Here is a 53988-nt window from a genome sequence, read left to right as displayed (position 1 = left end):
CTCGACCAGCGCCTCGATCAGCGCCGCGGCGACGCGGTTGCGGTCCGGCGGCGCGCCGCCGGCCAGAGTGGCCAGATCGCAAGCCGGCTGCCCGGTCTGTGCGCGCAGGGCCGGGGTCAGCCGCAGGTTGAGGCCGATGCCGATGATCGCCGCGCACGGCCCCTGATATTCGCCGCTGAGCTCGACCAGGATGCCGCCCAGTTTGCCGGCCGGCCGTCCATCGGCGGCGACCGCCAGCACGTCGTTCGGCCATTTCAGGCCAGCCCCGGCGATGCCGAGGTTATCCAGCGTACGCAGCACGATCACGCCCAGCGCCAAGGACAGGCCGCTCAACGCGGCAAAGCCCTGCTCGAAGCGCTTGAGGCAGGACAGATACAGGTTCAGCCCCGGCGGCGACAGCCATGGGCGGCCGCGCCGGCCGCGGCCGGCGGTCTGGGTTTCGGCCAGCACGATGGTGAAATCCCGGGCCGCGGCGCCGCGGCGCTGCAGTTCGCTGGAAGTGGAATCCAACTCCCAATGCACCTCCAGTGTGCCCAGCGCGCACAGCGTCTGGGCCGGCAAGGCGGCGCGGATGCGGGTGGCATCCAGCATCTGCAGCGGCCATGGCAGTCGATAACCGGCCGCGCCACGCGCCTCGATGGGCACGCCGCGGGCGCGCAAGACCTCGATCTGTTTCCAGATGGCCGCCCGGGTCACCCCGGCCTGCGCCGCGAGGCCCGCGCCCGGTAGCGGCTTGCCCGGGGCGAGCAGCGCCAGCAACTGTGGTGGCTGCATCAGCCAGTCCCGGACGCGGAGAGGGTCGCCAGCCGCTGGCAATCGGATAGGGAGAAACCTGGCAGGATAAGCATCGGCGGATTTTAGCCCGGCTCGCCCGTCGCGCGGCATGCGGCGTCACGTGACAGCGGTCGAAACGGCAGCACTGGCACGGCGCCGGCGTTTCTGAGACGATCCGGGTCTTCGCTTGCGGGTCGTCAGGGAGTTCGATCGCCATGCGCGTCACTTATTGGCTTGTCGGTTGCGCCTTGTGCATTGCCGGAATCGGCAACGCCATGGCGGCGAGTTCGGAAACCCAGGGGCAGGACAGCTCCTCGCATGCCACGCTCGAGAACACCGGCTCGCACGACGACAACAGCGGCAGCGGCGGCGATGCGCTGGGATTGAATCGCGATTGTCCGCCGGCCAGAGGCAGCGACAACTCTGGCAGCACCTCCGGCAACGACCGCTCCGGCGGTGGCTCGTCCGGATCGATGCCGGCCCGCCGGCCGCACCTGGGCTGGCAATCGCTGCTGCCTGGATCAATCCAGTAGCACTCGGCGTCGTGCCCGGGCGTTGGTGGCGATCGCTGCGGGTTCGGTTCGAACCTCCGCCGATTGCCGACTCGCTGTGGCGGCGCGCACTGGCCGGATGCCCGCTGGCGCGCCGGCTGGATCCCGAACGGCAAGCCCGGCTGCGCCAACTGGCCACCGTGTTCCTCGCGCGCAAGAATTTTCATGCATTGGCCGGTGCCGTGCTCGACGACTACTGGCGGCTGCTGATTGCCATGCAAGCCTGCCTGCCGGCCTTGCAGCAAGGCGCCGCCAGCCTGCGCGGCTGGCGCGAGATACTGATCTATCCGGGCGAGTTCAAGGTGCGCCGCAGCCATCACGATGACCGCGCCGGCCTCGTCACCGATGGGGACGAAGTACGGGTCGGCGAGGCGTGGGAACGCGGTCCGCTGGTGCTGTCGCTGGCCGATGTGCAGTTGGACCTGGAGCAGCCGTGGGACGGTTACAACGTGGTCGTGCACGAGATGGCGCACAAGCTGGACATGCTCGACGGCCCGCCCGACGGCGTACCGCCGCTGGTGCAGATTCCGCGGCGGCGCTGGATCGAGCAGTTCCAGCTGGCCTACGACCGGCTGGTCAATACTCCGCCGGACGGCCACACCAGCCCGATCGACCATTACGCGACGGAAAGTGCCAGCGAATATTTCGCTGTGGTCAGCGAGCTGCACTATTCGCAGCCGGCGCTGTTGCGCGAGGCGGAGCCGGCCATCGCCGACCTGCTGGAAGCGTTCTACGGCCGCTCCCCTGCCGAAGGTTGCGAGCCGCCCGGCTTTCGCCGTTCGCGCTGAGCCCGCGGAATAAACCGGTCAGCTCGCCGCCAGCCGCACGCTGAAGCGGGCGCCGCCGAATTCCGGCGAGCGATCGACCACCAGGTCACCGTGATAGGCATGCACGATGTCCTGCACGATCGACAGCCCGATGCCGTGGCCCTGTACCCGCTCATCGCCCCGCACGCCACGCTGCAATACTTTTTCGATCTTTTCCGCGGCGATGCCCGGACCGTCGTCTTCCACGCTCAGGCTCAGGCCCGGCCGCTGCCGGCCCGGTTGCGGCTGCATTTTCACCACCAGCAGCACGCGGTGCTCGGCCCATTTGAACGCGTTCTCCAGCAGATTGCCCAGCAACTCCAGCAGATCGCCCTGTTCGCCGTAGAACACGGCGCCGTCCTCGATGTCGAATTCGCACAGCACGTTCTTGATCGCGTAGACCTTTTCCAGACTCTGCACCAGGTCCTCGGCGTGACCGGCGATCGATACCGCACTGGCAAAGGTCTGCCGGCCGGAAGTGGCGGCGCGCGACAGCTGGTAGGCGACCAGCTCGTTCATCCGCCGCACCTGATCCAGCACGCTGTTGCGCCGCGCCAGCTCATCGTCGGTGGTCGATTCCAGCTGGGAACGGATTACCGCCAGCGGCGTCTTCAAGCTGTGCGCCAGATCGGCCAGGGTATGCCGGTAACGCGTGCGCTGCTCGCGTTCGCTGGTGATGAACGCGTTGATGCGTTCGGTCAGCCCGGTCAGCTCCAGCGGGTACTGGCTGTCCAACTGCTCGCTGTCGCCGCTCTCGACGCGGCTCATGTCGCTGGCCACCTTGCGCAACGGGGTCAGGCTCCAGCGCAGCAGCAGCAGTTGCAACACGATCAGCATCACGCCGAGGATGGACAGCCAGATCACCAACGAATGCCGGAACACCGCGTTCTGGCCCTCGAACTGACTCTCGGTCTGCGCCACCGTCATCGTGAGCCGCACCGACTTGCCCCCTTCCATATCCAGCGCCGCGCCATAGCTGTAGTAGTACAGCCGGCCCATGCGCGTATCGACCGGGCCGACGAACAGGCTATGACCCGGCTCCAGCGGCTTCAGGAAACTGAAATCGCGACCGATCGCCGAATGGGATTCCCAGTAGAAGCCGTGCTCGCCGATGGCTACCGCGTACAGCCCGGAACCCGGCCCCGAGAAATTCGGGTCCGGCAACGTGTCGATCGGCGGCAGCAGCTTGCCGTAACGGTTGACGTCGGTATTGGCGATGTAGGCGAACGTGAAATTCTGCAGCTTGTCTTGCATCGCGCTCAAGGCGCGCTGCTTGTTCGCCTGCGACAAGGTCAGCCCGACCAGCCCCAGAAAACCGGCCAGCACGAATCCGGTGGCGATCGCCGCACGCGCCGCCAGCGACAGCGGCCGGCGCGGCGATCCCGGCTCATTCGTCGTCGCCGTCGGTGCGCGGGATGGCAAAGCGGTATCCGCGTCCACGTACCGTCTCGATGGGTTTGAGGGTGCCTTCCGGATCGAGTTTGCGCCGCAGCCGGCCGATGAACACTTCGAGCACGTTGGAATCGCGGTCGAAATCCTGCTGGTAGATGTGCTCCGTGAGGTCGGCCTTGGAGACCAGCTCGCCGGCATGCAGCATCAGATATTCCAGTACCTTGTATTCATAGCTGGTGAGGTCGACCAGCTTGCCAGCCACCGTCACCGTCTGCGCGGTGGTATCCAGCTTGATCGTGCCACAGGCCAGGATCGGCTTCGACCAGCCGCTGGCACGGCGCACCAAGGCGTTGATGCGCGCCAGCAACTCCTCGACATGGAAGGGCTTCACCAGATAATCGTCGGCGCCGTACTTCAACCCCTCGACCTTGTCCTGCCAGCTGCCGCGCGCGGTCAGGATCAGGATCGGATAACGCTGACCGGCCTCGCGCAACGCCTTGACCAGGTCCATGCCGGACATCTTGGGCAGGCCCAGATCGATGATCGCCAGGTCGAACGGCACTTCGCGGCCGAGGTAGATGCCCTCCTCGCCGTCCTGCGCCGCGTCGACCGCAAAACCGTCCCGTTTCAGTCGTGCCGCCAGCGTCTCGCGCAACGGCGCCTCGTCCTCCACCAACAGGATGCGCATCAGTGTTTCTCCTTGCTGCCCGCGCGTTTTGCGGGCGGATTCTTGGTTGACTGATTGGAAGCGGGATTCTTGCTCGCCTCGGACGAAACCACCAACTTCTGCACATGCCCGTCCGGCGTGAGCACCTTGATGAAATATTTCAGCTTGCGGTCCACCCGGTGCGGCTCGGCCGACAAGATCCGGCCCCCGGTATCCTGCTGCACCTTGAGTACCGCCTGGTCCAGCGTCACCGCCGGCTCGGACGATTGCGCCGAGGCCGTCGCCACAACGCCCATGATCAGCCATATCAGCAGAGCAGGGATGAAGTTTTTGTGCGTTGTCATGCGTGAGGATTCCGCCTGGCGGCTGCCATGCTGTGTAGCCTAGGCAATCGGGGCTGAATACTGACCGGATGACAGTCAGCTGTCACGCGGTCACCGAGCAGGGCGCCAGAGCCTGTTCGAGCAGGCCCCAGCCCGCCCCCGGCAGATGCGCGCCTTCGCTGATCGTGCGGCGGAACGCCCGTGCGCCCGGCTCGCCCTGGTACAACCCCAGCAAGTGCCGGCTGATGTGCTTGAGCGCAGTGCCGCGCGCCAGTTCGGCCTCGATATACGGACGCATGTGCCGCAACACGTCGTCGCGCTGCGGCAGCGGCTCGCCGTACAGTGCCGCCTCGACCTGCGCCAGCAGGTACGGATCGTGATACGCCGCGCGCCCCAGCATCACGCCATCCAACCGGGTCAGATGCGCCTGCACCTGTTCGACCGTGGTGATGCCGCCGTTGATCACCACGTTCAGCTGCGGGAACTCGCGCTTGAGCCGGTACACCCGCTCGTAATCGAGCGGCGGGATATCGCGGTTCTCTTTCGGCGACAGGCCCTGCAGCCACGCCTTGCGCGCATGCACCATCAGCACCTCGATACCTGCCACGAGCATGATCTCGGTGAAATGCTGCAGGCCGGCGTAGTCGTCCTGGTCGTCCACGCCGATGCGGCATTTCACCGTGACGGGGATGCCGACTGCGTCGCGCATGGCCTTCACGCAATCGCCGACCAGCGCCGGCTCGCGCATCAGGCAGGCGCCGAAACGCCCCGACTGCACCCGATCCGACGGACAGCCCACATTGAAGTTGATCTCATCGTAGCCAGCCTCGGCGCCAAGACGCGCCGCCTGCGCCAACTCGTGCGGATCGCTGCCGCCCAGTTGCAGCGCCAGCGGGTGCTCCTGCTGGCTGTGCTCCAGAAGTCGCAGCTGTTTGCCGCGCACCAGGGCCGCGCTGGTCACCATCTCCGTATACAGCCGCGCCCGCGGCGACAGCAGCCGGTGGAAGTAGCGGCAGTGCCGGTCGGTCCAGTCCATCATCGGAGCGACGCACACGCGCCAATCGCTCGACTCTAGCGATTTTTGGCCATGCAGCTGGCTTTCCTGGACATCTGAAGTGGTTACGTTTTCGGGCATTTCCGGCAATTTTCGCGTGTTTTTGGTGCTACAGTGCTACGATAATTGCTACACAACCAGCCATGTAGCACTGCCATATGGGCACTATCGTGCACCGCCGTCGAAGCAACGGCTCAATAGGGTAGCCTACGGTGCAGCCAATCAAACCGCGCACTCGACCGCGGCCGGCCCCAAGTCGATGGAGGCGTCTGAGCGCATCTACCCCGTGCTACCCAATGGCAGCGAACGAATTCAACGCGCTGATAAGCCACCGGCCGCCCCAGGGTTGGACGCTGGCCAGGAGTAGCGCAAAACCATCAGTTCGTACGTAGGACCTGCTTCCAGTATGTATCTGAGGTAGCGACAGGTACGAGAAACCGTGCCCCAATGGTCACATTTCCACATCGTACACGCGCGGCTTACCGGTCCGGATCGATGACAGCCTGCATCAGCGCAGTCTCGCTCAGAGGTGCACCCAAAGCGCGCGCGCGTTTCTCCCAGCCGCGCACCGCCGCGCGCACATGTTCGGTCACCGCGCTCACGGCCTTCTTCGAGAGGCGGTAGTAGTCGGCCGTGGCCAGCAGCAGGCTCGAATCTGGTGACGGATCCCGGTCGTCGATCGCGAGCACGTGATGATCTTTGTCGGGGTTCGGGTTCACATCGAATGCCGGCGACAGTTGCCAGCCATCGCCCGCCCGCATGAAGCCGTGATTGCGCAGGTGATCGTCGCGGTTGCCGATCAAGATGTTGAAGAGGACTCGCCGGAACAGCTGTTCAAGGTCGCGCGCAATCTGCGTGGAGGTGCCGCTGGTCTCAATGACCTGCACGAGGTCCAAGTAACTGTGGCCCTCGCTCTCGGTAACGTCCAACTGGGTCATGGCCGACGAGAACATGCGGCGCGAGTTCGGGGTGCGATCAAAGCGCTGCACTGCGTAGGTGTGACCACGGTCCGAGAACTGCATCAGCCGTGCCTCGGGCATGTCGATGCCCGCGTCGAGTGAGAGCTGGTAGGTCAGAAACTCCCACAATCCCACGTCGACGCGGTCATCGTTGGACGGGAACTTGGCCAGCCACAGCTGTCCAGCCTGGTCACGGAAACTGGCTTTCGGTCGGGCGCCGCCGAGTGACGCGCCGGGCGCCACGATCTGCTTGATCCAGCGGACCATCTCGTCGGATAGGTCGGCATCGCCGCGCTCCACCTGCGCGGCAATGCCCTCGAGCTGGCGCAGTTCGGTGATCGGCGGGGCGCTGAGTGTACGGTCGTCCACATAACGCCCGGACTCCGGATCCACCAGACGCAGCGCCCCCATGCGGGATTCGTCATTGACGCCTACCAGGTAATCCCACGCACGCAGGTTGCGCACCTTGCGCCCCTCTTCGCGCGCCTCGATCGCCTCGCGGCGGTCCATCAAGCGCTTGCCCCAGCGATCTGGGGAGCAGTCCTGAAAGGCACCTGACAGTTCGTTGGCGCCAGCCCTCGCATACTGCTGACCAGCGCCGAAGTACAGCTCATGATCCAGCGGGAACCCCGCCACCGGCCCGGCGCTGACCAGCCAGTCGGGGGTGTACTCGAAGCTGATCGTGTCCCCCGTCCTGCTTGCCGTCTTCGACAGGTGACCGACAAAGGCCGAGCCGCCGAGAGACTCGTCGTCGATCCAAATTTCCAGACCGTTCACGGCTTGGGCTTCCGCGGTCGTGGGGGCTTCGGCGGCACTGACGGGGTGGGGAGCAAGGTAGGCGCGGGCGGCGTTTGAGCAATGGGCGTCGGCCACGGCGTGGGGGTGGTCCGCGTGCGGGGCGGGGCATTGGTGCGCCGGAGTGCATTGTCTTGCAGCTCGCGACCGAGGGTGTCCTGCGCGGCAATCAGGTCGATGTCGCCGGCCAGACCGAGCACGGTCAGCGCTCGCAGCACGGTTGCCAGACTGGTCGACGGGTCGCCGTTCTCAAGCTTGGCAATGGTCGGGACGCTGACCCCCACGCGCTCCGCCATCACCTCCTGGGTCATCGAGCGACGCATCCGGGCGGCGCGCAGGCGCAGGCTCAGCGCCTCGATCTGGCGCTGTACGCGGGGATGGGTTGGGGGGATTCGTTTCGCCATACCAAATTAAGTTACAGTTTCCGGCCGGAAACGCAAGTTAATTTTGGATTTTACCGCTTACCGATCCAGGTTGGAGGGTGCTCTACCGTGCCCCAGCCACTGGGCGACGCGCCTCCGCCCGATGCGGATTGGGTGGGAACGGCGTTCCGCACGGCGCTCCGGATACGAGAATCGACTCAACTTCCGCTATCGGCCGATAGTGTTGAAAAAACTCGCCTCGAAAATTCGAGCTTCGTTCGAAGCGAGAAAATCCGGCCGCGGCAATCGCTTTCTGTCGGCCTGAATGTGCAAATTTGTACAGAATCGAATTGTCGCGGCCGTCGCGATCGAAGATTTGGACGTCCGTTCGTTAATACGGAGTTTTTCAACAGAATCGGCCAGAAGCGGACGGTCAAAAGGGCACTCTGCCCAGTTCTGGAACGGCAAACGACAGCAGTCCCGGCTGTGGCGCAAAATTCACTGTCAGTGAATTTTATTGACAACTACGTCTCTCACGACTATCTTGGTTCTAGGCCGAGTGTTACCGCTCGGTTGAGCTGTATTTGGTGATTGGTTCTACTTCTTTTTCGATAGCAAAGAGCTAGCTAGTCGGCCCCAGCTGAACGGGGCGCTTCACGATCCATTGGTGAAGCTATGTCGCAGCACGTGTGTCGGGTTCCTTACGTGCATCAGGCCCCTCGACACAACGTGCGAAGGATCACGTATGCAGCAGGCATGGGCTTGTTGTGACGGCGTGGTTCGGAGCGTCGGAATGGTGATTGGCTTGTGGTGTCGGGTTGGCTCCTTCCGGCTCATTGCTACTGACGGCGGGTAATGTTGCCCGGCGAAGGAGTTATCCACATGGATAGCCATACCAAAGAAAGCAGCATCCGTTTGCTTAAACAGCTGCGCGATGTTTATCAAGGCCGACTCGACACTAGCGTTATCGAAGAAATCGAAGCAGTAGTTACAGCACTAGAGCAGGAAGGAACCTGCTCGAAATCTCTCTCCGCACTGTATTGGAGTGATCGTGTGTTGGAACTGATCGGCAAGGTGATACGGCTGGTGACGAACATCACTGATCTGATGAGCTGACGAAGATGGCAACGACAAACGCAGCAAGCCTTTCATGTTTTGGAGGCATATATGAATATCGGCAGCGCCATCCAAATGTGCCGTACCAGACGTCAGCTTAGCCAGAGCGATCTGGCCAAGTTGGCTGGTTGTTCGGTCTCCTACCTGTCGATGCTTGAAAACTCAAAACGAGATCCCACGCTCTCTACCCTGCAAAAGATTGCCGACGGTTTAAGGGTGCCGCTGGAGATCCTGTTCTTTTTAGGAGCAGACCGAGGAGAGCTTTCAGGTATCGACAAGGATCTTGCCGGTAGGTTGGCTATGACTGCGTTGGATTTGCTCAATGAACCGCAAAGCAGTCCAGCCTAAGTACGCCTTCAGCCCGGTCCGATCTTTGGGGAGTCTAAGCCGAGCGCTTGGATTGTCCGTTGTCGACTTGCAGCGAATTGGTCATGCAGCTGGCGGCTTGTATCGGGACGCTAAGCCAATCATCAAAGCTGATGGCAGCTTCCGGCAGACGTTTGATGCACTCCCTTTGCTGAAAAGTGTCCATCGGCGGATACAGACTCAGTTTTTCCAGAGAGTCGTGTTCCCCGATTACCTTACGGGTAGCCTGAAAGGGCGAGATGCTCGAAAAAATGCGGCTTTACATGCAGGCGCCGCCATCGTCGTAACCGAGGACATCAAAAACTTCTTTCCTAGCACAGGTGCGAAGGTTGTTCACTCAATCTGGGCGGGCTTTTTCGGGTTTGGGCCAGAAGTGGCCCAGCTTCTGACAATGTTGACAGTAAAAGACGGCTGCCTGCCTCAGGGTGCAATCACCAGTTCGTATCTGGCGAATCTCGCCTTTTGGGATCGAGAGTGGAGGCTGTACGAGAACTTACGCGATAGAGGGATTTCGTATTCCCGTTACGTTGATGACGTAACCTTTTCATCCAAAGAGCAGCTCGACAACGAGGAGATTGGCTGTTGCCTCGCTGAAGTCTATGGGCTCATGGCTTCGAAGGGTTTCAAAGCCAAAAGATCAAAGCACGAGATCCGACGCGGAAACGGTCCCATGTTGACCACCAAGCTCATGGTCAACGCACGTCCAGCATTGATGACCGGAGAGCGGCAGAACATACGCGCCGCCGTCCATCAGCTCGAAGTTCTCAGTAGAACTTCGACCGATCCAGTGAGCCTAAATACTGAGTTCAATCGGGTCTCCGGGCGCGTGGGGCGCCTGTCCCAGTTGCACCCGATGGAGGGAGTAGCTCTTAGGGCCAGGCTTGCGTCACTTCGTATGCGTATGGGCGAATGACTGGAACGGGTGGCGGAAGCTGCCGCCGTAGCGTCGAGCTGGCGGTTCGACGTTTGCCTCTTCGGGGGGGGTGTCTACGTACGATAGCTTCGAGGCGCTATTTTCATTCTGAGCACCAGTGCAACACAGGTGCTACACGACCCAAGAAGTGCACCCACAAAGTCGCTTCAGACTGAACTTTTTAGGTGTTGTCGGTCCAGTCCATCATCGGGGCGACGGATATGCGCCAGTCGCCGGGATCCGGCGACTTTTGGCTCTGCAGCTGACTTTCCTTGATCTCTGTGGCGCTCACGTTGCTGGGCATTTCCGGCAGTTTTCGGGTGTTTTGAGTGCTACGGTGCCACGTTGGTTGCTTCATCAGCAGCCGCTGGCATGGGCAAGTATCGTTCAACACCGCCGAAGCAACGACTCGATAGCGAAAACCTCCACGAATCCGGCGGCCTGCAGGGACGCTCATTTTTTTCCCGGAAAATCGGATCGTCCCACGACGGCGGGCTGTGCCTTGGCCACGGCGGGATCCGGGGAGCTGCGGAAAGCCTCGCCCAGATCGGCATTGCCCATGGCGTACACCCGTTTGTCGCGCAAGCCGGCAATGCCATCCTGCCACGCCGACAGCATGCGCTTGCCCATGTCGACGAAACCCGGGTGCTCCTTCATGGCATCACGCACGCTGGGGCCGACGTCGATCACCGCGTCCGTGATTCGATCGACCATGAACTTCTGGTCACGGGCGGAAATTCCGAAGGCTGCCGTGATGAATTGCTGAAGCTGCTTCCTTGGCGCCCAGGTCTTCTTCCCGCCGAAGGCTATGCCCGGAGGGTTGTTGCTGTAGTCCGCATACGCCGCGGTAGTGAACATGCCGCAAGCTGGCGTGAGATGGACGTCCTCTCGGCTGGTGTAGAGCAAGGCAACATTTTTCGCGTGGCAGTTGGCGTTTCGCAGCGCATAGGTCAGCAGCAGCATGACCGCCATTTGCTGAAAGACACCGGGCCGGTTGACGACCGGTACGTGATCGCGCACCGCCTTCGCGATACGCTCCCAGGTCGTCTCATACTTGGCCGCCGGGCGCAGACCAAGCAGCGCGCAGAAGTCCTCCATGCCCCAATGGGGAACGCCATGCTCGTCCACATCGAAGCGATCGACGATCAACGCTTGACCATCGCGCGAAATCGTGGTTCTGGCGGTGGGCATTACCCGGGCTGCGACTTGCATGCACAGGTGCTCGTTCAAGGTGACAAACGGCAAAAGCCCGGGTGAGCCCTTGATGATGTGCCGGTGGGTGACCAGCGTTATCTTCTTGTGGAGACCCGCGACTACCTTTTCCGCGTTCGCATCCAGGAATTTCGGAACCACGCCGGATACGCCACTGGTGGCGTGTTGACGCACCAGCTCCGCGAAGGCTTCCTCGGAATTGTCCCCTTGAAGCAGATCGGCGACATCCACCGATTTGGGCGGTTCCTTCAAATTGACGCCGGGCGGCGCCACCTGGATGCGACCGATCATGTTGCGGCCGATCACCGATAACAATGCCATGGGACTGGCGCCGATGTGTGGACCGAACTGCTCCTGCAGCACCTGAAGCAGGTAGCCCTCCGGCAAATTCATCTGGAATATCGGATGCAGCACGTCGTCCCAGAGGTAGGGGTCGTGGCGTACCCGCATGGTCAGCGAGACGAAGTCCTCCGGCGCCACGCCCCGGTGATAAGTCATCGAGCTCTTGAAGTCGCCGACGGACTCCAGCGCGGCGACTTCGCGACCAAGCACGTAGACCGAGAGCTTCACGTGCCACCCCGCTCGCGACGAAGTTCATCCAGAGAGCCTGACCACCCCATTTCGGTGAACCGCAACTCCATTCCCAGGACGGCCAGCACGGCCAACAGTTTTCGCGAACCGAATTCCGCCGTCTTTCCCCGCTCGAAGCGGGAAAGCGCTTCCTGGGTGAGACCGGCGCGCGCCGCGACCTCACCCTGCTTCAGGCCGAGCGATCTCCGCCGGGCGGCTACCGCCTCTCCAAGTTCGAGGACTGTCTGCATTTGATGTATTTGTCAAAAATGGGAGTCATAGGCCGATATTTGACAAATAGATCAATAAACAGATCTTACGCCTAGATGAGGTCTGGCGAGTGTGTCTGCCAATTGCGTCACAAACTACTTAATTTCTCGCGACAAATTGGCGCGCATAACCAAATCTTGATCCCCCTGAATGCCGATTCGTTAGACTCGCCTGCGCCAGCGAGGTCGAGTACCCGAGTCTTCCGATAAAGGCTGACTCGATCGATGTGCTGCGGGATGGCTCCGACATAGTTCGGCCTTCCATGCGGTATTCGCCGGCATTCCCAACGGCGGTTCCATCACCCCTTTGCCTTGGCGTAGGGGAGGCAGCCGTTTTATGGACGATTTTCATCAGTGCTCGGACGAGCACGACTCAACCCAGCTTCGCAAGTTTCCACGGCGTCGTCTTCATGCCGTGGCGGGTTTCTTGCGCCTGATTATTACTACCGGACCGGGTAAAGGATCGCCCAATTACGAGAACTCCAATCCGATGACAAATCTTGCAACTGCCGCAAAGACCTTTCTAATTCCACTTGCAGCGTCCGTCGCCCTCTATGCCGCGGCGGCACCATTCGCTTCGAATGCCAATGCTCAGGCCGCGACAACTCTCAAAGCACCCATCTACGGCGTCACCCTGGATGACCTGTCCAACATCAATGCGATCATCACGTCGCTGACCAAGCTGCCGTACAAGCCCACGGTCCGCGTGGTGTTCGATCCGGGCACGACCGCCGCCGAGTACTACCCCGCACTGGTCAAGCTGCACACGGTGGCCAACGTGATGGGCGAGATCATGGACTCGTACTACTTCCCGACCGACATCAACACCTATACGGCACGTACCAAGGAGCTGGTCTACGGCCTGAACGGCACAGTCGACGTGTGGGAGATCGCCAACGAGATCAACGGCGAATGGCTGCGACAGAATCCGGACGGCAGCAACACCACGGTGAATGCGGAAGAAGCCGCCATCGGACAGATGGTCGCCGCCGCGAATTCGATCGTGAAGGGCGTCGGCGGCAAGACCGCTATCACGCTCTACTACAACGACGACAGCAAGGGCAACAACTGCTGGGAGAAACCGCAGGACTACTGGAAGACCTGGCCCACCACCTTCCTGCCAGCTGCAGTGCGTCAGGGTGCCAACTACGCGTTTTTCAGCTACTACCCGTACCAGGACTGCCCGGGACTCTCCCCCTCGTGGGGCGCCGATTTCAGCGCACTCGAGAGCATCTTCCCGAACGCAAAGGTCGGCTTCGGCGAGATCGGCACGTCGAGCACCGGTGCGCCCACCTCGGTGCAGACGAACCTGATGAAGACGTATTACCCGATGGTCAATGCCAATAGAGATCCGAAGTTCGTCGGCGGTTTCTTCTGGTGGTACTACGCCGAGGAGATGGTACCGTACACCAAGGCGTATTGGACCCTGCTCGACCAGACGATCGCTCCGCTGAAGGTCCCGCAGTAAGGCCAGCGACCACTTCGTACGGATAGATCGATTGCCTTGCGCGATCGGCCTGGAAGCCAAACAGAACGCCTCCGGATGGAGGCGTTCTGTTTGTTCCGCCGCTACCGCTGCAGCACTCCTGCCATCTCCGGCAGATAACGCAACTCGAAGAAAACGCTGTCGCCGCCGCACGGCGCTCGCTGCGCCAACGCCGCGCCCGCTTCGACAGTGGGCAACGCCGAGGCAGTGAACGCCTTGTCCGCGCCGGTCTGGCGGAAGATTTCGTAGACGATGCCCTGCGCATGCATCCCCGCGCATTGGCTCGCCGCGTCGAGATACAGCTCGCGCTCTCCCCGGTTCAGGCGTCCGGTGCCCGCGCCGTCCTGCACCCAGGCGCGCACGCCGCTGCGCTGGAGGTCGGCCAGCAGCTCGGCATAGCTCGATGGCGTCATGTTGCCTGCGAAGAACGAGGTCACGTAGACGGGCCGCCGCACGATGCCGTCCAGCTGCCGCCGCTCCGCCGCCAGATAATCCTGCAGACGCCTGCGCGCGGCAGGGTCGCGCCAGCGCCTGTCGTCGATCTCGATCGGCAGGTACCAGCCGGCGATCGCCTCGCTGCCCAGGTCGCCGGCCCATTGGCGGGCGACCTCGGCGTCGCGGCGGGACAGCGTATCCAGATACCCGCCCAGCTCCCCCGTCGACGCTTCCTGGCGTTGAAAAAAGGCGGGATCGCTGTCCAGGCCCAGCACGATGCGCAGGCCGGCCGCACGCGCCTCGCGCACCCGCTGCAGCAACCACGCATGCCCGGCCCGGTCGCCGAACGCGTCGCCGTAGCGGGTCCACTGCAGCACCAGCGTATCGAAGCCCCGTGCGCGCACTTGGGCAAACATGGACGGCCACTGTGCCTGCGCGATCTCGCGATCGCGCAGCTGTGGCTGATAGAAGATCGCCGTGGTCGCGCCGGCCAGCTGCGTCGCCAGCAGCAGCGTCAGCCCCGCGAGCCGGCGCAGCGTGAGGCTCACCACTGCGTCCTCACGATCAGGAACACCGCATTGTTCTCGCGCAGGTAACTGGTGAAAGCATGCTGTCCTTCCACCGCAACGATGAAGCGATGCGGATAGGCATCGTAGCGGGTTTCGCCGTACCACAGGTTCCACTGCAGGCCGACGCCGGCGCGCGCATCGCGCGCATAGCCCGCGCCGTGCGCGCGGTCGATGCCGGTGTATTGCATATGGACGTAGGGCTCGATGGTCTGGCCGTCCACCAGCTTGCGCTGCCAGCCCAGCTGATAGTCCGCGGTGAACACGGTTTGCCTGGCACGCAGGTAGCGGGCGACGTCGACGTAGAAGTTCTGGGCGAACCAGCCCGACCCGGTCGCGTGCCAGTCGTCGGCGATCCGCGGGCTGAAGGACCACGACCCGCTGGCACGCAGCATGGTGTCGTTGTGGGTGTCGCGGCTGTTGCCGGCAGGCGTTTGCTGCTCGATGGACAACACGACGTTCTGCGACAGCAGCGGCTTCCAGTGCACACCCACACCCAGCATCGGCGAATGCACCGGCCACACCGAACCGCTGGCGCCGCTGCCGGCGAAGATGCGCGCGTAGGCGGCCAGCGTATTGGCATCGCCGCCGGTGAGACGCGGATCGAAACGGTATTGCGCCTCGAGTTGCATGTAACTGCGATAGGAGACGCCAGGCGCCGCCGCGTTGGCCGCCGAGGACACCGTATCGCCCAGGGTCATGTCGGCATTGAAGCGCCACTTGCGACCCAGATCCTCGTGCAGGCGCCGCAAGGTATAGCGTTCCTGGTCTTCGTCTTCCTGCGCCGTGCCGCCGCTCCCGGCGTCGGCGGCGGGACCGAGCTGGTCGATCGCCTGTGCCGCATAGGCCTGCGCTTGCGCGTCGTCGCCGAGTTGCTGGTGCACGTACAGCAACTGCCGGGTCAATGCCGGATCGTCCGGGTTGGCCTGGTGCGCGCGCTCGAATTGCACCACCGCCTTGTCCGGCGCACCTGTCTGCAGATAGGCGTAGCCCAGCGAAGCCGCCAGCCTGGGGTCGTCGGGCGCGAGCGCGCTGGCGCGCTGCAGCGAAACCAGCGCCTGCTGCGCTTCGCCGGCGTGGCTTTGCAAGGCCGCCAGGCGCGCGTAATAGCGCGGATCGGGATGCATGGCCACCGCGTTTTCCAGATCGGCACCGGCCAGCGCCGGATCGCGTGGCTCGTCGGCCTGCGCGCGTAGCCACCAATACCTGTGATCCCGCTGGCCGCCATGCGCTGCATAAGTGTCGAGCCAGGAACGTGCCACGGCCGGTTGGTCGATGGCGAGTGCGGTGGTCGCGGCGGCCATCAGATCGGTCGGCTGCATGTGCGCCGCCGGTACCGAGCGCCAGGCCTGCAAGGCCGTTGCATAGTCCTGGGCGCTATAGGCCTGATAAGCCAGCGCCCGGGCAACCTTGCTGTCGGGCTTGCGCTTGTTGGCCTCGGCATAGGCGTACTCGGCAAGACCGGGCCGGTCATTGCCGTAGCAATCGCCGAGCTGCCGCCACAATTCCGCGGGATAACCGGGCGAGAGATCGACCATCACCTGACGGATGCCATCGCAGTCGCGCAGCGCGGCAAGGATGGGAATCTGCGCCATGCGCAGCGGCACGCTTTCCAGCGGCCGCCGCAGGCGTGCGCGATCGTCGGCGGAAAACCGCGCCGGCTGCTTTTCCGCCAGCACGGCCAGACGGGAAAACAATGCCGATGCGTTCGGGTTGCCGGCAAACGGGTATGCACCCAGCAGCAGTTGTTCTGCCTCCCCGCCGGCACCGGCGTCCATCAGACGGTAGCTAAGGGGATCGAGCAGATGGTGCCCCTCCGGTTGGCTGACCAGGACCTCGGCCTGCTGCCTTGCCTCGGCGTACCGGCCTTGTTGCAGATCCAGGCCGAAACGATCTTCGCGGAAGCTGCTGTCGGGCAGTCGCGACAGCATACGCTGCACCATCGCGCTGTCGCCGCGTGCCATCGCCAACGACACCGAAACGCGCGCCTGCAACGCCGCGTTGGCAGGATAGTGCGAGGTATAGCCGGCCAGCAGCTGCGGTCGGTCGTGCGCCACCCAGGCGAGCAGGTTTACCCATTGCCGCTCGTCTTTGTCGCTGGTGAATGCAGGCTGGCGGGACGCCATATAGGCGGCCAGCCCTTTGCGATCGTTGTGATCGGCCATGGCCTGAGCCATGGCCAGGTCCTGCGCCGGAGCATCCAGCCCGCGCCGCGACTGCAGCTGGCGCGCCGCATCCAGCCTGCCCAGTTGTAGCAGCAGATTGAACCACTGACCGCGTTCGTCGGCACTGAGTTTGTCGTCCGCGTCCAGGTCGGCCAGTTGCGCATCGGCGCGCTGAAGGTCTCCCAGGTAAATCGCGCGCTGGACCAGCGCATGGCGCAACGCCAGGCCTTCAGGGCTGCGCGCGAAATCCGCTACATCGAGTTCTGCCTGCGCCTTGGCGAGATCACCCGCCTGCAAGTCGTCGAAACCCCGCTTCGCGCGGCACACCGGCCTGCCGTCGCGACTGCAGTCCACGGCCGGTGTCGCGGCAACGGATCGGGCGGCGCGCAGTCGCGGATCGTTCGGCGTGTAGCGGCGTTGTTCGTCCAGCAGCTTCTGCGCTCGCGCCGGATGGCCGAAATGCCGATAGGCCTCGGCCAGGTCCAATGCCGTGTCGACGCTCTGCGGTGCCAGTGCGCGGGCGCGCTCGAACTCCGCAATCGCGACGTGCTCATCCCCGGCGCGCACGGCCGCGTAACCGGCCTGACGATGCGGATACACCATGAACTGCCGATAGCGGCTGCTGTCGATGGCCGATTCCTGCCCCGCGGCACAGAGCGGCCACGCCGGCGCCATCGCGAACAGCGCCATCGCATATCGGGTTGCCCATGGCCGTTTCATGCCGCTCGATCCGTCGGCATCGCCAGTTGCGCCGGCATCTCGGCCTCCTTCTCGATGAGGTTCGCGATGCTCGGCTGCAGTGTGGCCTGAAGAGCCAGCGCGCGATCCAGTGTTTCGCGACTGATCGCACCGTGCCCGACCAGAAACTCTCCCAGCGGCTGTGCGCTGCGCGCGTGGTTCAAAAGCAGCGACCTGAATGCCACATCATCCAGATGCCCCTGCGCGACCAGGATCTCGCCCAGCATGACCTGGCGGGACACGTAGCTGTCCCACACTGGCGCCACGCGGTCGCCATGAATGCGCCCATGGCGAGCCGCGACTTCGAGCAAATGACGCGGGTCACGGTCACGATCGCGGTCACGCACATGCGCATACCAGCGGCGCAGACCGACTGCAACCTGGCCCTTGTGCGCGATCACATAGCGCACCGGCCGGCCCAGCCGGCGCGCGATCGCCGCCAGCGACACCGGGTCGATGTAGGACTCGCTGGCGAGAACCAGTGTGCGTCCTTCGTGGCGCAGCGGCATTACGGCATAGTGCAGCGCCATCCGCGCCGGAAGCACATCCGGCAGTTCGCGCGGCAACCCGGCGAAGTCCGCCGATTCGCAACCGACACCGATCTGCTCGGCGATCGAGCGGGCCAATTGCGCGGCGGTGATGCGGGACTGGTGGATCATCGAGCTGCCCAGGTGCAGGCCATCGATGCGACGCAGCTCCGCCTCGCGCAATTCCGGCACCGATACCACGCCATTGCCGACCAGTATTTCGTCGAGCGAGCGCTTGGCGCGGTTCTCGCCGCCGATGCTGGGAAAATCGTGAGTGGTCTTGTCCCACGCCACGCGACGCGGATCGCCGCACTTGATGATCTGGCGGATCGCCCGCCAGTTGGCGAGGAAATTGATCAAGTTGCCCCACAGCAGCCGCGGTATCGACAGCAAGCCCTGTTTTACGCCGTAATAGCCGGATACAAAGATGATCCGCTGCAGCATGCGGTTGCCCATCAGCGCGATGTTCGCCGTCAGTATGCCGTCGAACCACGGCCGTCCTTCGAAGATCGAGACGAAGCGCGGCGCTTGCGTCCACACCTGCTGCAGCAGCCAGATCGCGATCAGCTGGAGCAGGATCAGCATCGCGGCGAAACTCACGAAGTTGTTGATCGCGCCCTTGCGGTCGCGCCACAGGAAGTAGTTGAGCACCGGTCCATGCTTCCAGCCGTGCGTGCGGTAGCCCTGGTAGACGATGCCGATGATCCAGCGCGACTTCTGCCGCACCGCCGTCATCAGCCGGTCTGGGAAGTATTCGCGCACGCAGATCACGTTGGACTCGCGCCAGCTCTGGCCGAAGCGGTTATCGCATGCAGGGCGGCGCTGGCGACGCAGCACCGGAAAACGCACGAAGATCTCATGCATGCCCCAGCCCTTCAGCCGCAAGCCGATGTCGTAGTCCTCGGTAAGGCTCTGCACGTCGAACGCGATGCCGTTGCCTGCCTCTATCAGCGTGAGCACGGCGCGGCGGCTGAAGCAGGTGCCGACACCGGCGCTGGGTACCTGACCCGCCAGCGCTTCGCGCACCGGCACGTCCTTGCCATGCAGCTCGGCAAATTCGTCCAGGTAATGCAGGCTGGTGAAATTGCTCCATTGCCGCGCGAACGGGTAGACCGGAATCTGGATCAGGTCCTTGCGGCCGACCAGGTAGTTGAACAGCCGCAGTTCGTGCTCGCACACGACGTCTTCGGCGTCGTGCAGGATGAAGCCCTCGAACGTGAGGCGGGCGCGCTGCTCGAACTGCAGGATGGCGTCCAGCACGTTGTTGAGGCAGTCGGCCTTGCTGGTCGGCCCGGGCCGCGCGCACACCACCTTGTGCACATTGGGAAAGCGCGCGCATACCTCGTCGACATCGCGCTGGGTATCCGGGTCGTTCGGATAGGTGCCGACGAAGATGTGATAGTTCTCGTAGTCCAGCGTGGTCGCGACCAGCTCGGCCATATGACCGATCACGCCGGTTTCATGCCAGGCCGGCACCATGATCGCCAACGGCTTCTCGGCCGGTCCGTACAGCTCCTGATAATCGGTGCGCTCGTACTTGCTATAGATGAACATCGACTTCCACAGCCGATGCGACCAGTAGGCGATGTCGATGAACAAATCGTCCACGCCGCTTACCAGCATCAGTAACGCGATCGCCGTGGCGACCACGCTCAGGCCGTAGAGATAGGTTGAGAATCCGTCCAGCCACCACATGCCGAGCCTCCACCGCGTCAACTCGCCGCGCGCAGGCGCTGACCGCACGCCAACGCGTTCTGCAGCAGGTCGGTGATCCGGACGCTAGCCTGGCCATCACCGAACGGATTGCCCGCACGCGCCATCGACCGGTACGCGGCCGGGTCCGACCAAAGTTCCTCGATCTGCCCCACGATGGACGCACGTTGTGTGCCGGCCAGCCGGGCGCAACCGGCTTCGATCGCCTCCGGCCGCTCGGTTTCGGTACGCAGCACCAGCAGCGGCACACCGAACGTCGGCGCTTCTTCCTGCAGGCCGCCGGAATCGGTCAGTACCAGCCAGGAGTCGATCAGCGCCTGCTGCATCTCCAGGTAGTCGAACGGTGGACTCAGGTGCACGTTGTCCAGCTCGCCGAGGATGGCATGCACTGGCTGACCCACCACGGGATTGAGATGCACCGGGAACAGCACCTGCAACTCCGGGTGACGACTCGCGACATCGGCGATCGCGTAGCAGATCTCGCGCAGGTCGCTGCCCCAGTTCTCGCGGCGATGCGCAGTGACCAGCAGGTGGCCGCGGCCCTCCACGCGGCGCCGCAGCCGGCGATGCCGTACCACCCAGTGCTGGGCGTCGATCACGGTATTGCCGGTGATGAACAGGCGCTCCGGCGGAATCGCCTCGTCGCGCAGCGCCCGCGCTGCGCGCTCGGTCGGTGCGAAATGGAAGCAGGTAATTCGGCTGATCATCTGGCGCAGCCCCTCCTCGGGGAATGGCCGTTCCAGGTCGTAGGTACGCAGGCCCGCTTCGACGTGTGCGACAGGAATTCCGCGATGGAACGCGCTCAGCGCGCCGAGAAAAGTACTCTCGGTATCGCCCTGCACGATCACCAGCGACCAGGACCCGGCCGCCATCACGCCGTCGAGCAAACTGCGGCAGCCCGTGCTGAATTCGCACAGACTCTCACCGCCGCGCTCGAGTGCGATGTCCGGAGTGATGTCGAAGCAGGCAAGCATCTGGCGTGCCATTTCGTCGTGCTGCCCGGTGTGCAGCCACCGAGGCCGCGCCCATCCGCTGGCGCGCAGGCTGTGATAAAGCGGCGCCAGCTTGATGATTTCCGGACGCGTGCCGCAGATGATCAGGATGTCCTGCATAGATCTCCCCTTGCAGGACGGCGCGCGGCCCTGCTACGCGGCACCTTTCCTCAGCCTTCAACGCTTTTGGTCAGTAGCGGGGGCAGCCGGATGCGCGATCGGGCGGCATCCGCGGCAGGCAAGCACTGACGGCCAAGGAATCCTGCTAGATGTTCAAAAATGAGAACTGGTTCTCAAATTCGAGGGCATTGTCGACGAGATATCGGCCGAATTGCACTTGACTAAACGCCATATATCGTGTGGGTATCTAAGAATACGGACCGTTCGGACGTAAGCTCGCCGATGGAAGGCAAGGCGTCCCTTTCGCGTGATCGGGGCTTGGGGGATGTGGATTGCATTTCCGGCAATGCGCGCGGCAGCCGCGCGTCGATCCATCACTGCGCGAGGAATTCCCATGACCAGGCCAACGTTTTTCGGGCCGTCGACTTTCAAGTCTCTCGCCGTTAGTGCGCTACTGGTATGCGCCGCGGCTTCCGGCCCGATGTCCCTTGCCAGCACAGCGCAAACAGCCTTTGCGCCGGCGGTGGCCGTACAGTCCACCGGCTACCGCACGCTTCCCGCGCCGCCGCCGCCGCCCGGAGCAGCGCTGCCGACGAAGAACTCGCTGACCGCGCTCTCGACGCCGACCACCCACGTGACGTCCGCCGCGCTGCTGGCACCGAACAGCTACGCCGGCGCTCCTGGTGCAAACCCGAACCAGAACACCTTGGTGCTGTACGACACCTCCGGCCAATGGGGCTGGCTGGGCGAGGCTTACGGCGTGATGGCAGGCAACCTGGTCACCCATGGCAGCAAGTACACCTTGCATCCCGCGGTGAACTACGTCGCGGGCGAACTGGGCAGCTACACCGGCCTGATCTATATCGGCTCGACGTATGACGAACCGCTGCCGACCGCGCTGCTCGACGACGTGCTGGCGACCACCAAGCCGGTGATGTGGATGAACGACAACATCTGGCAGCTGTCCGCCCGCGCCGGCAATTTTGCCGGCCAGTACGGTTTCACGCCGATGTTCTTCGACTTCAGCAATGCGCTGACAGTGACCTACAAGGGCGTCGCGCTGCAGCGCAATGCGCTGACGGTTCCTACCGGCCTGCTGCAGACGACGATCGACGATCCCACCAAGGCGCAGGTGCTCGCCACGGCAACCAATGACGTCGGCGGCACCATCAACTGGGCCACCCGCGGCGCCAACCTGACCTATATCGGCGAGATCCCCTTCAGCTATACGGGGCCGAACGACCGCTATCTCGCGGCCGTCGATCTGATCAGCAAGGTGTCCAACCCGGCCATGCTGTCGCGCAAGCGCGCGCTGGTGCGAATCGAGGACGTCGGCCCGGATGCCGATCCGGCCGAGCTACGCGCGGTCGCCGACTACCTGTACAGCGTGCATGTGCCTTTCAGCGTGGCGGTAATCCCGTACTACGTGGACCCGAACGGGTATTACAACAACGGCGTACCGGTTTTCCAGCATCTGTACCAGGCACCCAACGTGGTCAAAGCGCTGAAATACATGCAGTCGAGGGGCGGCACGCTGCTGATGCATGGATATACGCATCAGTACTCCAATATCGCCAACCCCTACAGCGCCGTCAGTGGTGACGATTTCGAGTTCTTCCGCGCGCATATCAATTCGGCAAACTATGTGGTCTTCGACACACCGGTAGCGGAAGACTCCGCACTGTGGGCGCACGGACGCATCGCGAACGGTGAGCAGGAATTCGCCAAGGCGGGCCTTCCCGTGCCTGCCATTTTCGTTCCGCCGCACTACGCCGCCTCGGCCATCGACTATCAGGTATTCCAGCCCGCGTTCACTGCGCGCTACGACCGCGGCCTGTATGCGGCAGGCTGGTGCCCGAACGGGGCGTGCGGAACCGGCACGCCCGACTACACCCGGATCTATGGCGAGTTCTACCCGTATCTGGTGCGCGACATCTACGGCTCGGCAGTGGTACCCGAACAGCTCGGCAACGTCGAGCTGGTCGAGTTCAACAACAACCCGCCGCGCTTCCCCGCCGACATCCTGTACAGCGCCAACTGCAACACCGTCATCCAGGATGGCGTGCAGAGCTTCTTCTTCCACCCCTACCTGGATATCAGCTACCTGAAGCAGATCGTCGCGGGCCTGCAGGCAATGGGCTATACCTTCGTACCCGCGAATACCGTCAAGCAGGGCTGACGGATCGTGGCTGGCAGGCCGCCGCTGTAATGGCGGCCTGCCTTTGCGCAGAACCTGGTGCCGGCAGCGGCATGCCATATCGCGTAAAATCCCCGGTTGGCCCTGACCAATGGCGACATTCGCCAGGCCCGCGGAATCCCGCTCCGCCTGCGAGCGGGCATCGTTGCCGCAGTACGCGATGCCGCCCCGACCGGAAACATCGAGACAACCATGGTGGCAATGGCAACCGAGCACGTGATCGACGTGCGGCACTGGAACGACACGCTCTTCAGCTTTCGCACCACGCGCGATCCCGGCTTTCGTTTCGACAGCGGACAGTTCGTGATGATCGGGCTGGAAACGGACGGACGGCCGCTGATGCGCGCCTATTCCATCGCCAGCGCCAACTGGGAAGAGCACCTGGAGTTCTTCTCGATCAAGGTTGCCCATGGCCCGCTCACCTCGCGCCTGCAGCACCTGCAACCCGGCGACACGCTGATCGTCACCCGCAAGCCCACCGGCACGCTGGTGCTGAACGATCTCAAGCCCGGCAAGCATCTCTACCTGCTCGGCACCGGCACCGGACTGGCGCCGTTCATGAGCATCGTCCGTGACCCGGACACCTACGAACGCTTCGACAAGATCGTGCTGGCCCACGGCGTGCGCCACATCGACGATCTCGCCTATGCCGACTATCTCGAACGCGAACTGCCGCAGCACGAGTACCTGGGCGAACTGGTGCGCGAGAAGCTGATCTACTACCCCACCGTCACGCGCGAGGCATTCCGCCATCGCGGGCGCATCACCGATGCCATCGTCGACGGCGTGTTGAGCGAAGCGACCGGCCTGCCGCCACTGAATCCCGCCACCGACCGCGTAATGCTGTGCGGCAGCCCGGTGATGCTCAACGACCTGTGCACGCTGCTTGACGGCCGCGGCTTTCACGCTTCGCCGCGCACCCGCGAGCCGGGCGACTACGTGGTCGAACGGGCATTCGTGGAGAAGTGACAGGCGAGGAACGAGTGGAGAGGAGTGAGAAACGAGTGGAGGCACGGCTTTCTCTCGTTTCTCACTCCTCTCCACTCACTTTTGCTCCAACCGTCGCATCGACGAGGCCCGCATGATGGATATCGCGCTGTACGTACTCGCCGCACTGTTGATCGTCGGCGGTCTGGCCGGTGCCGTGCTGCCGACGCTGCCGGGGATTCCGATGATCTTCGGCGGAATCTGGCTGGTCGCCGCGGTAGACGACTACCGGCATCTCGGCCTGTGGTGGCTGCTGATCATCGGCGCACTGGGCAGCCTCGGCGTCGTCGTGGATTTCGTCGCCAGCACGCTGGGCGCCAAACGCGTCGGCGCCAGCAAGCTGGCCTTGTGGGGCGCCACGGCGGGCACTCTGATCGGGATGTTCTTCGGCGTCCCCGGCCTGCTGTTCGGGCCGTTTCTCGGCGCGCTCGGCGGCGAGCTGGCTTCCGGCACCAGCGTGCTGCGGTCGGCACACGTCGGCGTCGGCACCTGGCTCGGCCTGCTGTTCGGCACGCTGGTCAAACTCGTGCTCTCGTTCGTGATGGTCGGCTTGTTCGGCGTGGCGATGCTGTTCGGTTGAGCAGGCCGCAGCTCAGCGACGCGATCTGCGCGACACGCCGGCGGCGCTCTTGGCCAGCCAGCCGGCCAGCTGCATCGTGTCGCGGCTGAGCGCGGCGGGCAGCACGATGTAATGCCGGCTCGGCGCCGCTCCCGGCTGGGCGATCAGCCGCGACGCGCCGGCAAGCTGCAGCAGCGCCGGCTGGTCGGCCGGAGCCAGTTTCAACGCCAGCCTGCCCGGCGTCAGCCAGGCGCAGGGCTTTTCATCGAGCCAGGCCATCAGCCCGCCGAACATCGGCTTGAAGCGCAAGTCGTGCAGCTTGCCCAGATGCGCGGCCGCGTCCTCGAGCTCGCCACGCGTGGCGGCGAGTGCCTCCGGCACGCTCATGCCCGTGTGCCGGGAATCACGTACAGCAGCACGGCGAGGAAATGCAGCACGCTGCCGGCCAGCACGAACACGTGCCACAGCGTGTGGTGGTACGGCAGCCGCCGCCACAGGTAGAACGGCACACCCAGCGTGTAGGCCGCACCGCCGCCGATCAGCAACAGCATGCCGCCAGCCTGCAGGCGCTGGCTGAGCGGCTCGAACGCGACCATGCCGATCCAGCCCATGCCTACGTACAGCAGCACGGCCAGCTTGTGATACCGCTTGAACAGGCCCAGCTCCAGCACGCTGCCGGCCAGCGCCAGCATCCACACCGCCACGAACAGGGTCCAGCCCCAGACACCGGGCAACACGATCAGGGTGAACGGCGTATAGGTACCCGCGATCAGCACATAGATCGCGATGTGATCGAGCGCGCGCAAGGCCGGCTTGGCGGCCGCGACCGAAATCGCGTGGTACAGCGTGGAAGCGGTATACAGCAGCACCAGCGACGTGCCGAACACCGCGCAGGCCACCACGGTGAGCGCGTTGCCATGCAGCGCCGCAAACGCCACCAGCGTGGCCAGCCCGGCGACGCTGAGCACGATGCCGACGCCGTGAATGACACTGCTGGCCAGTTCGTCGCCGAAGCTGTAGCGCGGGATCAGCGCGCCGGATGTGACGGACATGGTGGACTCCTGGCTACGCGGCGGACGCCCGATGGCGCCTCGGCTACCTTAGCGGGCGTGTCGACGCTTGCCTACCGTCGGCCTGCGGTACTGCGCGACCGCGGCCATCCCCTTGATCGAGAGCCCGTTGTCGATGGTGGATTTTTTCGGCGTACCCGACAGCGTCGACCTCATATGGCCATCCAGCCGTCCGCTTGCACAAGCTCGCCGCACAGGCATACGCTGCAGTCGCGGCAGCGCGATCCCCCTGCTCACGCAGCGCGACTGCCGCTACATCCCCACAGCCGATGTCAGGAGGTCGCCCATGTCGTCCGCAAGCCTGGCCGTTGCTCATCGCACACACCCCGACAGTGCACGTATCGCCGCCCTCAGCGCCGCTATGGCACTCAACCTGGCCGTCATCGTGATCGCCACCCGACCGATCACTCCGGCGCAGCTCACCGCCGTCCGCCAGCTGGCTCCGGCTTCGCTGATCCGGATCATCGATCCGCCGGCGGTGCTTCCACCACCACCGCCAGTCGAGCTGGCTCCTTTGCGGCACCCGCCGACACCACCGCATGCGATCCTGCGGCCCACACCGGTCAGCCCGCCCGTCGTCCTGCCCAGCGAGGAAGGCCATATCGCCGCACCGCCGGTCAGCCCGCCGACGCTGCTTCCCAGCCGTGCCGCTCCCGGTGCCGGCGTGGTGGCGCCTCTGGCCGAAGCCAGCCTGGCCTATCGCGCGGCGCCGTTGCGTTTTCCCGTGCAGGCCCAGCGGCAGCACATGCACGGCACCGTGCTGCTGCAGGTACTGGTGGATGAAACCGGCAAGCCGCTGCAGGTGACGGTGGAGCAAGGTAGCGGCTATGCCCTGCTCGACCGCAGTGCACGTGACCAGGTCCTCGCCGGCTGGCGCTTCCAGCCTGCGATGGTGAACGGGCGGGCGGTGCGCGCCTGGGCCCGGGTGCCGGTGAGTTTCCAACTGCTCGATTGACCGATCCGCCAAGCCCGGCCGGTATCCCCGGCCGGGCTTTTCCGCGCTCGCAGTCAGGCGCCTCGACAAGGCTAATATCCGCGGTCGTCTTACGCGTCTTTAACGATACGCATGCTCCACTGGCACCCATCCACCCTGCCAGGTTTCACGCATGGGCAAGCACGCGAACACCTTGAAAACCCTGCGCGCGATCGCGCTCGAACATGGCGCCGCCGAGCAGCCCGACCTCGCCCTGATGGCACGCGAACTGGGCCGGGTGGTGCATCAGAATGCTCCGGCAATCGCCGCACGCCTGGCACCGCCGCACGCGCGCCGGCGCGGCTTCGAACGCTGGCTGCTGGCCGAACGCAGCAAGCCGGCACTCAGCGTGCTGGTGATGGCATGGCCACCGAACCATCTCACCCCCGTACACGATCACGCCGACCTTTGGGGCCTGGAGCTGACCTTGCACGGTGCACTGGAGGTGCAGTCGTACACCCGCGACCCCCTTTCGGGTGACTTGCGCGCGCAAGGCCTCGACTGGCTCGGCCCGGGCGACGCTACCTGGTTCGAGGGCGACCGGCACCATGCTCACCGCTGCCGCAATCTGTCCCGCTGCGAGACGGCGCTCTCCCTTCATGTCTACGGCGGCGATCTGGCGGAGTACCTCGCTTACGAACAGGAGGAGCCGCCCGGGCGATGGGTCGCCCGGCCCCGGCGCAGCGTGATCGCCGGGCATCTGCAGCGCTGACCAGCTCTGACTCGACACCAACCTGCAGGGAATTTCATGTTTCGACGGGTCGCCATCATCGGAGGCGGTGCCGCGGCAGCCACGCTGCTCAGCGAACTGCTGGAGCGCAAGCCGCCGCTGCCGCTGCATCTGGACTGGTACACCGGTGGCGGCATGTCTGCGCGCGGCGTGGCTTACAGCTCCAGGTCGGACCGCCATCTGCTGAATGTGCGGGCAGCCTCGATGGGGATGTTCGCGGGCAGGCCGCGCGGCTTTCTGGACTTCGTGCAGCGCGACGATCCGACGATCGCCGGCACCGACTTCCTGCCGCGTCACCGCTACGGCGACTACCTGGAGGCGGAGGTGGCGCGCGCACTGCAGCAAGGCAAGACGCACGGGCATGACGTGAACATCATCCCGTTCGCGGTCGACGCGCTGGTACCCGAGCGCGAGGGCGCCACCGTGATCCACGGCGAGGAAAGCCATCAGGTGGACGCCGCCGTGCTGGCGCTGGGCGTGCTGATGCCGCAGCCGCTGCCCGGCGTCAGCGCCGGAGCCCTGGCCAGCGGCCGCTACGTGGTGGATCCGTGGAGGCTGCTGGCCGCGGCCGCCGAGATGCAGCCGCCGCGCAAGGTTGTGCTGATAGGGCTGGGACTGACCGCGGTCGACGTCCTGCTCGAACTCTCCGCGCAATGGCCGCAGGCCGAATTCATCGCGGTCTCCCGTCATGGGTTGTCGCCCGAGGCGCACCTGCGCGCGGCCGCCGCGCCCGCCGACGACAGCGCCGAACTGGTCGAGGCGATGCATGACGCACCGGAAATCCGGCACTGGGTGCGCCTGCTGCGCGAGGCGATCGCGCAGGAAGGCAAGGAGTGGCGCACCGTCGTCGACAGCCTGCGGCCGCATGTGCCCGGCCTGTGGGCCGATCTGCCGCTGGAACAGCGCGCGCGTTTCATGCGCCATGCGCGCTGGGCGTGGGAACGCATCCGTCACCGCATGCCGCCGCAGGTGGGCGCAGCGATCACGGTGCTGGAGCAGACCGGGCGCCTGCAACGCCAGCGCGGACGTGTGCAGTCGGTGGACGCGGTCGGCGATACCTTGCAGCTGGGCCTGCGCCACGCCGGCGCAGCGCGCACCTTGAGTGCCGACCTGGTCATCCAGACCGTCGGCATGGATACCGACGTGCGCCGCACCAGCCATCGGCTGATCCGCCAATTGCTGACCAACGCGCATATCGCGGCCGACCCGCTCGGGCTGGGCGTGAAGGCCGATGCGAACGGCCGGCTGCAACATGACGGCCAGCACTGGCCGCACCTGTTCGCCATCGGCAGTCTGTTGCGCGGCACGCTGTGGGAATCCACCGCGATGCCGGAGATCCGCCAGCAGGCGCGCCATCTGGCCGATCGGCTGCTGGGCGCCTAGCGCCGCCGGCGCCCGCGATGACAGCCAGCGCGCTTACCCTGGGCATCGTCTTGCTGCACGTGCTTGGCATGTTCGCGGCGATGCACGCGGTGATGCATACACGCACACCGCAAGGCGCGATCGGCTGGGCGCTGGGTTTGTTGGTGCTGCCGTACGTAACCCTGTTGCCCTATCTGTATCTGGGCTCCAGCCGCTTCCTCGGCTACCGCGTGGCGCATCGCCCGCCGCCGCGCTCGACGTCTGCCGCGGCGGATACGACGGACACAACCGCCATCGACGCCGGGTGCACCCGATTCGCCGCCATCAGTGCGCTGCAGAGGCGACCGTTCCGCAGCGGCCACAAACTGCGCCTGCTGATCGATGGCGAAGCCGCATTCGAAGTCATGCTGGCGGCGATGGCCGCGGCAGAACACTGCCTGCTGGTGCAGTTCTTCATCATTCACGACGACGCGCTGGGCCGGCGCCTGCAGCAAATACTGCTGGAGCGCGCGGCCGCCGGCGTGCACGTCTGCGTGCTGTTCGATGGCATCGGCAGCCACGCGCTGCCGCGGCGCTATGTCGACACGCTTCGCGCCGGCGGCGTGGCGATCCACCGGTTCGCCACCCACCGCTGGCGCAACCGGCTGCAGCTGAATTTTCGCAACCATCGCAAGATCGTGGTGGTGGATGGCGCACGGGCTTTCATCGGCGGCCTCAACGTGGGTGACGAATACCTGGGCCTGAAACCGCCGCTGGCGCCGTGGCGCGATACGCAACTGGAGCTGCAAGGGCCAGCCGTGGCCGACCTGCAGCAGCTGTTTGCCGACGACTGGCAGTGGATCACCGGCGACCTGCCGCCGCTGCTGCCCTCGCCACCGTGTGACGGCCATGCCAGTGCGCTGGTCGTCGCCAGCGGCCCGGCCGACCCGCAGGAAACCGGCTCGCTGTTCTTCGCCGCCGCCATCAACGAGGCGCGGCAGCGCGTATGGCTGAGCACGCCTTATTACGTGCCCGACAACGCCGTGCGTGCGGCGCTGCAGCTGGCGGTATTGCGGGGGGTCGACGTGCGCGTGCTGATTCCGGCCCGGCCGGACCACCGCACCGTATTTCTCGCCTCGACACTGCACGCCTACCACGCCGTGCGCGCCGGCATCCGCGTGTTCCGCTACCAGCCCGGCTTCCTGCATCAGAAAGCGCTGCTGATCGACCGCGACAGCGCCGCGATCGGCAGCATGAACCTGGACAGCCGCTCGTTCCGGCTCAACTTCGAGGTCGCCGCGCTGGCCGTCGATCCCGTCTTCGCCGCCGACGTGGCGACGATGCTGACCGAGGATTTCCGCCACGCCCGCGCCGTGGACGAGCGCGAATATCGCGATGCGCCGTACCTGCGCCGGGTGGCGATGCACGTGGCGCGGCTGTTCGATCCGCTGCTGTAAGCGATGCCGCACTGCGGCTTGCCTGCCGCGCGTCGTCATCATGGACTGGAGCACTCGCTCGTGGATTTTCCGACATGCGCCGTCTGGTCCTGCTGCTTCTCTCGATGACCGCCAGCCTCGCCAGCCATGCCGGTGAACCTGCGCACTTCGTACCGCGCTCGCTGGAGCTGCATGGCAAGACCTATCGCTACCAGGTCTTCGTCCCGGACGGCTGGACGGCCAAACGCAGCTGGCCGGTGGTGCTGTTCCTGCATGGCAGCGGCGAGCGCGGCAGCGACAATCGCAGCCAGCTCAGCCAGGGCCTGCCGCCGTGGCTCACGCAGCACGGCAAGGACTTCCCCGCGGTGGTGGTGAATCCGCAGGTGCCGACAGACCGCGACTGGGGCGGCGAGATCGAGCAGGTGGCGCTGCAGGCGCTGGACGACAGCATCGCAAGCCGGCACGGCGATCGCCGGCGGCCCTACCTCACCGGCTTGTCGATGGGCGGCTACGGCTCGTGGCAGATCGGGCTGGACCATCCCGGCATCTTCGCCGCCGCCGCGATCATCTGCGGCGGCATCCGCCATCCCAACGACCTGGAGTGGTTGTACGTGCAGGGCATTCCCGCCCAGGTCGCCGACCCGTATGCGTGGGTGGCCATGCACATCGGCAAACTGCCGGTGTGGATCTTCAACGGTGCCGTCGACGAGGTGGTGCCGCCGGACGAATCGCACCGCATGCACGCCGCCCTCGAGACGAGGCGCGACGAGATCCGTTACACCGAGTTTCCCGGCGTCGGACACGGTTCATGGAACGCGGCTTATGCCACCGCGGAACTGTGGCCGTGGATGTTCGCGCACCGGCTCCCGGTCACCCGATAACTCGCCGAAGCATTCCGGCCGGCGCCGGCGTCTCAACCCGACTCGCGCTTGCCGCCGGAGTCTCCCCGCCGGCGACTGCACCACAACCAGCCGACGTACAGGCCCAGCGCCACGCCCAGCAATTCGCACAACACCCGCGTGCCGATGCCGTCCGGGTCATGCACCTGCGCCAGTTTGGCCTTGAGCAACTGCAGCGACTGCAGGCGCGCGTAGTTGAAATAGAACAGATCCCACAGGTCGCCGCTGGCGGTCAGCACGGTCGCCAGCAGGAACGACCAGCCGATCTGCGGGCCGTAACTCCAGCCGTGGCGTTTTCCCAGCCCATGGAACAGGCCGAACAGCAGCAGTCCCGCCAGCGCCGAAATCATTCCCGCCTCGATGCCGCCGACGATGCCGTAGCCCATCCAGCTCTGATCGTAATGCATGGTGCCACGGCTTCCGTCGATGGTTGTCCCGTGCATTATGCATGCAGCCACCGAACCGGCTCGCCGACGCCGCGCTAGGGATGCTCTGATCAATTCTACGTAGGCGGCATGATGTCCAGAAGGCGCGCAGGGTGTGTTGCGTGGCGCAGGGAAGACTGGCCGTCTTGCCAAGCTGCGCGGCGCAGCCTGCGCGCCTTCTGGACATCACCCCATCATTTTAAATTCAATGCGTTGGGGCCGTGACTGTCTGTCCGCATGCCTTCGGTCCGCCGTCTCGACAGACGGCCAGTCTGCCCTCGCCGACGGCCCTGTGGCCTGCGAACAGACAGTCACGGTGACGCCTACGTAGAATTGATCAGAGCATCCCTAGACTCGTATGTCTGTCCATCCGCGAATTGCCGCATGAGCCACGTTCTCTCGCCCCACGCCGCGCTGATCGTCGTCGACGTGCAGCCGGACTTCATGCCCGGTGGCGCGCTGGCCTGCCACGAGGGCGATGCGATCGTGCCGGGCGTCGACCAGCTGCTGCGCTCGCGCATCTTCCGCCATGTGGTGGCGACCCAGGACTGGCATCCGCGCGGGCACGTCTCGTTCGCCAGCTCGCATCCGGGCCGCGCGGCGTTCGAACAGATCAGCTTGTACGGCCAGCCGCAGACGCTGTGGCCGGACCATTGCGCCCAGGATACGCCGGGTGCCGAGCTGCACCCGGCGATCGACTGGTCGGCGCTCGACGCGGTGATCCGCAAGGGCAGCGATCCCGGTGTGGACTCATACAGCGGCTTTCGCGAGAACCACGGCCCGGGCGGCGCGCGTCCGAGCACCGGCCTGGCCGGCTGGCTGCGCGAGCGCGATGTCGACGAAGTATTCGTGTGCGGCCTGGCGCGCGACGTGTGCGTGCTGTGGACGGCGCAGGATGCGCTGGAGCTCGGTTTTCGCGCCCGTCTGCTATGGGATCTCAGCCGCCCGGTGACGTCGGCCAGCGACGAGACCACCCGCGCCGCGTTACAGGCCCAAGGCATTGCCATCGTCGAATCGGCGCGACTGACCGCGATCTGATCCCGCCGTCTATGGCGCCTGGGCCGACGCACCGGTGGTCCCGGCTGCGCAATCCTGCACTTCATACCAGCGCAAACCGACTGCGCCGCGATGCAGGTTCACGCACACCTTGGCAGCCACGTCGACGTGCGCGTAATAGGCACGATTCACCGTCATGTCATCGCCCATCACCTTCGGCCCCCACGGTGCCAGCACGAGGTGCGGCGTCGGATGCCTGCCCGTGGAAATGTACTTGCGCATCACCCTGGCCTGGAACACTTGCGCTGGCTGGTGATCGAGCATCACATCGGCATGGACCACCAGACCGCCGCCATACGGCAGCGCAACCAGCGGCAGCAGCAGCATCGGCAGCGCCCATGGCCGCGATGGATCGCGCTTGCCCGCCAGGCACGCGGCAAGCAACAGCGGCACGCCTGCGATGAGGCCATAGACGAGTGCCGGCACCACCTCCATCAGGTGGTCGTCCAGCAGCGCACGCAGGCCCAGCAGGATCGCAGGCAGCATCAACGCGACCAGCATATTGGGACGTGCATCATTGCGCTTTGCGTCGAAACAGATCAGCCCGTGCGACAGCATGACCATGATCACTGCGCACCATGGCAGCAACGCCAGCAGCACGATCGCCCATGTGTAGGGGTACGGATATAGGTACGCCCAGAGCATCGCCGCGATGGTCGCTCCGCTGACCAGTTGGGTTATCTGGCGGGCCTGTGCGAGCCGCGCCTGGCGCTCCTTCGGATTGCTGCCGAAACTGGGGTCGGCCAGCAGCGCCGCTTCCGACGCCAGGCGTTCCTGCAGGTCCAGATCCGGCAGCGCGTCGATCCACGCATTCAATGCACTGTCGCGCGGGAAACCCGAATCCAGTCGCATCCGGCGTCCGGTTTTCGGTATCAGCAACAGGATGGAACCGCCGCGCGTGGCCTGTCGGCGACGTCCAGCTAGCTGGCCGAGGCGCAGCTCGCGCGAGCGCCAGAGTCCGCGCAGTTCGATCGCGTCCGCACGCAGGGTCAACCTCGCCGACGCAGCCGATGTCGCGATGTAGATTCCCAGCAATGCCAGCACCGCGCCCGTCAGCAGCAACCAGGATCCCGCTGGCGACGGATGCAGGATCGGTACTGCAGCCATCCACGTACCGACCCCACCCAGGATCGCCGCAAACAGATACAGGAAAAAGCGTGCCACGACCTTGTAGCGATACACCCGCGGATATGTCACACCAGCGCTCGAAGACTGCCCGTAACCCGCTCCATCAGACTGCCCCATGCTCATCTCCCCCGTGATCTGCGGATTTTGCAACAAGTCCACACGACTTGGCCCATGAAATCGTTCTTACGGATCGGCATGCCTCGGCGGGGCGGGCCGAGTCCGGGGTCAGTCCCGGGCGCCGTGCGACCGGACCTCGGCTATCGACCACGATTGCGGAAGGCGGATCGAGAACAGTCCGGCGCTGCGGGTGCGCCGGTCCAGCTTCAGCAGTTCGTTGTCCTTGCTGAGCAGCCAGCCGGCGCCCGACGCCAGCGCCAGCTCCAGAAATTTCTGGTCGTCCGGATCGGCGCAGCGCGGCAGGCGGGCATCGTCGTCGCCCGTCGTCGATGCCTCGGGCGGCAGCCACTGGATCAAGGCGTCGAAAGCGTCACGGAGCGCCGGACGCTGCCTGTCGTCGATCGGCAGCTGCGGGTAGTGCAGCACCCTGTGCCATTCCTCGCGGCAATCGTCGCGCGTCACCGCCTGCACCGCCCCGCTTCGCAGCGCCGCCAGCACGTGCGAGCTCAGCGAGTCGCCGAACACGAACAGGTCCAGGCACACATTCGTGTCCAGCACGATGCGCGGCACCGGATAGCCGGCACGAGTCATCGCGGCAGCGCCGGGCAAGACGATCGCATGAGTGCCGATCCCCTCAGGCGTCGTCTTCGGAGGCAGCGATGACTTGTGGCTCGCCATCCGCATCGATCTGGATGCTCAGCGCGATGGGCCGGCAACATACCTGGCAGTCCTCGATGTAATGCTGGTCGCCGGCCGATGCATCGACCAGGATCTCGATGGGCTCGCCGCAATACGGGCACGAGATGTCGAAGGGCGTAAGCATGGCGCATCACCTGGGCTCGAAGAACGCAGCTTGCCACAGACCGGCGGCCCAGGCCGTCGCGGGACGCGCGCGCTACAATCGATGCGCCCCCGCGAGTCAAGCCAGCGATGAATCCCAAGCAGATACTGCGTTTCCTGAATCAGCCCCGGACCGTCGACATCGCCGGGCGGCCGTTCGTGAGCCAGGGCTTGTCGCGGCGCATCTGGGACGATATCTATCATCGCGCGCTGACGGTGCGCTGGCCGGTGTTCTTCGGCCTGGCGGCGACCATCTTCCTGCTGCTCAACACCTTGTTTGCCGGGCTTTACCAGCTCGGCGCGCAGCCCATCGCAAACCAGTATCCGCACGGCTTTCTAGGCGCGTTCTTCTTCAGCGTGGAGACGCTGGCCACGGTCGGCTACGGCGACATGCATCCGCAGACCGTCTACGCACATGTCGTGGCCACGGTGGAGATCTTCACCGGCATGGTCTGCATCGCGGTGGTCACCGGCCTGATCTTCTCGCGCTTCTCGCGGCCACGCGCCAAGATCATCTTCACCGACCATCCCATCGTGCGGATCATCGACGGCAAGCCGACCTTGATGATACGCGCGGCGAACACCCGGCTTAACCTGATCGCCGAAGCGTCGGCGCAATTGCACCTGCTGCGCCTGGAAACCTCGCCGGAAGGTTTCAGGCTGCGCCGGATCCACGACCTGAAGCTGGTGCGCGATCGCCATCCGATCTTCATGCTGAGCTGGAGCCTGATGCATGTGATCGACGAAACCAGCCCCCTCCACGGCGAGACCCTGGAGACGCTGGAAAACACCCAGTCGGCCTTCCTGCTGAGCATCGAAGGCGTCGACGAGACGACCTCGCAATCCATGCTCGCACGCCGGCAATGGAGTCACCAGGACCTGCGCTGGAACCATCGCTATCTCGATCTGGTCAGCGACGACGGCAAGGGGCTCAACATCATCGACTACGGCATCTTCCACGCCGTGCTTCCGCTGGACGATGGCGAGCGCCTCGTGGGTTTTGGCATCGAGGCCACGCCGCCCTCAGGCGATACACTGAGTCTTTCTTCGAGTCTTTCCTCCAAAGGATAACCATTCATGGCCGAGCGCGAGTTCGACAATTACCTTGCCCGCTCCGGCGCCACCCTGGAAGGCTCGCGCTACACCGCCTATCTCGCGATCACGCCACGCAGGAGCGGCTTTCCGATGTATTTCGCGATCTGCGAAAACCGCAGCTTCCGCGACAAGGCCATCGCCGAGACCGCCGCCGCCAAGGCGCTGGCCGACATGCTGGGCCTGGAAGACGACGGCACCCCGATCTTCCCGGACGGCTACACCGGCTTCGACGACGACAAACCGGCGGACCTGGCGCCATAGCGGCATCCGGCACGGGCGCGCCTTCCGATTCAGGCCGCCCGTTCGCGCAGCTGCGCCACCGCCGCGGGAATGGCCGACGGCGTCTGCACCGTGAGCACATGCGGGTCGTTGTCGTCGAGGCCGTTTTCCAGTTCGTGCGCCCAGGTCACGTGATACGGGATATGGATACCCCAACCGCCCAGGCGCACCACCGGCTCGACATCCGAGCGCAGCGAATTGCCGACCATCGCGAACTGCGCCGGCTGCAGCTTGAACTCGGCCAGCACGCGCCGGTAGGTATCGGCATTCTTCTCCGAGACGATCTCGATGCGGCGGAACAGCTCGGCCAGGCCTGATTGGGCGACCTTTTTTTCCTGGTGGAACAGGTCGCCTTTGGTGATCAACACTACCGCGTGATGCTGCGCCACCGCCTCGACCGCCTCACGGATGCCGGGCAACAGTTCCACCGGGTGCTGCAGCACGTCCTTGCCCAGCTCGATCAGCCGATGGATATCGGCCGCCGTGATGCGTCCGGCGCTGACCGCGATCGCGGTCTCCACCATCGACAGCGCCATGCCTTTCGCGCCGTAGCCGAACAGCTTGAGGTTGCGCTGCTCGGTCGCCAACATGCTGTCGTGCACGTGCCGGTCGCCCAGATCCACGTAGCGGCCCACGATCGCGGCGAACTCCTCGTTCGCCTGCCGGTAGTAGCCTTCGCTATGCCATAGCGTGTCGTCGCCATCGAAACCGATCAGTTGCAGCATGGGAATTCATCCAGCCCTTGTTCTCATCGCAGACGGCAGTTGCGCCATCCTTTGTCCAACGTCATCACTCAGCTCACTTCGCTGCCCAGCCGCAGGTTGATGCCCAGCGCCGTGGCCAGTTCGCGCAGCGGTTCGCCGTCGCGGGTCAGTGTCATGAAGCCGGCGTAGGTGTCGCCGTCGGTTTCCCACGCCCACAGCGTGTAGCCGAATTCGGCCAGGCGGTCGTAGGCGATCGAAAACAGTTCGGCCGCATCCATGTCGTCGAAGAACTCGTCATCGTCCGGATCGCCGTTCCAGTCGATCGACAGATTCCAGCGCGAGGACAATTCGTCGACCGCCTGCACCAGCGAGCGCAGGTCGTGCGCGTCGACGATGAAACCGGAGCGCCAGTCGATCACCCGGCCGACGATCTCGATCGGCTCGACCTCGTCGGCATCGAGCTCGGCCATCGCCTCGCGGTAATCGTTGAACTGCAGCAGCGCGGTTTCCTTGTCGCCGGGATTGATCAGCAGCAACAGCTGCCAGACCTTCGCCTCGACCGAGTCTTCGTCGATATCGTCGAATTCGCGCTCGGCATCGTAATCGTCGTCGGAGGAATTCATGGGTGGATCACCGCGGGCAGGAGCCGCATGGTGGCGCGTCCGCCGCCGCGGGGGAAGCGCCAGTCATCACGCACCTACCCGGTGACGCACCGCCGCCATGTCGCGCACCGGGCGGATTTCGATCGCACCGGTGCGCGACCAGGGAAATTCCGCTGCAATCCGCACTGCCTCGTCCATACTGTCGGCCTCGATCAGGTTGAAACCGCCCAGGTATTCCTTGGTTTCGGCAAACGGCCCGTCGACGACGCTCATGCGGCCGTTGCGCACGCGCAGCGTCTTCGCCGTGGCGGGCGCATCCAGTTGCTGCGAGTCGCGCAGATGGCCTTGTTCCTGCAATTCATCGGCGTGCTTTATACAGCCGTGCATCAGCGTGTCGAACTCGCCCTCGGGCAGTGCGCCAAGCAGGGCATCGTCGTTGTAGATCATCACCAGGTATTTCATGACGTTCTCGACAGGGGAAGGTGGGTAAAGCCATGGGAAGCAGTGTGAAGGATGGATAATGCCGCCATCTCGCCACGCTGACTACCATGCACGATATCTCCAGCGCGTTCTCCTGCCATCCGATCGCCTTCGTGCGCTCGCCGTATGCACGGCGCATCGACGCGCCGCATCAACCCACCGTGGTGGAAGGCACCGAAACCGGCGCGGTGGCCGAAGCCATCATCGAGTTCGCGGCGGACTTCCCGGCGGCGGCGTTTCGCGACCTGGCCGGCTTCGAGCGGATCTGGCTGGTGTTCGTGTTCCACCTCAGCGAAGGCTGGAAGGCCGAAGTACGGCCTCCGCGCGGCGGCGGCAAGCGCAGCGTGCTGGCGACCCGCTCGCCGCATCGCCCGAATGCGATCGGCCTGTCCGCGGTCGAACTGGTCGAAGTCGGCGAACACTCGTTGCGCGTGCGCGGACTGGACCTGCTCGACGGCACTCCCATCCTCGACATCAAGCCGTACGTGCCTTACGCCGACGCGTTTCCGGCCGCGCGCGCGGGCTGGATCGACGAGATCGACGCCGCGCAGGGGCGGCACTCCGCGCCGGGTCCGCGCCGGCCACGCTCGACGCCGGCGGAGTGAGAGCCGGCCATCGCCTTGTCGCCGGCCGAGCGGCAGCATCGGCCACTCGCCATCCCAGTCCGTGAGACGGACGACCGCTAACTTGCTCCGGGCCAGTGGAAACCTCTCGCTGGCGACACCCGATGCACTGGCAGTGGTCGGTTCAAACATTTGCCGCGTCAGGCGCAAGCCCGACGCGGCTTTTTTTTGTGCGCGTGCATGCATCGCCATGCCAACGCCATCGTCAAGCCATGTTCACGTGCGAGATTGTTGAATCGGCCTCCAAGGAGAATTCGTCATGAAAGCCCGCCTGCTGCTGCTCCCGCTCGTGCTCGCTGCCTGCGTTTCGGCGTGCGAACCGGTTCGGCATGCGGCTGCGCCTGCTCCTGACAGCGCCGGTGTGGCGACCTCCACCATCACCCTCGCGCGCTATCACTGGCAATTGCACGACGCCGTCGACGGCAACAACCGGCGCCTCGATGCACTGTTCGGCAGGCCGGAGCCGCTGCAGCTCGACTTCAGCGCCGACCGGGTCAGTGTGCGCAACGCCTGCAACAACATCCACGGCAACTACACCCTGGTCGAGGGCCATCTCGTCACCGCGCCGTTGCTGCATACCATGACGGCCTGCGCCGAGACGACGCTGAACCAGCGCGAATCCACCATAGAGGCCGTGCTGCAGGGGCGACCCACGCTGATCCTGACGACTGCCGGCGATACGCCGCTGCTCACGCTGGCGGCCAACAGCGGCCAATCGCTGACGTTCATCGGCAAGCAGGCAGCACAGGCGCGCTACAGCGGGCCCGGCGAGACGGTGTACCTGGAAGTGGCGCCCCATACGACGCCCTGCCGTCACCTGCTGGTTCCGGACAAGCCGTGCCTGCTGGTACGCGAACGCCACTACGACGCGCAAGGGCTGCACGGCGGCCAGCCCGGCCCGTGGCAGCCGCTGCAGCAGGATATCGAGGGCTATGTGCACCAGCCCGGCACGCGCAACGTATTGCGCGTTAAACGCTACACGCTGAAACAACCGCCCGCCGGCACACCGCCCACCACGTATGTACTGGACATGATCATCGAGAGTGAGATCGTCAAACCTGCGGACGCCGCTTCGTCCCCGCGGCCCTGATCCGCATCGCGGGCATCGGGCGCCGGTCTCGCCGGGGCAGCTTTCTGCCGCAGTGCCGATCGTGCCGCTTGCGCCCGGATATCTCCGAGCCACTTTCTCGATACGCCAGAACGCAAAAGGGCCAGCCACCGAAAAGTGACTGGCCCGGGCGAATCGAGATCGCGAAGGATCAGGCTTGCGGGTCGGCGTCGGCTTCCGGGGCCGCCTCGTTCGAAGCCTCTTCTTCTTTCTTTCCGACCAGCGACTCGAGCGCGCCGGCGCCTTTGAAGCCCGCATAGGCGGCGACGCCTTTCGTCAGCAACCCCGCATTCGGATCGAGCTTTTCGGCGCTCTCGACCGCGGCCACCGCCCCTGCAATTTCACCGGCAAGATCCAGAATTCCCATAACGTTCTCCGCGCTGATTTTGGAGGAAAGAGCATCGTGTCGAAAACCGCAATGCAGAATGAATTTCGCCGCAAACACTTGCACCAGGTATCCAAATCGAGGCCCCGCCGCGCGCGAGCCCCATCTACCTATGGTTCGAGGACCGCGATCCGACCGCTGTTTCCGACCGGGTCCGCCGATGGATCTCCGGCTTTCCTGCGATCGCGCCAACGCAGGCACGGGCGCTCGACCAGGTAGTGCAGCGCCGCCCCCAGCAGGAGAACCGCCAGCGCATACATGGCGAAGGCGATCGCACCACGCCCTTGCAACGACGCGCCGAACGTCGCCTGCACGACGTGGAAGGCGATCTTGTGACTGAGATAAAGGCTGTAGGAAATGCCGGCCAGCCAGCCGGCACCCGGTAGCCGCCAGCGGCCGAGCAGGCTCTGGCGATCCGCGCCGGCGAACACCAGCAGGCCGACGCCGAACGACAGCAGCGGCCAGCCGAGCGCATTGGCAAGCAGGCCGGTGCGATCGCGGAACAGCCACAACGCCAAGCACGACACCACGATACCGCCCAGCAGCACGACATTCGAGCGCACCTGCAGTCGCGTCCAGGCGTGGGGTCGATATACCCGCAGCGCAGCCAGCATGACGCCCATCAGCAAACCGTCCAGCCGCATCCAGGTCGGGTAGTAGATGTCCTCCAGAAACCAGTTGCGCGGAGGATCCATCGCCGTATCGTGCAGCCACACCGTCGTGCGCAAGGCGACGCCGAGCATGACCACCGCCGCGCAGACGCTGACGAAGCCCGACATCGACGGCCGTCGCGCCAGCCACCACGCCAGCAGCGGAAAGACCAGGTAGAAATGCTCCTCCACGCACAGCGACCACGCATGCGAGAAAGCCTGGTGGCGGGCATCGGTCAGCAGGTTCAGCGTGAACGTGGCGAACTGCCACCACGGCTGCAGCCCCGGCACTTCGCGCAGCGCCGGGAACCACACATACAGCGCCAGCACTACCGCGAACGCGGGCAGGATACGCCACGCGCGACGCGCATAGAACGCGCCGAACGACGGCGGCTCGCCACGCTGCAGCGGCCGCAGCACCTGCGTGCCGATCAGAAAGCCACTGGGCACGAAGAAGATGTCCACGCCCGCCCAGCCATAGCGCGAAAGCCAGGCAAAGTCGGGACCGAGTCCGCCGACAATAAAGGAATGGAACAGCATCACCCAGACGATGGCGATGGCGCGCAGGAGGTCGAGGCCGGGGAGGCGATGCATGGACGTCCTGTCGCGACAAGGAAAGGGAATGGCCGGCATTGTGCGAGTTTTTTCTGGCCGGCGAAGACGTTTTCATGGCTTTTCGCGGACAGTTGGTTCGGCAGCCATCCACGCACCCGGCTCGGCAAGCGCGAACCGGAACCGCTGCCCGTGCCCGCCAACCCCGGCTGGAAAGACGCGTTGGCCAGACGCCGGCTCCCGTTCCCGTCATACTGCCGGGTTGCCACACAGCGACAGCGCGAACCATGTACATCGGCATCGATTTCGGCACCAGCTACTCGGCTGCCGCAGCCATCATCGAAGGCGAACTGACCTTGGTGCGTTTCGGCGACGCCGAGCAGTTCCGCACGGCGGTGTTTTTCCCCGAGCGGGTGCCGGACCCAAACGACTTCGCGCTGACTCCCGCACTGGAAGCGCGGCTGGAGGCCGAACTGCGCCTGGCCAGGACCCGGCAACGCCAGCAGGCCACGGCCGCCGCCGCGCGCGGACAGACGCCGGCGTCGCGCAGCGAAGACGAGCTGTACCGCGAAGCGCTGCGCGCGGTGCGGCAGCAGTGGATGGAAGAACAGACCCGAACCGCCACTGCGTCGGTCGCCAGTTTCCAGCACGCGCTGTTCGGCGAGGAAGCGGTGGAAGGCTACCTGGAAAGCGGCGGCGGCAACCTGATCGAATCGCCCAAGTCGATGTTCGGCTATCGGCTGGACCCGCAGGTACGCAAGGTGATCATGCATATCGCCACGCACATCCTCGAGCACATCCGCCTCACCGCGAGCCGCCAGTTCGGCGTGCCGGTGCGCGGTGCGGTGATCGGACGGCCGGTGGAATTTCGCAGCTCGATGGGCGCGCAGGGATCGGAACAGGCGATCGAGATACTGCGCGAGGCGGCCGCGGTGGCCGGCTTCGACCGCGTGACATTTCTGGAAGAACCGGCCGCCGCAGCGATGCATTATCACCAGAGCCTGCAGCGGCGGCAGTACGCGTTGATCGTCGATATCGGCGGCGGCACCACCGACGTGGCCCATGCCCGACTCGGCGGCGGCAAGGCCGCGCGGATCGCGCGCAGCTGGGGCCTGCCCAGGGGCGGTACCGACCTCGACGTGAGCGTCAGCCTGCACAGCTTCATGCCGCAGCTGGGCAAGGATCGGATCAGCATGCCGGCGCATCGATTCGTGGATGCCGCCAGCGTGCACAACCTGCCCAAGCAGCGCGAGTTCCGCCAGCAGAACTATCGCCTCATCGACGAGCCCTACGGCGCGCGGCTGCGCGCCCTGCAGGAGCCCGGCGCCACCACCCGGCTCAACCAGGCGGCCGAACGCAGCAAGATCGCCTTGAGTACGTCTGCGAACCATCGTGCCGAGCTGGACTTCATCGAGCACGGCCTCGCGGTCGAACTCGACGGCGAAGGCTTCCACTACGCCATCGCCCCGTTTCTCGGCCAGATGGAACGCACCCTGGCGACCGTGCGCAGCGACCTGGACGAACTCCCCGCCAGCGTCTTCCTCACCGGCGGCACCTCCCGCTCGCCGCAGGTCAAGACACGCGTGCAAGCCTGCTTCCCGGAGATTCCGCTGGTGCAGGGCGATCCTTCGCTGGGCGTGGTGTCGGGGCTGGCGGTGGCGGCAAGCGAGGCGGATCGCCAGGCCCGCTGAGCTTCAAACCGTGATCACTCCGGGTGGGCGTGGCCTTTCGTTGGCAGCCACTCCGTCAGGCGGCATCCGTCCATGTCGACTCGATGTCGACTTTCACCGCCTCTTCGACAGCCTCTGGGGGAACGCCGAGCATGCCGTGGACGCAGCCGTGCCGCATGCCGGCGTAGTCGCCCTTGTGGCGAAAGGTCGCCGTCCAGTTGATGCGGCCTGCGCTCGCCGGCTGGTAATCCCCTTCGTAGGTGAACCCGTTGCTGGTCTTGCCGGAGACGTTGCCCATGGCGGAAGCCTGTTGGCGTGATCGATTCGACAGCATAGGCCTTTGCCGGCGCAAATAGCGCCTGCTTGCAGAACTGCCCGGCAGCCACGGCTGCCATCTCACCTTCCATGAGGCGATAAACGGAAGGTAACTTCCCTCGTATCCCGACGAATGAAGAGAAGACCGGCGCAATCCCGGTCATCTGGAAGCGCTGCCGGGCGACTCCAAACCAGGTCGCCATTCCGAATCGTTCAATCGAGGATACGCACATGAAAAAATCAGCCTGTGGCATGGGTTTGCTTTCGCTGTTCATTGCCGGCGCCGTGGCTGCGCAAGGCACTTCGTCATCGGGCGATGATCGGGCACTGATCGTGACCGCGTCGAATACGACGCACAACCAGCTCATGATCTACAACGCGACAGGAGCCTTGCTCGAACAGCTTCCCACGGGGGGAGCGGGAGGCGTCGGCGGCAATGCCGGCGGCATCGCCCAGGGTCATGATCGGCTCGCCGTGGTCAATTTCGGCTCGGGCAACGTGTCGATCTTCGACAAGGACTTCGATCACGCGGGCCTGCGCTACGAGAAGCTTGTCCCGGCCGTCGCCAACCCCGTGAGCGTCGCGTTCGGCAACGATCACCTGTACATCCTGACCACGTCCTATATCGAGTCGCACCGGATCGACCGTTACGGCGTGGAACCCAGAGCCGATGGCGAAGCCAGGCTGGTCGTCGGAGACGGCTCCGCCGCTCAGGTGGGAACGCTGCGGGGCGAGCTTGTCATCAGCGAAAAAAGCAATGCGATTGAAACGATCGACCTCGACCGAGACGGCGCGGTTACCGGCTCGACCATGCTGGTCGCCAACATCCCCGCCAACGTCAATGCGCCTTTCGGTCTGGCCACGCGCGGCAACGACGCCTATGTGACGATTGCTCACGCGAACGAGATCAGCCTGATTCGAAACAACATGGTGCTGACTGTTACCGGTTCGGGCACCCAGTCCGCACCCTGCTGGGCGGCGCTGGACGGACCGTTCCTGTTTTCCGCCAATTCACCGAGCAAGTCGGTGTCGCGGTACGCCGTCTACGGTGAAAAGATCATCCAGGACGCGGCGGTTGTCGCAAGCTTCAACGGCAACCCGACCGACATCGCTTACCGCAGCGACCTGGCCGCGGTGATCGACGCCAGCGGCGGCGTCTCGCATGTCTCCATTTTCGACGTCGACGAGGACGGCAACTTCAGCTTGAAAGGACTGGCGACCATCGACAATGCGACCACGAACGGCGTCGCCATCGTGCGTGAGGATCGCGATTCCAGTCAGTGATGCGGCAAGCCAAGGGGCCGGAGATTTTGGCGGAAAGTCTCTGGTCCCCTCCTCCAATGGTGTAGCGACAAGCCGCCCGTGATTTCCTGCTTCGCGACTGCGGCGGCGAAGATCATCGCCGTCGAGTCGATCGCCGGACCCGAACCTATCGGTAGGCTGGCACTCGACCCCGCCATAGTGCTGGCCGGATCAAACATCGTCGACCGGCATCAATCGTCGGCGCGTGAGCAGCTCGCGCCGCCGGTGGGCAGCGCGCAACTCGCCGGCGCGGCCAAAGCGACGGCGGCCACCTTGTTCACACTGGCCAGTTGCGCCGAGGCCGGCGTGGTTTTCAGCATGGCTCCCATGACCAGCGCGCAGATGCTGAAGCAGACAACGAACAGCGTGGTCAGGATCAGTGATTCGAATTTCATGACGTGTCTCCGTGATTGGCTTATGCCCTGTGCTGTCGGTAGAGCAATCGCCGTGCCAATCAACTCGCAAGATCCAAGCCAATGAATTTTCGAAAGAAAATCCATCGCCAATCGCATCGACCGATTGTCCGCGGACAGCCGGCAACGCGATGCCGGACAGGCGGACAGTGGATGCAGCGCGTGCGGCGGTGACGAAACGTCAGCCGGCGCCGATCTTTCCCGGCGGCGTGTTGCCCGCCACGACATCGAGCGCCTGCAGCGAGACGGTCTTGCTGCCATGGTCGAGTTGCTGGCGGCCGACTTCGCGAAACCCCAGCCTGGCGTGGAACCGTGCGGACGCCGGGTTGGGTGGCTCGATATCGAACTCGCAGGTGATCAACGGCACGCCATCGCGCGAAGCCCTCGCGTACACGTCGCGATAGAGCCGGCTGCCGGCGCCCCGTGCCTGCGCGTCGCCCGCCACCACGATGCGGTCCACGTACAGGAAACGCGCTTGGCGCTGCGCAAACCACCGGTAGTTCGGACTGTCGTAGTCCGCCCCTTCGCGAAACGCGAGCAGGAACGCCGCCACCCGACCGTCCTGTTCGATCACGCGGTGCAACTCCGCCTGCGCATGCAGCCTCGCAAGACGCTCGCCGTCGAGCGGACTGAGCACGGCCACGAAGGCCTCGTTGAGCGCAAGGATCGCGGCGAAGTCGGCAGGTGTGGCGTCTCGTGGCATCGGGCGGCTTTGCGGCATCGGACGAGGTCGAGGTCGAGGTCGAGGAAGCTGCATTCTGACTCCCGTCCCTGAATTCGGCACTGGTCGGCATCGAGGCCGGCATGGTGGTGGGCGTCTCCGATCGCCGGGGGTAACATCGGTCAATGTCGTTGCCTCCCCCAACCGCCATTGTTCCGAAACGCAGGCCTGCCTCATGAAAACATTCCAGCGACTCGCGCTGACCGCGCTTTCATTCCTGCTGGTCGCCACGGCATCGGCAAGGACCCAGCCCGACCCGTCGAAGACACGCGCGTACATCGATCACGCCTGGGACACGCTCACGCGCTCGATGGACGACTGCTCGTCGCTGAGCGACAGCAAGATGAAGACCCAGCCGGTGCTGTACCTGCCGGCAGACCTGCCGACGCCGCCGGACCTGGCGGCGATCGCAAAACATTGCCGTGTCGACGTGCATGTGCTGCCACGCGCCATCGGCAGGCTGGGCGATATCTCGCCCACCCAGCTGCCCAAGCAGGGACTGCTTTATCTGCCACATCCGTACGTGGTGCCCGGCGGGTTCTTCAACGAGATGTATGGCTGGGACAGCTATTTCATCGTGCTCGGCCTGGTGGCCGACCATCGCGAGGCGCTGGCGCGCGGCATGGCCGACAACGCGCTGTTCGAGGTCAAGTACTACGGCGCGGTGCTCAATGCCAACCGCACGTACTACCTCACCCGATCGCAGCCGCCGTTCCTGAGCTCGATGATGCGCGCGGTGCTCGACGACCCGGCCAGCTTCCACGACCGGACCGAGGCACGCGCCTGGCTGAAGCAGGCGTATCCGCTGGCCGTGCGCGACTACTCGACCTGGACGCGCAAGGAGCATCTCGCAGGCGACACCGGCCTTTCGCGCTATTACGATTACGGCGGCACCAGCCCGGTGCTGGAGATGCACGACAGCAGCTATTTTCGGGGTGTGATCAAGTGGCTGATGGCGCATCCGTCGAAGGATCCCGGCTATCTGGTCAAGGCCTCGGGACACCCCGACGATGAGGAAGCCGCGCGCCTGAAAACCACCAGCTGCGACGTGCGCGCCTCGACAGTGTGCGCAGGGGCATGGGTCGGCGGCTATCGCCTCAGCGCCGACTATTATCTGGGCGATCGCGCCATGCGCGAGTCGGGCTTCGACACCTCGTTCCGGGTCGGCCCGTTCGGCGGTTCCACCCACCAGTACGCGACGGTGGATCTGAACAGCCTGCTGTACCGCTATGAACGCGACTTGCACGATTTCGCCGTGCAGCTCGGCCTCGATGCGGATGCCCGCCGCTGGGCCAGTGCCGCCGAGGCGCGGCACCGGGCGATCGACAAGTACCTGTGGCGCCCTGACCAGGGCATGTACATGGATTACGACTTCGTCGCCGGCAAGCCGTCCGACTACCACTTCATCGCGACGTTCTACCCGCTGTGGGCCGGCCTGGCCTCGCCGCAGCAAGCCGCTTCGCTGCGCGGCAAACTGGACCTGTTCGAGCGGATGGGCGGACTGCAGACCAGCGATCGCGAGAGCGGTGCGCAATGGGATGCGCCGTTCGGCTGGGCACCGACCAACTGGCTGGCCATTTCCGGCCTGGATGCCTACGGCTTCCACCAGGATGCGCGCCGCATCGCGCGCGAATTCACTGGCACCATCGACCGCAGTCTCGCCGCCGACGGCACCATCCGGGAGAAATACAACATGGTCAGCGGCAATGCCGACGTCAAGATCAGTGCCGGTTACAAGGACAACGTGATCGGCTTCGGCTGGACCAATGGCGTGTACCTGAAACTGCGGCAACTGCTGGGCAACCCGAAGCCGGAAACGGTGCCAAGGCCGTCATCGATCGAGCGGTCGAGCGAACCCACCCATCCTTGAGGACCAGCCACCCATCGACGCACCATGTGTCGATGGGTGGCTCCTGCTTTTCTTGCGAACGGCTTGTCACCCGGCCGATTCCAGCCGAAGCACATAGCGCTCCTCGCCATAGAACACGCCGTCGACCTGCAACGCGCCCGGCTCCACCCCACAGCTTGCAAAACCAACCGACCGATACAGCGCTCTGGCTCCCGTGTTCGCTACGTTGACGCCGAGCCTGATCTGGCGAACGCCGGCGATGGATCGGGCCAGCGCCACCGCTGCCGCCAGCAGCGCGCGGCCGAATCCACGACGGCGGAATGCCGGGGCGACATACAGGCCGGCCAGCTCAACCGCATGGCGCAGCTTCTCTCGCTGCGGATGGATGACGGCGACGAATCCGGCCAGCTCGCCCCGTTCGAAGATACCCAGCATGCGAATGGATCCGTCGGCAGCGGGAGCCATACGGGAAGCCACCTCCCCCATGGATCGGCCAGCCTCGTCTGCATGGCTTGCGCTGAAAGCCGTGGGGCTTTCCTGTAGCGCCAGCAGCCGGAGCTCCTGGTAGGCCCCGGCGTCAGTAGGATCCAGCGGCCTGACTTGCATGGGTCGATACCTGTCCCGGTGATGGTGAAACCGATGGCGGCCCGTTCTCTTCAGAGAACGTGCGGCCTCGGCTATGTCCCGATCGCACGATGCGTCAGCGCGAAATCGATCGCTGCGCACACCGCCGCCACCTGGGCGGCGGTGCATTGCTCGACGGTGGCCCGGGGACTGTCGGGATAGACCTCGGTGGTGGTCTTGTAAGTCGCATCGGTGATGCCCGCGCAGAGGCCCAGCCGCTTGAGCGCGTACTCGATGACGCCCGGGGCGACCGCCGGCGAGCCGATGATCTCGCCCTGGCCATCGGCCGGGGCGATGTGGGTGACCTTCGCCACCGCCGCGATCACCGCCTGCTGGAACGCGGGTTGCGGATGTTCGCTGTCGTCGACCAGATAGAAACCGTCGGGAACCTCGCCCGGCGCATGCGCCACGCCGTCGCGGGCGGCCAGCGCCGGACGAAACTCGGACTCGTCGCTATCGGTGGTCTCATGCAGATCCACATGCACCAGTACGCGATCGCGGAACGGCGCGACCAGGCGCATGAGGGCGGCCGATTCCTGCGCGGGACTGTCGTCGCGGAACGAGCGGTTGGGATCGATCGCGTCGGCGTTCCAGCGGTGAATCCGCTCGTAAGCCCAGGGGCTGACGCAAGGCGCGACGACGAGGTTCGCCTTGCCTTCATAGTGCGACGCCTGCAGCTCCGCGAATTGCAGGGCGCCGTGCACACCACTGGTTTCGTAACCATGCACACCGCCCGTCACCAGCACGATGGGCAGCTCGTCGCGCCAGTCGCGGCTCTTGATCGCGAACAGCGGGTAACTGTCGGAACCGTCATACTTTACGCGGCCGTACTCCGACACGTCGAAGCGCGCGCGCAGCCTCTCGATCGCGTCCAGCACATCGACTTCATAGCTGCGCTTGACGGTCTGCCGTGCCAGCCATGCAGCCACTTCGGCGTTGCCCCAGCGGGTACCGGGCGTGCCGATAGGATAAGGTGCTTGCGTCGTCGTCATATCGCTTACTCTGCTTTGGCGCATGGGCATGCCGAGCACTTTAGCATCGGCAGGAAACGCCGCAGGCGTTCACCCCACGCGCCTGAACCGGATGTCGTGCCCCTCGCGGCGAGCGAGGAAACCGGTGATGCGTCCCTGGCCATCGCGTTCGAAGATGCGGCGGATACGTGGCTGGTTGGGAGTGAACAGTACGTCGCGCACTTCGACGTCCAGCGGGGTCGGCGAGGCGCCGTTGGTGGAACTGGTCATCCGCTGTCCCTGGCGGGAAATCTTCACCATCGCGTCGGCACCGGCCGAATAAATGCCCGCGTACTGGTCGAGCTCAGCCTCCGGCAGCTGGATGGCCGGCGGCGCATCGGGCACGGCCAGCGTCTGGCTGGAGATCATGCGCCAGGTGCCGGCCTCCTTCAGCCACACCTCGGTCGAGCGGAAACGCGCGTGCCTGACCTGCTCGTGGAAATGAAAGGTGGCGTTGTCGGTGAAGCTGGTGACGGCGACATCGCCATGCAGCTGCAGGTTCCAGTCGGATTGCACCAGCACGGCGGCATTGGCCGCCGGCTTTGGCGTGGGCGCGGCTGGTGCCGTACCGACGATGTCCTTCTTCGTCGCGATGTCGCCGCTTTCGTTCATGAAGACCACGCGGTCGTCGAGCATGCGCGCCAGCGCCGCGTTGTCGCCCGAGGCCGAGGCATCGGAGAACGCCTGCGACAGTTGCCTGAGCTTCGCCGCATCGTGGTCGTCGGCGTGCGCGGGACATGCCGCCACGATCAGTGCGCACAGCAACAGAACAGGTTTGAGCGGGGCGGGCATGCGGACGTTCCTGGGCGGGTGGATGACGGATGACTCGGAGTCGCCGGCGTCAAGGTGCGGGCACGCGCGTGGCCTGAGTGAAGATTACCTGCCAGCGGCCGTCGCGCTTGCGCCAGACATCGGCGAAACGCAGCCTCGCCTTGAACGGCTTGCCGCCGCTCAGGCCTTGCAGCGTCACCGCGCCGCCGAGGACCGCGCCATCGTTCCACTGGCGGATGGATTCGTCCTCGACCACGTAAGGCATGAGCTTCCAGCCGGGCGCGGTGTAGTCGTTGATGAAATCGGCCTTGTTTTCGAGTTGCGCACGGCTGTTCACCAGCACGTAGTCGTCGGCAAGCAGGCGTGCCAGTGCGTGGCCGTCGCCCTTCATCTGCGCGCGATCGAACGCGGCCACGGCCTGGGCGAGGTCGGGGGGAAGCTGCGCGTGCGATGTTGAGGCTGCGTGCGGCGATGTCGCGCCAAACGCGAGGATGGCCATCAGAACTGCAACTTTCATATCGTCTCCCCTGCTTGGCGAGCCCCCGATCCGGCGGCGAAAGATCAGCGGACTGTCGAACAGCGTGCTGATGGTGGACGCACTCGTGGCGGGCTTACGATGCCAACCGCCGGTACCGCCGTCCAGCGCCGGAAGTCACGGGGTCGGCCGCTTCGTTTTCTCGCTACGCGCTTACCCGGGCTCCGGCGCCACCGAGCCGGACGGTAGTTTGCCCGTCGCCGCGTCGTTCTCCATGGTCGCCTTGATGACGGCGAGCCCCTGCACCATCATCCCTTCGACATGATCGGCAAGCTCATCGGGAAGCAGGTCCGCGATCCAGACGAAGCGGCATTGCCGCGGCTTTTCGCCGAATACCTGGGCCGCGGCGCTGTAGTGCCGGAACGGTTCGTCGACGATGGCCCAGACCAGGCGGTGTTCGGTGTCGTCCACATCCACGATCAGTTCGTGCGCCACCTGCCCGTTGCCGAACGTGACGATGCGCGCGCCGGGTTCGAGCCGGGTGTCGATGACAAAACCGGGCACCAGTCGCGTATGCAGTGCACCGATATCGCGCAACGCCGCCCATACGGTTTCCGCGGGCGCGTCGATGAGGATTTCCTTGCGGATGGACGCCATGGGAATCTCCTTGGCTCACTTCAGGCACACGGCTTCGACGTTGTTGCCATCCGGGTCGAGCAGGAAGGCGGCGTAGTAGCGGTCGCCATAATCATGGCGCAGGCCGGGTGCGCCATGGTCGCGGCCGCCGGCCTTCAGTCCCGCCTTGTGGAACGCGTCGACTGCCGCCCGGTCCGCGGCACGAAACGCCAGATGCATGCCTGCGGGATTTGCCCCGCTCTGCGCATACAGCCATAGCGAAGGCGCGTCCTTCGGCCCCAGGCCCGCGCTCGTCTCGTCGCGCGAGCAGAGCACGTGGCCCAGCGCCGCGAGGGTGGCGGTGTAGAAGCGTACGCTGGCGTCGAGATCGCCGGCCTTCAGTCCGATGTGGTCGTACATGATGATTTTCTCCGGTGCATGGTGTCGGGTGGAACCCAAGCATCGGAGAAGCCGGCGAGCCTTTCTTGGAGAATCTTGCGATCGCCGCGGCCGGCCTGACGGAAACTTCTCGGCGGCATGCCGGCGCATCGATGAAAGGTGCGCACGAAGTTGGAGAGGTCGCCAAAGCCGGCCTCGAAGGCGACATCGGTGATCGGACGCTCGCCTTCGAGCAGAAGCCGGGCCGCGCGGCGCAACCGGGAGCGCACCAGGTACTGATGCGGCGTGACGCCCAGCACGCTGTTGAACACACGCAGAAAATGGAACGGGCTCAGCCCGGCCTCGCGCGCCGCCGACTCCAGATCGACCTGCTGCCGGGCGTGGGCGTCGATCCACAAGGCCGCCGCGACGGCACGCCGGCGATTCTGCGCCGTGACTCGCGGCGGCGCGTTGCCGCGGCCGGACACCGCATTCATGAAACGGGTCGCGAGCAGCATGCCCACTTCGTCCAGCCCGAGGTCGTTGCGTCCCTCGGCGGTGGCCTGCGCCAGTTCGCCCAGCACGATCAGTTCCGGCAAGGGCGCCACGCCCCCCACGCGCCATGCCGATGACTCGCCGCCGAGGGAATCCAGCAGCGCCGGCGTCAACTGGAAAGAGAGGCATTCGTCGCCGCCGTGGTGGTGGTCGTGCGTGCAGACATATTCGTCGCCCGCCCGTCCGACCATGACCGAGCCCGCCACCAGCTCGAAAACCCGCCCGCGCACGCGATAGCCGAAACTGCCCTTGCGCACATAGGAAACCGAATAGCGGCGATGGACCTCGGGGTATGGCTCGTCATCGGGTACCGCCGTACAGCGGTAGTCCATCGCGAGGATCGAGCCATCTTGCAAAGTGGTTATAACAGGCATTTCGCGGGAGCAAACAGCCGTGGGTTGGCAAGCATAGAACACGGGCGGGCAGATGGTTGCTTACCCGTTTGCCGGCCTGCCCGGACGCTTGGCATCGGGGACCACGGCCGCGCTCCTGGCCGGAGGACTTCAAGCGCAAAGGCCGCGCGCATCCGCCCGGCTTACATCTGCTCCACCGGCAGCACGCGGCGACGGGCACGTTCGCGCAGGGAGCAATCGCGCAGCGTTTCGGCCATCGCCTCGAGTCCGGGGATGCCGTACAGGATCACCGACGTCATGTCCTGGTCGGACGAGTGCAGATGCACTTCGCACTGGCCCAGCAGCCGCATGCCGAACGGCTTCAACACATCGAAATGATCGACCCGGAACAGTTCGAGGTTGTCTTTCACCTTGGAGAACAGCCCGCGCTCGATCTGCACGCGCTGCGTGGTGACGGTGAAGGTGATGCTCAGGCTGCGGATCCAGTACACCAGCAAGGCGATGCCCAGCGTGCAGACCGCCAGCAAAAATTGGCCGAAGGTGTAGACGGCTTTCGGATGGCCCGAGAACAAGGTCTTCTCCACCGTGGCCTCGTGCGCCGCCACGTAGCTGTCGATGTCCGTTCCGCAGTACCGGCACTTGTGCGCATCCGCCTGGATTTCTTCCGCGCACGCCGGGCATCGCTTCATCGCTTGTTCCATGATTTTCTCCGCCTGGAATACCGACCGGTCCCTAGACTAGCTGCGTTTCGGGCGCAGTGGATCGAACGCGCGGTGAACGATCGCCGGACGCCCGGCCTAGCCCGCCAGGCTTTCGAAGGCGTGCACGATCCCCATCCACGTGGCCGTGGCCGCAAAGGGTACGGTCAGCACCTGCTGCGCCAGCAACACCGCGCCGCCATACACATACACCGGATGCGGCCGGCCGGTGATGCGCCAGTCGGGCACCAAGGCGACCACCACGAACAGGTCCGCCATCCAGACATAGAAATACCAGCCTGCAACCGCGCCAGCCGCGATGGCTGAATCCCTTGCATTCATGGGAATCACCCCGTCAGTCATGCCGCAAGCGTGCTGCCGCGCGCAGCGGCACACGTCCCCGACAGCGGCGGCAAACCTTCGTCGACAGGCGCCGCCAAGACGAAGACCGGCGACCGGCCAGCCCTCTCCAACAAGCCGCAGTGTCCTCCTGTCCCGGCCGGCGCGAAAGCACCCGTTCGGGCCCCGGACGTCAGGTGTTCCGAATCGGCATGAGGTCGATCCCGGATCGGCCCGAGGGAACCGTCAGCGGTACGTGCGTTTTCACCGAAAGGCCGCTCGCGTCTTCCGCCAGAGGATGCGATCGCCATCGTTGTTGTAGGAGCCCGCTGGCGGGCGATGCTTTCGTCTTGAATCTCACCGGGCCGACCATCGGAGCAGGAGCATCGCCCGCCAGCGGGCTCCTACCCCCTGCGTGAGTGGGGTGGCGGTTCGTTTCGGGATCCGGCGCGGATTTACGCATTACTGCCCTATCTCGCGCAGGGGCTTGCCCGACATCAGGTTGCGTTCGATCTGTTCCAGCGTGACGTTCTTGGTTTCCGGGATCAGCCAGAAGGTGATCACCAGGAACACTAGATTGAGCCCCGCATACAGCCAGAATGTCGCCGCGTTGCCGATGCCGTTGAGCAGGCTCAGGAAGGTCACGCCGACGATCATGTTGGCGATCCAGTTGGTGAAGGTCGAGCAGCCGATGCCGAAGTCGCGGCCCTTCAGCGGCTGCACTTCCGAGCACAGCGTCCAGATCAGCGGACCGGCCGACATGGCGAAGCCGACGATGAAGGTCAGCAGCATC

General features: G+C 64.9%; 61 protein-coding genes (1 of these 61 only partly in view). 22 read left to right on the top strand and 39 right to left on the bottom strand.

The genetic code is table 11. From position 1 onward, the window contains the following. Positions 1-774, bottom strand: partial view of a biotin--[acetyl-CoA-carboxylase] ligase gene (locus ACFPPB_RS11685; RefSeq protein WP_377327236.1) — the 5' portion only. It extends 219 nt beyond the left edge of the window; the window shows 774 of its 993 coding nt (coding positions 1-774); the start codon lies at positions 772-774; its stop codon lies off the left edge, out of view. 215 nt (positions 775-989) lie between these two features. Here ACFPPB_RS11685 and ACFPPB_RS11680 point away from each other — a divergent pair, with 215 nt between their 5' ends. Then, a complete protein-coding gene (locus ACFPPB_RS11680; protein ID WP_377327234.1) occupies positions 990-1307 on the top strand; it encodes a hypothetical protein in 318 nt (105 codons plus the stop codon). 11 nt (positions 1308-1318) lie between these two features. After that, positions 1319-2113, top strand: coding sequence for a M90 family metallopeptidase (locus ACFPPB_RS11675; protein ID WP_377327232.1), 795 nt, complete (start codon positions 1319-1321; stop codon positions 2111-2113). Positions 2114-2131: 18 nt separating this feature from the next. Here the strand turns inward: ACFPPB_RS11675 and ACFPPB_RS11670 are convergent, their stop codons facing one another. The 6 genes from ACFPPB_RS11670 to ACFPPB_RS11645 form a co-directional block, all read right to left on the bottom strand. After that, positions 2132-3553 carry an ATP-binding protein gene (locus ACFPPB_RS11670; protein WP_377327230.1) on the bottom strand — a complete coding sequence of 474 codons (1422 nt, stop codon included), beginning with the start codon at positions 3551-3553 and terminating at the stop codon, positions 2132-2134. Then, a complete protein-coding gene (locus tag ACFPPB_RS11665) occupies positions 3519-4211 on the bottom strand; it encodes a response regulator transcription factor (protein WP_377327228.1) in 693 nt (230 codons plus the stop codon). Before ACFPPB_RS11665 ends, ACFPPB_RS11670 begins: the two co-directional genes overlap by 35 nt. Then, on the bottom strand, positions 4211-4534 hold the full coding sequence (locus ACFPPB_RS11660; protein WP_377327226.1) for a PepSY domain-containing protein: 324 nt from the start codon (positions 4532-4534) through the stop codon (positions 4211-4213). Before ACFPPB_RS11660 ends, ACFPPB_RS11665 begins: the two co-directional genes overlap by 1 nt. An 82-nt stretch (positions 4535-4616) precedes the next feature. Beyond that, positions 4617-5648 carry a tRNA dihydrouridine(20/20a) synthase DusA gene (dusA, locus tag ACFPPB_RS11655; protein WP_377327224.1) on the bottom strand — a complete coding sequence of 344 codons (1032 nt, stop codon included), beginning with the start codon at positions 5646-5648 and terminating at the stop codon, positions 4617-4619. A 398-nt stretch (positions 5649-6046) separates the two neighbouring features. Further along, on the bottom strand, positions 6047-7303 hold the full coding sequence (locus tag ACFPPB_RS11650) for a type II toxin-antitoxin system HipA family toxin (protein WP_377327222.1): 1257 nt from the start codon (positions 7301-7303) through the stop codon (positions 6047-6049). Continuing rightward, positions 7300-7725, bottom strand: coding sequence for a helix-turn-helix transcriptional regulator (locus ACFPPB_RS11645; RefSeq protein ID WP_377327220.1), 426 nt, complete (start codon positions 7723-7725; stop codon positions 7300-7302). Before ACFPPB_RS11645 ends, ACFPPB_RS11650 begins: the two co-directional genes overlap by 4 nt. Before the next feature lie 840 nt (positions 7726-8565). On the opposite strand from ACFPPB_RS11645, the gene ACFPPB_RS11640 reads away from it, so the two are divergent. The 3 genes from ACFPPB_RS11640 to ACFPPB_RS11630 are packed head-to-tail and all read left to right on the top strand — an operon-like array spanning position 8566 to position 10078. Then, positions 8566-8799 carry a hypothetical protein gene (locus ACFPPB_RS11640; RefSeq protein WP_377327219.1) on the top strand — a complete coding sequence of 78 codons (234 nt, stop codon included), beginning with the start codon at positions 8566-8568 and terminating at the stop codon, positions 8797-8799. Positions 8800-8850: 51 nt separating this feature from the next. After that, complete coding sequence (locus ACFPPB_RS11635) at positions 8851-9147, top strand: helix-turn-helix domain-containing protein (RefSeq protein WP_377327217.1); 297 nt, start codon at positions 8851-8853, stop codon at positions 9145-9147. Beyond that, entirely contained in the window at positions 9122-10078 is a 957-nt protein-coding gene (locus tag ACFPPB_RS11630) for a reverse transcriptase family protein (protein ID WP_377327215.1), read from the top strand. Before ACFPPB_RS11635 ends, ACFPPB_RS11630 begins: the two co-directional genes overlap by 26 nt. A 181-nt stretch (positions 10079-10259) precedes the next feature. Here the strand turns inward: ACFPPB_RS11630 and ACFPPB_RS11625 are convergent, their stop codons facing one another. From ACFPPB_RS11625 to ACFPPB_RS11615, 3 genes are read right to left on the bottom strand one after another with little or no spacing between them, the layout of a single operon-like run. Then, positions 10260-10535 (bottom strand): hypothetical protein, encoded by a 276-nt coding sequence (locus ACFPPB_RS11625; protein WP_377327213.1) that lies wholly within the window; start codon positions 10533-10535, stop codon positions 10260-10262. Further along, on the bottom strand, positions 10532-11860 hold the full coding sequence (locus ACFPPB_RS11620; protein WP_377327211.1) for a type II toxin-antitoxin system HipA family toxin: 1329 nt from the start codon (positions 11858-11860) through the stop codon (positions 10532-10534). The genes ACFPPB_RS11625 and ACFPPB_RS11620 overlap by 4 nt, the downstream gene beginning before the upstream one ends. Then, on the bottom strand, positions 11857-12111 hold the full coding sequence (locus ACFPPB_RS11615) for a helix-turn-helix domain-containing protein (protein ID WP_377327209.1): 255 nt from the start codon (positions 12109-12111) through the stop codon (positions 11857-11859). The genes ACFPPB_RS11620 and ACFPPB_RS11615 overlap by 4 nt, the downstream gene beginning before the upstream one ends. A 508-nt stretch (positions 12112-12619) precedes the next feature. Between ACFPPB_RS11615 and ACFPPB_RS11610 the strand changes: the two genes are divergently transcribed. Beyond that, the gene (locus ACFPPB_RS11610) at positions 12620-13597 is read left to right on the top strand and encodes a hypothetical protein (protein ID WP_377327207.1); all 978 of its coding nucleotides are present in this window, start codon (positions 12620-12622) and stop codon (positions 13595-13597) included. Positions 13598-13698: 101 nt separating this feature from the next. On the opposite strand, the gene ACFPPB_RS11605 is transcribed toward ACFPPB_RS11610, so the two are convergent. Genes ACFPPB_RS11605 through wecB form a run of 4 tightly spaced genes read right to left on the bottom strand, consistent with a single transcriptional unit; the run spans position 13699 to position 20871 of the window. Beyond that, on the bottom strand, positions 13699-14598 hold the full coding sequence (locus ACFPPB_RS11605) for a DUF4434 domain-containing protein (RefSeq protein WP_377327205.1): 900 nt from the start codon (positions 14596-14598) through the stop codon (positions 13699-13701). After that, positions 14595-17501 (bottom strand): NfrA family protein, encoded by a 2907-nt coding sequence (locus ACFPPB_RS11600; RefSeq protein ID WP_377327203.1) that lies wholly within the window; start codon positions 17499-17501, stop codon positions 14595-14597. The genes ACFPPB_RS11605 and ACFPPB_RS11600 overlap by 4 nt, the downstream gene beginning before the upstream one ends. Beyond that, positions 17498-19741, bottom strand: coding sequence for a glycosyl transferase family protein (locus ACFPPB_RS11595; RefSeq protein ID WP_377327201.1), 2244 nt, complete (start codon positions 19739-19741; stop codon positions 17498-17500). The genes ACFPPB_RS11600 and ACFPPB_RS11595 overlap by 4 nt, the downstream gene beginning before the upstream one ends. A gap of 17 nt (positions 19742-19758) precedes the next feature. Continuing rightward, positions 19759-20871, bottom strand: coding sequence for a non-hydrolyzing UDP-N-acetylglucosamine 2-epimerase (wecB, locus tag ACFPPB_RS11590; protein ID WP_377327199.1), 1113 nt, complete (start codon positions 20869-20871; stop codon positions 19759-19761). 481 nt (positions 20872-21352) lie between these two features. Between wecB and ACFPPB_RS11585 the strand changes: the two genes are divergently transcribed. From ACFPPB_RS11585 to ACFPPB_RS11575, 3 genes are all read left to right on the top strand, one after another. After that, on the top strand, positions 21353-23050 hold the full coding sequence (locus tag ACFPPB_RS11585) for a DUF2334 domain-containing protein (protein WP_377327197.1): 1698 nt from the start codon (positions 21353-21355) through the stop codon (positions 23048-23050). A gap of 210 nt (positions 23051-23260) precedes the next feature. Beyond that, complete coding sequence (locus tag ACFPPB_RS11580) at positions 23261-24037, top strand: ferredoxin--NADP reductase (protein WP_377327195.1); 777 nt, start codon at positions 23261-23263, stop codon at positions 24035-24037. 115 nt (positions 24038-24152) lie between these two features. After that, positions 24153-24635 (top strand): DUF456 domain-containing protein, encoded by a 483-nt coding sequence (locus tag ACFPPB_RS11575; RefSeq protein ID WP_377327401.1) that lies wholly within the window; start codon positions 24153-24155, stop codon positions 24633-24635. A 12-nt stretch (positions 24636-24647) separates the two neighbouring features. Here ACFPPB_RS11575 and ACFPPB_RS11570 read toward each other — a convergent pair whose 3' ends face one another. Genes ACFPPB_RS11570 through ACFPPB_RS11560 form a run of 3 tightly spaced genes read right to left on the bottom strand, consistent with a single transcriptional unit; the run spans position 24648 to position 25840 of the window. Next, positions 24648-25001 carry a TfoX/Sxy family protein gene (locus ACFPPB_RS11570; protein WP_377327194.1) on the bottom strand — a complete coding sequence of 118 codons (354 nt, stop codon included), beginning with the start codon at positions 24999-25001 and terminating at the stop codon, positions 24648-24650. Then, positions 24998-25666, bottom strand: a complete 669-nt coding sequence (gene trhA / locus ACFPPB_RS11565; protein WP_377327192.1) for a PAQR family membrane homeostasis protein TrhA — start codon at positions 25664-25666, stop codon at positions 24998-25000. Before trhA ends, ACFPPB_RS11570 begins: the two co-directional genes overlap by 4 nt. A gap of 48 nt (positions 25667-25714) precedes the next feature. Beyond that, entirely contained in the window at positions 25715-25840 is a 126-nt protein-coding gene (locus tag ACFPPB_RS11560; RefSeq protein ID WP_377327190.1) for a hypothetical protein, read from the bottom strand. A gap of 130 nt (positions 25841-25970) precedes the next feature. Here ACFPPB_RS11560 and ACFPPB_RS11555 point away from each other — a divergent pair, with 130 nt between their 5' ends. The 5 genes from ACFPPB_RS11555 (at position 25971) to ACFPPB_RS11535 (ending at position 31045) form a co-directional block, all read left to right on the top strand. Then, complete coding sequence (locus tag ACFPPB_RS11555; protein WP_377327188.1) at positions 25971-26639, top strand: energy transducer TonB; 669 nt, start codon at positions 25971-25973, stop codon at positions 26637-26639. A gap of 151 nt (positions 26640-26790) precedes the next feature. After that, entirely contained in the window at positions 26791-27369 is a 579-nt protein-coding gene (locus ACFPPB_RS11550) for a cysteine dioxygenase (protein WP_377327187.1), read from the top strand. Positions 27370-27405: 36 nt separating this feature from the next. Further along, a complete protein-coding gene (locus tag ACFPPB_RS11545) occupies positions 27406-28770 on the top strand; it encodes an FAD/NAD(P)-binding protein (RefSeq protein WP_377327185.1) in 1365 nt (454 codons plus the stop codon). Positions 28771-28787: 17 nt separating this feature from the next. Next, positions 28788-30185 carry a cardiolipin synthase gene (gene cls / locus ACFPPB_RS11540; protein ID WP_377327183.1) on the top strand — a complete coding sequence of 466 codons (1398 nt, stop codon included), beginning with the start codon at positions 28788-28790 and terminating at the stop codon, positions 30183-30185. A 74-nt stretch (positions 30186-30259) separates the two neighbouring features. Continuing rightward, positions 30260-31045, top strand: coding sequence for a carboxylesterase family protein (locus ACFPPB_RS11535; protein ID WP_377327181.1), 786 nt, complete (start codon positions 30260-30262; stop codon positions 31043-31045). A gap of 32 nt (positions 31046-31077) precedes the next feature. Here ACFPPB_RS11535 and ACFPPB_RS11530 read toward each other — a convergent pair whose 3' ends face one another. Next, positions 31078-31470, bottom strand: a complete 393-nt coding sequence (locus ACFPPB_RS11530; protein WP_377327179.1) for a hypothetical protein — start codon at positions 31468-31470, stop codon at positions 31078-31080. A gap of 402 nt (positions 31471-31872) precedes the next feature. On the opposite strand from ACFPPB_RS11530, the gene pncA reads away from it, so the two are divergent. Beyond that, positions 31873-32526 (top strand): bifunctional nicotinamidase/pyrazinamidase, encoded by a 654-nt coding sequence (pncA, locus tag ACFPPB_RS11525; protein WP_377327177.1) that lies wholly within the window; start codon positions 31873-31875, stop codon positions 32524-32526. A gap of 9 nt (positions 32527-32535) precedes the next feature. Here pncA and ACFPPB_RS11520 read toward each other — a convergent pair whose 3' ends face one another. The 3 genes from ACFPPB_RS11520 to ACFPPB_RS11510 all read right to left on the bottom strand — a co-directional run bounded on the left by ACFPPB_RS11520 (position 32536) and on the right by ACFPPB_RS11510 (position 34612). After that, positions 32536-33789, bottom strand: coding sequence for a hypothetical protein (locus ACFPPB_RS11520; RefSeq protein WP_377327175.1), 1254 nt, complete (start codon positions 33787-33789; stop codon positions 32536-32538). A gap of 108 nt (positions 33790-33897) precedes the next feature. Next, the gene (locus ACFPPB_RS11515) at positions 33898-34380 is read right to left on the bottom strand and encodes a putative toxin-antitoxin system toxin component, PIN family (RefSeq protein ID WP_377327173.1); all 483 of its coding nucleotides are present in this window, start codon (positions 34378-34380) and stop codon (positions 33898-33900) included. A gap of 43 nt (positions 34381-34423) precedes the next feature. Further along, positions 34424-34612, bottom strand: coding sequence for a CPXCG motif-containing cysteine-rich protein (locus ACFPPB_RS11510; protein WP_377327171.1), 189 nt, complete (start codon positions 34610-34612; stop codon positions 34424-34426). Positions 34613-34719: 107 nt separating this feature from the next. On the opposite strand from ACFPPB_RS11510, the gene ACFPPB_RS11505 reads away from it, so the two are divergent. After that, positions 34720-35700 (top strand): ion channel, encoded by a 981-nt coding sequence (locus ACFPPB_RS11505; RefSeq protein ID WP_377327169.1) that lies wholly within the window; start codon positions 34720-34722, stop codon positions 35698-35700. A gap of 6 nt (positions 35701-35706) precedes the next feature. Further along, complete coding sequence (locus ACFPPB_RS11500; protein WP_377327167.1) at positions 35707-35985, top strand: hypothetical protein; 279 nt, start codon at positions 35707-35709, stop codon at positions 35983-35985. A 29-nt stretch (positions 35986-36014) separates the two neighbouring features. Here the strand turns inward: ACFPPB_RS11500 and ACFPPB_RS11495 are convergent, their stop codons facing one another. The 3 genes from ACFPPB_RS11495 to ACFPPB_RS11485 form a co-directional block, all read right to left on the bottom strand. Further along, positions 36015-36728 (bottom strand): HAD family hydrolase, encoded by a 714-nt coding sequence (locus ACFPPB_RS11495; protein ID WP_377327165.1) that lies wholly within the window; start codon positions 36726-36728, stop codon positions 36015-36017. A gap of 68 nt (positions 36729-36796) precedes the next feature. Further along, a complete protein-coding gene (locus tag ACFPPB_RS11490; protein ID WP_377327163.1) occupies positions 36797-37330 on the bottom strand; it encodes a DUF6630 family protein in 534 nt (177 codons plus the stop codon). Between the two features lie 66 nt (positions 37331-37396). Then, entirely contained in the window at positions 37397-37771 is a 375-nt protein-coding gene (locus ACFPPB_RS11485) for a YciI family protein (RefSeq protein ID WP_377327162.1), read from the bottom strand. 86 nt (positions 37772-37857) lie between these two features. Here ACFPPB_RS11485 and tsaA point away from each other — a divergent pair, with 86 nt between their 5' ends. Together tsaA and ACFPPB_RS11475 are read left to right on the top strand one after the other, a co-directional pair. Beyond that, on the top strand, positions 37858-38394 hold the full coding sequence (gene tsaA / locus ACFPPB_RS11480; protein WP_377327160.1) for a tRNA (N6-threonylcarbamoyladenosine(37)-N6)-methyltransferase TrmO: 537 nt from the start codon (positions 37858-37860) through the stop codon (positions 38392-38394). A 277-nt stretch (positions 38395-38671) separates the two neighbouring features. Further along, on the top strand, positions 38672-39502 hold the full coding sequence (locus ACFPPB_RS11475) for a DUF4377 domain-containing protein (RefSeq protein WP_377327158.1): 831 nt from the start codon (positions 38672-38674) through the stop codon (positions 39500-39502). Between the two features lie 169 nt (positions 39503-39671). On the opposite strand, the gene ACFPPB_RS11470 is transcribed toward ACFPPB_RS11475, so the two are convergent. Beyond that, the gene (locus tag ACFPPB_RS11470; protein WP_377327156.1) at positions 39672-39971 is read right to left on the bottom strand and encodes a hypothetical protein; all 300 of its coding nucleotides are present in this window, start codon (positions 39969-39971) and stop codon (positions 39672-39674) included. Positions 39972-40015: 44 nt separating this feature from the next. Continuing rightward, positions 40016-41149, bottom strand: a complete 1134-nt coding sequence (locus ACFPPB_RS11465) for an acyltransferase family protein (protein ID WP_377327154.1) — start codon at positions 41147-41149, stop codon at positions 40016-40018. A gap of 245 nt (positions 41150-41394) precedes the next feature. On the opposite strand from ACFPPB_RS11465, the gene ACFPPB_RS11460 reads away from it, so the two are divergent. Continuing rightward, positions 41395-42798, top strand: coding sequence for an Hsp70 family protein (locus tag ACFPPB_RS11460; protein ID WP_377327152.1), 1404 nt, complete (start codon positions 41395-41397; stop codon positions 42796-42798). A 55-nt stretch (positions 42799-42853) separates the two neighbouring features. Here the strand turns inward: ACFPPB_RS11460 and ACFPPB_RS11455 are convergent, their stop codons facing one another. Then, positions 42854-43075 (bottom strand): TonB-dependent receptor, encoded by a 222-nt coding sequence (locus ACFPPB_RS11455; protein ID WP_377327150.1) that lies wholly within the window; start codon positions 43073-43075, stop codon positions 42854-42856. Between the two features lie 383 nt (positions 43076-43458). On the opposite strand from ACFPPB_RS11455, the gene ACFPPB_RS11450 reads away from it, so the two are divergent. Then, entirely contained in the window at positions 43459-44376 is a 918-nt protein-coding gene (locus tag ACFPPB_RS11450) for a hypothetical protein (protein WP_377327148.1), read from the top strand. A gap of 209 nt (positions 44377-44585) precedes the next feature. Here ACFPPB_RS11450 and ACFPPB_RS11445 read toward each other — a convergent pair whose 3' ends face one another. Beyond that, positions 44586-44789, bottom strand: coding sequence for a hypothetical protein (locus tag ACFPPB_RS11445; RefSeq protein WP_377327146.1), 204 nt, complete (start codon positions 44787-44789; stop codon positions 44586-44588). Between the two features lie 199 nt (positions 44790-44988). Continuing rightward, entirely contained in the window at positions 44989-45510 is a 522-nt protein-coding gene (locus ACFPPB_RS11440; protein WP_377327144.1) for a GNAT family N-acetyltransferase, read from the bottom strand. 193 nt (positions 45511-45703) lie between these two features. On the opposite strand from ACFPPB_RS11440, the gene ACFPPB_RS11435 reads away from it, so the two are divergent. Then, positions 45704-47398 carry a trehalase family glycosidase gene (locus ACFPPB_RS11435; protein WP_377327142.1) on the top strand — a complete coding sequence of 565 codons (1695 nt, stop codon included), beginning with the start codon at positions 45704-45706 and terminating at the stop codon, positions 47396-47398. A 66-nt stretch (positions 47399-47464) separates the two neighbouring features. Here ACFPPB_RS11435 and ACFPPB_RS11430 read toward each other — a convergent pair whose 3' ends face one another. The 10 genes from ACFPPB_RS11430 to ACFPPB_RS11385 form a co-directional block, all read right to left on the bottom strand. After that, a complete protein-coding gene (locus ACFPPB_RS11430) occupies positions 47465-47983 on the bottom strand; it encodes a GNAT family N-acetyltransferase (RefSeq protein ID WP_377327140.1) in 519 nt (172 codons plus the stop codon). Between the two features lie 71 nt (positions 47984-48054). Continuing rightward, positions 48055-48993, bottom strand: coding sequence for a M14 family metallopeptidase (locus ACFPPB_RS11425; RefSeq protein WP_377327138.1), 939 nt, complete (start codon positions 48991-48993; stop codon positions 48055-48057). Positions 48994-49062: 69 nt separating this feature from the next. Next, positions 49063-49803 (bottom strand): nuclear transport factor 2 family protein, encoded by a 741-nt coding sequence (locus ACFPPB_RS11420; RefSeq protein ID WP_377327136.1) that lies wholly within the window; start codon positions 49801-49803, stop codon positions 49063-49065. Between the two features lie 49 nt (positions 49804-49852). Then, complete coding sequence (locus ACFPPB_RS11415; protein WP_377327134.1) at positions 49853-50299, bottom strand: nuclear transport factor 2 family protein; 447 nt, start codon at positions 50297-50299, stop codon at positions 49853-49855. Positions 50300-50470: 171 nt separating this feature from the next. After that, positions 50471-50914 carry an SRPBCC family protein gene (locus ACFPPB_RS11410; RefSeq protein WP_377327132.1) on the bottom strand — a complete coding sequence of 148 codons (444 nt, stop codon included), beginning with the start codon at positions 50912-50914 and terminating at the stop codon, positions 50471-50473. Between the two features lie 15 nt (positions 50915-50929). After that, positions 50930-51292, bottom strand: coding sequence for a VOC family protein (locus tag ACFPPB_RS11405; protein WP_377327130.1), 363 nt, complete (start codon positions 51290-51292; stop codon positions 50930-50932). Further along, complete coding sequence (locus tag ACFPPB_RS11400; RefSeq protein ID WP_377327128.1) at positions 51271-52062, bottom strand: helix-turn-helix domain-containing protein; 792 nt, start codon at positions 52060-52062, stop codon at positions 51271-51273. Before ACFPPB_RS11400 ends, ACFPPB_RS11405 begins: the two co-directional genes overlap by 22 nt. A gap of 278 nt (positions 52063-52340) precedes the next feature. After that, positions 52341-52859: a PH domain-containing protein gene (locus tag ACFPPB_RS11395; protein ID WP_377327126.1), complete on the bottom strand. Its 519-nt coding sequence runs from the start codon at positions 52857-52859 to the stop codon at positions 52341-52343. A 96-nt stretch (positions 52860-52955) separates the two neighbouring features. Next, positions 52956-53198, bottom strand: a complete 243-nt coding sequence (locus ACFPPB_RS11390; protein ID WP_377327124.1) for a hypothetical protein — start codon at positions 53196-53198, stop codon at positions 52956-52958. 459 nt (positions 53199-53657) lie between these two features. Then, positions 53658-53988, bottom strand: a 331-nt coding sequence (locus ACFPPB_RS11385) for an MFS transporter (RefSeq protein ID WP_377327122.1), incomplete at its 5' end; no start/stop codon positions are given.

The sequence above is a fragment of the Rhodanobacter terrae genome (assembly GCF_042657005.1).
GTDB lineage: Bacteria > Pseudomonadota > Gammaproteobacteria > Xanthomonadales > Rhodanobacteraceae > Rhodanobacter > Rhodanobacter terrae.
Note: the sequence above shows the minus strand (reverse complement) of the source record. Positions and strands in the feature narration are given on the sequence as shown.

Coding starts and splice junctions, on each gene's coding strand:
- ACFPPB_RS11680 (WP_377327234.1), top strand. CDS start 990: ATGCGCGTCACTTATTGGCTTGTCGGTTGCGCCTTGTGCATTGCCGGA.
- ACFPPB_RS11665 (WP_377327228.1), bottom strand. CDS start 4,211: ATGCGCATCCTGTTGGTGGAGGACGAGGCGCCGTTGCGCGAGACGCTG.
- ACFPPB_RS11660 (WP_377327226.1), bottom strand. CDS start 4,534: ATGACAACGCACAAAAACTTCATCCCTGCTCTGCTGATATGGCTGATC.
- dusA (WP_377327224.1), bottom strand. CDS start 5,648: ATGCCCGAAAACGTAACCACTTCAGATGTCCAGGAAAGCCAGCTGCAT.
- ACFPPB_RS11645 (WP_377327220.1), bottom strand. CDS start 7,725: ATGGCGAAACGAATCCCCCCAACCCATCCCCGCGTACAGCGCCAGATC.
- ACFPPB_RS11640 (WP_377327219.1), top strand. CDS start 8,566: ATGGATAGCCATACCAAAGAAAGCAGCATCCGTTTGCTTAAACAGCTG.
- ACFPPB_RS11635 (WP_377327217.1), top strand. CDS start 8,851: ATGAATATCGGCAGCGCCATCCAAATGTGCCGTACCAGACGTCAGCTT.
- ACFPPB_RS11630 (WP_377327215.1), top strand. CDS start 9,122: ATGAACCGCAAAGCAGTCCAGCCTAAGTACGCCTTCAGCCCGGTCCGA.
- ACFPPB_RS11625 (WP_377327213.1), bottom strand. CDS start 10,535: ATGAGCGTCCCTGCAGGCCGCCGGATTCGTGGAGGTTTTCGCTATCGA.
- ACFPPB_RS11615 (WP_377327209.1), bottom strand. CDS start 12,111: ATGCAGACAGTCCTCGAACTTGGAGAGGCGGTAGCCGCCCGGCGGAGA.
- ACFPPB_RS11610 (WP_377327207.1), top strand. CDS start 12,620: ATGACAAATCTTGCAACTGCCGCAAAGACCTTTCTAATTCCACTTGCA.
- ACFPPB_RS11600 (WP_377327203.1), bottom strand. CDS start 17,501: ATGAAACGGCCATGGGCAACCCGATATGCGATGGCGCTGTTCGCGATG.
- ACFPPB_RS11595 (WP_377327201.1), bottom strand. CDS start 19,741: ATGTGGTGGCTGGACGGATTCTCAACCTATCTCTACGGCCTGAGCGTG.
- wecB (WP_377327199.1), bottom strand. CDS start 20,871: ATGCAGGACATCCTGATCATCTGCGGCACGCGTCCGGAAATCATCAAG.
- ACFPPB_RS11585 (WP_377327197.1), top strand. CDS start 21,353: ATGTCCCTTGCCAGCACAGCGCAAACAGCCTTTGCGCCGGCGGTGGCC.
- ACFPPB_RS11580 (WP_377327195.1), top strand. CDS start 23,261: ATGGTGGCAATGGCAACCGAGCACGTGATCGACGTGCGGCACTGGAAC.
- ACFPPB_RS11575 (WP_377327401.1), top strand. CDS start 24,153: ATGGATATCGCGCTGTACGTACTCGCCGCACTGTTGATCGTCGGCGGT.
- ACFPPB_RS11570 (WP_377327194.1), bottom strand. CDS start 25,001: ATGAGCGTGCCGGAGGCACTCGCCGCCACGCGTGGCGAGCTCGAGGAC.
- trhA (WP_377327192.1), bottom strand. CDS start 25,666: ATGTCCGTCACATCCGGCGCGCTGATCCCGCGCTACAGCTTCGGCGAC.
- ACFPPB_RS11560 (WP_377327190.1), bottom strand. CDS start 25,840: ATGAGGTCGACGCTGTCGGGTACGCCGAAAAAATCCACCATCGACAAC.
- ACFPPB_RS11555 (WP_377327188.1), top strand. CDS start 25,971: ATGTCGTCCGCAAGCCTGGCCGTTGCTCATCGCACACACCCCGACAGT.
- ACFPPB_RS11550 (WP_377327187.1), top strand. CDS start 26,791: ATGGGCAAGCACGCGAACACCTTGAAAACCCTGCGCGCGATCGCGCTC.
- ACFPPB_RS11545 (WP_377327185.1), top strand. CDS start 27,406: ATGTTTCGACGGGTCGCCATCATCGGAGGCGGTGCCGCGGCAGCCACG.
- cls (WP_377327183.1), top strand. CDS start 28,788: ATGACAGCCAGCGCGCTTACCCTGGGCATCGTCTTGCTGCACGTGCTT.
- ACFPPB_RS11535 (WP_377327181.1), top strand. CDS start 30,260: ATGCGCCGTCTGGTCCTGCTGCTTCTCTCGATGACCGCCAGCCTCGCC.
- ACFPPB_RS11530 (WP_377327179.1), bottom strand. CDS start 31,470: ATGCATTACGATCAGAGCTGGATGGGCTACGGCATCGTCGGCGGCATC.
- pncA (WP_377327177.1), top strand. CDS start 31,873: ATGAGCCACGTTCTCTCGCCCCACGCCGCGCTGATCGTCGTCGACGTG.
- ACFPPB_RS11520 (WP_377327175.1), bottom strand. CDS start 33,789: ATGGGGCAGTCTGATGGAGCGGGTTACGGGCAGTCTTCGAGCGCTGGT.
- ACFPPB_RS11515 (WP_377327173.1), bottom strand. CDS start 34,380: ATGACTCGTGCCGGCTATCCGGTGCCGCGCATCGTGCTGGACACGAAT.
- ACFPPB_RS11510 (WP_377327171.1), bottom strand. CDS start 34,612: ATGCTTACGCCCTTCGACATCTCGTGCCCGTATTGCGGCGAGCCCATC.
- ACFPPB_RS11505 (WP_377327169.1), top strand. CDS start 34,720: ATGAATCCCAAGCAGATACTGCGTTTCCTGAATCAGCCCCGGACCGTC.
- ACFPPB_RS11500 (WP_377327167.1), top strand. CDS start 35,707: ATGGCCGAGCGCGAGTTCGACAATTACCTTGCCCGCTCCGGCGCCACC.
- ACFPPB_RS11495 (WP_377327165.1), bottom strand. CDS start 36,728: ATGCTGCAACTGATCGGTTTCGATGGCGACGACACGCTATGGCATAGC.
- ACFPPB_RS11490 (WP_377327163.1), bottom strand. CDS start 37,330: ATGAATTCCTCCGACGACGATTACGATGCCGAGCGCGAATTCGACGAT.
- ACFPPB_RS11485 (WP_377327162.1), bottom strand. CDS start 37,771: ATGAAATACCTGGTGATGATCTACAACGACGATGCCCTGCTTGGCGCA.
- tsaA (WP_377327160.1), top strand. CDS start 37,858: ATGCACGATATCTCCAGCGCGTTCTCCTGCCATCCGATCGCCTTCGTG.
- ACFPPB_RS11475 (WP_377327158.1), top strand. CDS start 38,672: ATGAAAGCCCGCCTGCTGCTGCTCCCGCTCGTGCTCGCTGCCTGCGTT.
- ACFPPB_RS11465 (WP_377327154.1), bottom strand. CDS start 41,149: ATGCATCGCCTCCCCGGCCTCGACCTCCTGCGCGCCATCGCCATCGTC.
- ACFPPB_RS11460 (WP_377327152.1), top strand. CDS start 41,395: ATGTACATCGGCATCGATTTCGGCACCAGCTACTCGGCTGCCGCAGCC.
- ACFPPB_RS11455 (WP_377327150.1), bottom strand. CDS start 43,075: ATGGGCAACGTCTCCGGCAAGACCAGCAACGGGTTCACCTACGAAGGG.
- ACFPPB_RS11450 (WP_377327148.1), top strand. CDS start 43,459: ATGATCTACAACGCGACAGGAGCCTTGCTCGAACAGCTTCCCACGGGG.
- ACFPPB_RS11445 (WP_377327146.1), bottom strand. CDS start 44,789: ATGAAATTCGAATCACTGATCCTGACCACGCTGTTCGTTGTCTGCTTC.
- ACFPPB_RS11440 (WP_377327144.1), bottom strand. CDS start 45,510: ATGCCACGAGACGCCACACCTGCCGACTTCGCCGCGATCCTTGCGCTC.
- ACFPPB_RS11435 (WP_377327142.1), top strand. CDS start 45,704: ATGAAAACATTCCAGCGACTCGCGCTGACCGCGCTTTCATTCCTGCTG.
- ACFPPB_RS11430 (WP_377327140.1), bottom strand. CDS start 47,983: ATGCAAGTCAGGCCGCTGGATCCTACTGACGCCGGGGCCTACCAGGAG.
- ACFPPB_RS11425 (WP_377327138.1), bottom strand. CDS start 48,993: ATGACGACGACGCAAGCACCTTATCCTATCGGCACGCCCGGTACCCGC.
- ACFPPB_RS11420 (WP_377327136.1), bottom strand. CDS start 49,803: ATGCCCGCCCCGCTCAAACCTGTTCTGTTGCTGTGCGCACTGATCGTG.
- ACFPPB_RS11415 (WP_377327134.1), bottom strand. CDS start 50,299: ATGAAAGTTGCAGTTCTGATGGCCATCCTCGCGTTTGGCGCGACATCG.
- ACFPPB_RS11410 (WP_377327132.1), bottom strand. CDS start 50,914: ATGGCGTCCATCCGCAAGGAAATCCTCATCGACGCGCCCGCGGAAACC.
- ACFPPB_RS11405 (WP_377327130.1), bottom strand. CDS start 51,292: ATGTACGACCACATCGGACTGAAGGCCGGCGATCTCGACGCCAGCGTA.
- ACFPPB_RS11395 (WP_377327126.1), bottom strand. CDS start 52,859: ATGGAACAAGCGATGAAGCGATGCCCGGCGTGCGCGGAAGAAATCCAG.
- ACFPPB_RS11390 (WP_377327124.1), bottom strand. CDS start 53,198: ATGAATGCAAGGGATTCAGCCATCGCGGCTGGCGCGGTTGCAGGCTGG.